Here is a 53829-nt window from a genome sequence, read left to right on the forward strand (position 1 = left end):
ATGGGGAGCCCGTATCCCGCTCGGATTCGGGCTTTTCAGAAAGCTGTGTATCAAGGTATTCCTTTGCTGTTTTAGGCACGTCTCAAGCTCCATTTACGGGAGCTCGACTGTGCCATCCGCCACCTTAAGGCGGTACTTAAATGTGACGAACCACCCTAATTAGGCACAACAAGCAATCCACGCATTACCAGGTAATCGGCAAACTGCGTCCTGCTCGGTGCATACGGTGGAGGTCGAAGCATGGCGCCAGGGCTGCTGCGCAGCAATGCCACGCGCTCCCCGTCTTTCTCGGTGCCGAAGGCAGGCTCAGGAATGCCGAACCCGTTATCCGCTGCGTACAGCTCTACTGCCAGCCTGAGCTGACCCCATTCAATTTCGAACGGGACAAATGTTTCAGACAGGGTTTCCAAGCCAACCCTGCACTGCCGCCGGGGCCAGGCCATCGCCTGCGTGTCTCGCGTCTTGGCGCCCTTCCATTCCATGGCGTTCATGTCGGCAGCAGCGCGCAATAGCAGGGCCTTCTGCTCGTTTTCAGTAGCAGGAAGCGGGAAGCCGTAGTAGTTGCGGTAGAAGACCAGCTTCTCCAACGGCACAAAGCTATTGGCGTCTGGCCGTCCTGTTCCATCCTCGACAATGATTAGCATAAGGGGCTCAGCCTGGTTGAGCGCCGAGTGTAACGCCTGCTCGGGTGAACATGTCAGGCTCGAGCTCTTTGAGTTGGGCCAAGGTCAGCGGCTTGAACGATTTGTCCAGCTGCAGCTTGGCGAACTTCTCCGGCGTCAGGCCGCCATTGCGGAACAGCTTACCCCGGACCGGCCCGAGCGCGTGATCCTGGAAGCTCGCCGGCTGAGTCGCCAGCCATTCGTAATAATTCAGGCTGGCGTCCACCTGGGCCCCGCCGTTGTCGCCCACCGAGGCGCGCGTGGCGTCCTTGGTGAACATCTCCGACAGCCTGGTGGTCGGCACCGTGGTGGAGCGGCAGTTGATGTGCGCCGGTGGCAGCGGGCCTTTGCCTAGGTCGAAGCGCATCCCGTCCAGGCCCTTGCATTGCTGCGAGGTCTTGCGGTCTAGCGTCGACACCCAGCGATAACCCAGCACCACGTCGCTGTTGGCCTTCAGCGTCTCCATTCGTGCCGTCGTGGCCACATGCTGGATTGCCGTCTGCACCACAGCAGCCGCGTTGCGGTTGCTCACCGCCAGGACGCCATCCGTGAAGTTCTGCGCTGCGGTACCGCGAATCGCCTGGATAATCTGGGCGTTTGTCTGCCCCTGGCCGAAGCCGAGCCTGATGGTGTTGGTGACGCGCATAGTTTCGGTTCGGGTCCAGCCGCTCAGGAAGCTTTTCAGCAGCTTGCCACCGTCGATCCCCTTCACCTGCAGCGGATAGGAGAACACCGCCGCGCGGATCACCGTGTTTGTCGGCACCACCGCGTCGATGGAGAGCGCATTGCTCAGGCTTCTGGCTTCAAAACTCGACTCGTACAACGCGATGTCAACCAAATCGGCTTGCACCAGGTCGCCGTAGGCCTTGTAGATGTCCAGCAGCTTGCCGTCCACGCGGGCGAGGAACTGCTCAAGGCGGTCCCGGCTGTAGGTGGTCAGTTCCTTGCGGGTCAACTGCTCCCGCACCAGCTTGTCGATCTGGCGCAGGTACTTCTCGAACTTTTTGACCTCGCCGGCCTTAAGCCGCTCGATCATCACCGAGTGGCGGGTCGTCTGTTCTATTAGCTGGCTGTCCGCCTGCGCCAGGTTTGTCGTCGGCATCGTCTTTGTCCAAGTTGATGCCGGCTGACTCACGCTCTTCGCTGATCAGATCGGCTTCTTCGTCGTATGGGCGCTCCGGCAGCTTGCCGGTGGTGAGGTACTGCCAGTAGGTGTCGGCGCTGATCGTGCCCGCCATCACCCCCTTGTGCAGTTCGGCGAGCACCTGGGCATCTACTTCAGGCATCACAAACTCTGGCGTGACCTTGAACGCGACCTGCTCCGGGTCGTAACCCTTCCACTCGGCGGCGTACCGCAATGCCTGCTCCACCGCTTCTGCCACCGTGATGACAATGCTGTGCAGCGTGGCGTGCTGGTCGTTCTGGCGAGTTTTACGAGCCTCCCCTGACTCAGTGCCGCCCACGTCCATGACCTTCGCGCCAGCTTCAAGAGCGGCATTCTTCTGGTCGTCCATGGCCGTGCGAACCGCTTCAATGCCAGCCCCCTGGAACTCCAAATAGCCGCACTTGCCATTTAGGCCTAGATCCCATGCTGCCGATGGGCCGGTTACGCTCAGCTCTACCGAATCATCAAGCCCGGAAACCCATGGTTGTGGGTGACTGGTCTGGTGCAGCGCGGTGAAGTAGTCAGCGCTGAGTTGGTAGGACTTCAAGGCGGCCCGCGCCATGGTCAGTAGCGGCACCTCGTCCACTTCAGGCGAGTTGTCTGTCGAGCCGCAATAGATCACCGGCAAGTAATACAGCCCCTTGATCAGGCGGGCATCAGCACCAGTGGTGCCAAGCGGCCTCAGGTCTTCGATAGTCGCGCCATCTTCCCCCAGTACTTCGCTGTGGCAGACGTTATCTATCATCTTGAAGACGCGATAAACCATCTTGCTGTCGTGGTCGTACTCATCCTCGTTGTTGTCGCGGAACTCGCGAAACACGGAGAGGATCAGGTCCTGCCGGCCGCCCTGGCTGCCTACCTTCCAGTTGATGGCGTTGCGAGTGGCATAAGTCGAGAAGTACGGCTCGCCACCCTCATCGATATTGACTACCAGCGGCACCCGGCCATGGGAAATAGCCTGGCGAACCATTCGAAAGAACAGTTGCTTGAGGCCGAAGCCGTCAGAGGTGGCGTTTTCCTCCAGCCCCTGCATGCCAGATGGAAGCATGATCTCGGGAATCAACCTCGAAACCAATCCCATCATCGAACGCAACGCATCGCGGACCCAGTGTTCGTACTGAGCCCTGGCCGTGTAGTTCTCATACAGGTATTTGTTGCCGTCGCCGTCCTGCTTTTCAGCCTCTACCATGCCGCTGGGCTTGGGTAGATTGCGCTGGTTGCGCTTGACGGCGCATTCGCCCTCGAGCGCATCGTCCATCATTTTCCACTCGGCGATGTGCGCGTCGTAGTCGGGGTTTGTCGATTGCACTGGCATCAGGCCAAGCCTCCAATTCGGCGTGTTCCGCCTGTGCGTGTTTTGATCGGGTAGCGTTTGGCAATGAAGTAGCCGGGCGCATCCACCAGGTGGTCATATCCGGCCTTCTTGTCGGGCTCGCCCTTATCCGTGTAGATCTGACGTTCCAGGCACTGCGTGTATTTCGGGCACTGGTCTACGTTCACCAGGTAGCGATGCTCTCCATAGGTATTGGCAAACATCGCGCACATGGCGTTGACCCGGTCCTTCACCGCCGGATTGGTCGAATCCACAATTACGGTGAAGCCAGCCTTCTTGAGCAAAGACAAGTCCGACTCGCTTGCACTCTTGCTGCTTGTGTTCTGGCCGCTGGCGTCCGGATAGATCGCAATGCTGTGGTCAGGGAAGCGAAGCTTGATCTTGTCGATCATCTCTGGCGTATCCCGCACCTCGGAAAACTCACTAAGGGCCAGCGGTAGGTCGTCACGTATGACATGCACCACAGCCGCCATCTTCATGACGTTGAAGTCCATGCCGATGTGCAGCGCCTCGCCGCGCTTAATCGTCTCGCTGGTGCGGTTCGCCTCACGGTTGAACGTGTAGTAGACGACGCCCTGGTAGTTCTCAAAGCTGGCCTCATACTCTTGCCGGAACGTCCGGGGATCCATCTTGCGACGGGCAGCCTCGATTTCTTCCGGCGGAACGTTGCCACCATCGAGTGACGTGTAAAGCCAGCTACGGTGGTCAGGCTCATGTCCTGGCTTACCGTCTTGAAACGTGTCGTAGCAGTGGTTGAATCCTTTTGGTGTGCCAATGCGCAGTGCATGACCGCCCTTTCGAACCTCGCCGTTCGGGAGCGTGTAGGTGCAGGTCGAGAGCATCGGCCGGATGACTTCTTCCCAAGCCGCGTATTTGCAGTCGGCCCATTCGTCCACAAGGATGAAGAACAGACCTGAACCACGCAGATCGTCGTAGTTCTCCAGACCGACACACCGGAGTAAGTGACCGCTCTTCAGCGTGATCAACATGTCCGTTTCGTTCGGCTTGGTCGCCAGCCAAGATTTCGGGATGGCCTGCTTCAGCCTGCGCCAGAAAACCCGACGGGCCTGCTTCTGCGTCGGCGCGGCGTACCAGATTTCATCCTCGACGCTGACGTTCCAGGCAGCAGCGAGCTTTGCGGCCCGGCGCATCTCAGCCTTGCCGAGGAAAGTCTTACCGAACCGGCGACCGCACACCGCATCGCGAAAGCGCGCCTCAGGCTGGAAGCCCCAGCAGTAAATGTTCGCCTGTTTCGGCGTCAGCGCGACCAGCCCATCAGAGATACGGGCTGGTAGGGACATCTTCGTCAGGCCTCAACACATATTCAGCGGCAGGTTCGGCACCCGCCTCTGATCCAGGGGGTTTGATTGGTTCAAGGCGGCGATTCACGAAGACGTCACCCACCTCCTTGGCGGCCTGCTCCAGCAGCTGGGCAGTCAGCGCCATGTTCTTCATGTTCTCGGCCTTTTCGGCCATGCGCCCAAGCGTGCGGAGGCGAAACGCACGGTTGGCAATCGGTATGTCCGCGGTCTCTTCGCGGAAACGCTTTCGGGCAGCATGGAATAGCTCTACCCACTTCGCGCCAAGCCCCTGCCCTGCATACTTAGTCGGGTCGTGCGATTCACACTGCTGACGACTGATCTCTATGCCGAATTCCGTCTTTGACCGCTGCCACCACCTGAGATGGCGTATCAAAAGCAGGCAAGTGCCTGAACAATGAAGGCTTTGACCTCGCTTCGTAGTACTGCCATATGGGGTTCATCCGTCAAAACCTGTCACAGAATCAGGCCAACTTGAGCAGACAGGTTCCGCAGGCCCTCGATATGTTCAATTTCCCCACCTCAGCAGGACTGTTTGCAGCATCCACCAACGCCTGAACGTCATGGCTTGCACCGTAGCGGCGGACCACTCCGACGAACTCTTCAACGTCGTGCCCGCGCATCTCAAGCTTGGGTAGGCCTTCCTGGGTGAACTTGGGCTGGCCGTACCCGTCACGCGCTTGGGCGATGTGGTACAGCTCATGCTCAACCAGGGCACAGAAGTCGGCGTCGCTGCACTGGGCGCAGTAGTCAGCGGCAAGGGTGATGATGAAAGCCGGCACCTCGCCGAACCAGTCACGCATCTGCTGTTCCATCCGGGCTTTCTGCCAACCACCTGCGCGGAATGCTACCTGTTCAGCCTGGCCCAGGACCGTGCGGCCTTGCTTGTTGAAGCTCGACGATGCCCACATGACCCGGATGTCCGCATCCAGTAGGTGGGCATGGTCTACGTTGTGAATGCTCCCGGTGTCGGCAAGGATCTCGGTCTGGAGCCAATCCCACACTTCCGGCGCTGGTGTAAGGCGTATACCGAAGTCGGATAGCTCCGACAGCTCAAGCAGTGACGATGGAGGGAGTGGCCTATCCATGGTTCACCTTGAGCTTGAAATAGTGGCTGGTTGCCGGTATTGGTGCAGTTCAACTCAACGGAAGGAAAACAACATGTCCGAAATCGCTAAGAACGTCCTTGAAGCATCACCAGACTAGACCTCTGAGGAAATCCTTCGGAAGTATGCTGTCGCTGCAGCGCTGGAAGTTATCGCGGCGCGCGCACCAGCAATGACGTCAACAGGTCAGCTTGAACACGAAATGAGTAGGCTTTCCAAGTACGCCGACCAGATCCAAGAAGCACTGAAAGCGAAGTGATCCACCCGTGCCGCACTCACCTGCGGCACACCTACCCTTCCCCGTTATCCAGCAGCACATCAATCAGCTTCTGCTCGCCCAGGCGCATGGCGCCCAGGCATTGCAGGTCGTCGCACTTGGGGCCGAGGCCGAACACGGTCACTTCGCCCTTCGCACCGATCAGGGTCAGGGCTCCTACAGTGCATTCCGGGTGGACACCAGCATCAAGGTCTTCGGCGATCTTTCGCAGGGTCTTGGCGGCGTCTCTCCATCCCTCGCGCTTGAAATCGATCAGCTTGGCGGTCATTTGCTCACCATGATGTGGGTCTGCGCGTGGGCGTGCCCTTGCAGCTCTGCGACGATCAGGCCCTGGGGCAGCCCGGCGGCCTTGGCTGCATCTACCGCCTTGGCGATCGCCAAATCCAGATCGGTCAGCGCCTTGTTGATGTCCTGGCCCATAGGGAGAGCGTGGCGCAGGCGGGTTACGTTGGTCATACACCCTCCAGCGGAACCACGTTGATCTCACCCCACACAGGGCGGTAGTCGATGTGCTTGCCGTCAGTGCAACGCAGCGGCATTTCCGCAACCACAGCGATGCCGACCTTCGTGTCGCAGTAGGTCACGCAATCAATGCGCTCACCGTCGAGGAAGACCTCACGCTGCCCACGACCATCGTCGGCCCAATGAACGTGCTCGCCTGATTGATCGGCCATAACTCTCTCCAGTGTCGCGACACAATTTGCTGATGCGCGAAACGTGTCGCGCTCTACCGCTTCTTCTCGCAGCCCATGCAGCGCTCACAGTTCAGGTGCCGACACAGCCAGGCTTTCACCCGCTGCCAGTACGTGACCATGAACAGATGGCGGATACCGGCCAGGGCCAGGGCGATGTGCAGCGTCAGCCCCGCTACAGTCGGACCGAACAGGAAGCTGTTGTGCCCGGTGGTGACCACATAGGCGCTGATGGCGATGGCCGAGTAGATCAGCTTCCCAAGGATGCCGTCCCTCACCTTCCCGCTCACCACGCACCAGAACGCCCACAAGGCGATCAGGCCGCAGGCGATGGAGTTGATCAGTTCAAGCTTCATGGTGGATTGCCTCCCCCGAACCGCTGGCGGATGAACGCCCAGAGGTCAGCGGCTTTGATGGCCCGGGTAATGGCGGCAATGAGCGATCCGCCGAAGGTGCCCAGTAGGAAACCAACACCGGCAACACTGCGCGGCTCGACCACTCCGAAATAGGAACTGATCAGGCCCGTCAGGTAATGGGCGCAGACCGCACCCGAGAAAATGAAGATGGCCCAGGCCTTTCGGTCTACCAGGTCATCGCGGTGCCAGAAGCTGGCAGCGATCGCGCCAATCAGTCCGGCAAATGCCCAGTCGAGCTTATCGAACAGGCGCTGTAGAAACTCCATGCCTTCGACTCCGACTGTGCATGATTGAAGAAAATAGGCCTGCGACGGCCTGGGCATTGCCCGAAAACGAAAAAGCCCCGATCAATGTCGAGGCCCTAAATAGGGTCGCTGTCTTTCCAGCAGTCAGCCAAAGACCATCACAGCGTCAACGCCCCATTGCATCGATCTCGCTGATCCTGTCTCGCGCCACTCTGGAAGTCAGGTGTGAACAGAGCGCGCGGGCTGCCGGTGTTCTTTCGTGACGCGTGACTTCCGGCGATACCGCGTCCAGGGAGTCCCGAGGGCTGTCCTGGCTACAGGTGAAATCGGAGCAATAAAAAACCCGGCGCTTGGCCGGGTTCAGGGTTTCGTGTGCATTCGCTGGGCCTACTTCGCGCCGCCGTTCCCGCGATCCGTCTGAGCGTCCTGACCAGACCCAGGATTGCCGGGCGGCGGATCCCAATCTACAGGCCTTTCGCCAGTGCCTTGCTTGGGCTCAGACTCAGCCTGATCAAGCCCGGAACCATGACCTTCGCCTGTATCAGGCGCTTCGTCGTCTGGCCCAGGGTATGGCGCTTCCGGACCGTTGTTGTCATCCACCATGGCGTGTCTCCTCAATGGAGCGCAGGATCTGCGCATAATTTTGAGAGGATCTGATCAGGCGGAAAGTGCAACGGCGGCGACGAGCGGAAAACAAAAAACCCGGCACAGTGGCCGGGCTTCTATGTGTCAATCCCTAACGCGCAAGATCGACAGGATGGGTGAATCCTCTCTCACTTTCTCACTCATTGCAATGGCTTTTTGCTACGCCGCGCAAGTTTCGATCAAGCCCTCTGTATCCAACAACTCTTGGGCGGCGGTCAGCGCTTCGTTGACCTGGTCATCCAACGCCTTACGGATGTTCGATCGCCACCGGTACCGGGTCGATTCTGGCTTGCCGTCGTTGTCCCAGTTGGTGATGTCGTACCAGGCTGCTGGCAGGACGGTCGCAGACCGTTTGCCCTCGGCACCGCCCACCTGGGGAATCGCCCAAGTCAGAATCGCGCATTCTCGGAACCGCTGCGGCGCCGGCGACTTCACTGAGTTTAGCAGCTCAAGGATTGCACCATGCTTGCGCTCGTCGTGGGTCGAGTACTTCGCAACCAATGCCCGCCAGTGCGCCGCCGACAGCGACTTATGCAGCCGGCCGAACACCCAGCAGTCGGTCAGGAAGGCAGCCTCCTTACCGACGATCTCCCCCTTCTGCTTGGCGCACTGCACCTTGGGCTCGAAGTCGCAGCCGCCGGCGGAGTTGATGGTCTCGGCGGCCAAGGCCCGAACCACTGCTGAAACAATGTTGCGATAGGTCATGCTGCAGCCCTCGGCCAGATGTTCAAACCTTCTTTTTCGCCACCGTCGTAGCAACTGCGCGCCCGGTTGTGTCGGTCGTTCCAGCGCTCAATCGCGATCCGCATCACGTCAGCCACCTCGAGGTCGTAGATATGCTCGAATGTGCCGAGGGAGCACGTGTTGATGTTTGGGCCCTGGGCGCCACAGTCATGACACCAGACATGCGCCTCGTACGACTCGTCGAAGTCTTCGTTCTGCTTGTGCTCCTCGAACACCTCCTCCCTGGTGATCCAGTTGTGCGCAATGATGCATGGCGGCCCTTCGCAGAATGGACATGGGTTCATCTTGATTGGCTCGATCATGCTGCGTACCCCTTCTTCAGTTCGCGAGTCTTGGCCCGGTATTCGGCGGTGATGACTTTCAATTCTTCGACGGTGTACTTGCGCGGCTCGTGGTCGGACTCCAGGGCCTCGACCGCCTCCAGGCCGATCCGGGCAATGAGGCCGGTGCGGAATCCTTGGGAAACGGTGTACCCCTTCCGGGCGTGCATGTAGGAGCCCGAGTTACAGGCTTTGCATTGGAGCCAGATGTTGGTAGGAGTCAGCCTCAACTCTGGCCGGGCGCCCTTGCCCATGAAGTGGCCGGCATCGAACGCGCCGCCAACCTTCCAGCCCTGCGCTGCGCGGATCTCTTCCTGGCTCAGACCGCAGCTGATACAGCCACTCCCGATGCTCAGTTCGTAGTTGCGGCGGTAGTCGCGCAAGGCCTTCTCCGCATCCTTGAGGTGATCCGCCCTGCTCTTCAGCTTCTCCTTGCGAACCTTGATCTCCCGGCGTTCGACTTGGGCCAGCTCCTTGCGCTTCTTCTCCTGCTTTGTCCGGGCGATCACTACCCCGCAGTCCGGTGAACACCAAGACTGGAAGCTTGCCTTGGGGACGAATGAGGCCCTGCACGTTGTGACGGCGCATTTTTTCGGGCGGGGCTGCTTTGCTGTGAGGCTCATGCAGCCACCTCGCCTAGCAGATCGGTGAACACCACTCCATGGCCGGTGAAGTACGCGGCCATGCGATCGGTGTACTGGATGCCTTGGGCGCGATTGAACAGGCTGGTCACCGGGAAGCCATCGGGGCCGAAGAGCTTGTGCTCGCCCATCAAGGCCAGCTTCTCCTCGTAGGGCAGATGGCGCATGACCCGGTACCAAGCAGCCTGGAATCCCGAATCCTCGTTCAGCAGGATCTGCACACCAAAGTGGAGTTTGCAGTAACGCCTGGCGTCGGCCGGGTCGCCGATCTGGGTCATCTCGGATATACGCTTGTACATCGCGAACCACAGTGCGTTCTGGTCGAGCGTGCGGTCCTTGCCTGGCCGCAGAGAGACCACCACGAACTTCTTCGCCTTGTACATGGCAGTTAGGCTGGTGATGGCCTCGGATAGCTTGGCCTGGCAGTTGACGGAGATTTTGTCGGTCATGACTGAGCCCTCCGAGTGCCAGAGGCTTTTATCCAGCGACGGACATGCAGCTCGCAGCCACTCGTCAAGCAAACACCGTTCGCCATGCCAAGATGCGTTTTCGGAGTTCCGCAGCCACAACCGCACTTCGACTTTCGCCCTGGGCGCTTTGGTCGCAGCTCCATGTACCGGATATGCTCAGGCAAGCCGCCGACTTGCCCCCAGCCAGCAGTGCCGCCGCGCATCGCAGCAGAGCGGGCAGCCGGAGAAAGCTGATTCAAGTCAGTCATAGGCACCCCGCAAAATCTTCGAGCAGGCCCTGCTTGTCCTCGGCCAGCTTGTCGCGCTCTTTGCGAAGCGCCTCATTCTCGACCAGCAGTTCCAGCGCTACTTCCTCCATTGTCTGCTTGCCCAAGAACTCTTCCAGGGCCTGCGTGACGGCCGGCCAGTCAGGAGCTGACACGCTCCAAGCGGCAACCTCGGCCCAAAGCAGATCCTTGAGTTTTTGTTTGTCGATGGTCATGTCCGTTGCTCCAATTCCTGGGCCTGCCGGATAAGCAGCGCCCGGCGATCTGCCAACTCGTTGGCCGCTTCGATCCGCATTTCTGTTTTCCTTTCGGCGCTGGCCATCCGCATTTCCAGCATCAAGTTCTTCACGTTCTCAAGTTTTTCGCGAAGCGCTGGAGCTGGACGGGTTACCGTTCCCGTGAGCAGGCCGGCAATGGCACGGCCGTCTTCACTGATCGGTTCTACGCTCAGGTCCGCCAAGTACTTCTGGCCGTGTTCGCGAGGGATGCGCTTCAATTCCATCGCCTTGGTGACAGCCTGGATGCGGCTGTTGGTGTCGAAACCCACCGAGACATGCCAGTTGACCGGTTTGGTTTCTTCCCGGGCCTGGGAAACGAACCGCTCGTAAGCGCTGATGAACGCCATCCGGGCACCAACCCTGTCGCCGGCGTCGAGGACAGGTTTCGCAGCGGCCAGGGCCAGCTGGATCTCGTCAGTCAGCACCACGGTTTCGAATTCATCGTTCGTAGTCATGGCGATTGCCCAGGCCTCGTCCTTGCCTGGGCGGCCGTCGGATGACTGGACGCGCTGCAGGATGTCGGCCATAGCCAGCTTGCCCTTCACTTCGAAGCGGCACGCCTTCAACGCGGCTTTGACGACAGGAACCGAGTAGGCGCAGAGGTCTTCGGCCATCATCGCCGCGGTGCCTGGGTTCATTTCCTGACCCATTGCCTCGGCGGTGGCGCAGATGGCCGCAGCTAGGCCAGCGACCTGCTGGTCGTTCATTTCAAAGGTATTCATTGCGCTCCCCCGCTTGGCGCTTGGCCAAGACCATTTGCGCAGCCTGCTCGGCAGCGGAGACGTTCGCCTCGGTGCGCTCCATCTGGCGGGCGGTTGTACCGTTGACGCGCTGCCCGGTCACCCACTGGGTGTGGTAGCTCTCGGCGTTGGCCAGCAGTTCGTTGAGGCTGTGGCATTTGCGAAGGACTGCTGCATCGCTGGTTTTCAGGAAATGGGCGGCGACGTGATGGGCAACGTCGGCGCCGAGGCGGTCAACCAGCAGCGCCATCTGCTTCCCAGTCTTGGCGTTCCACACCGGCCAGGCGTTGTAGCGCTTGCGGTAGGCCATGGCGTAGTTGGCCCAGACTTTGAAGGTCTTGCAGGCCTGATCCTTCGGCCCCGGCATGTCGGCGGGAATCTCGACTCGTGGTTGCTGTTGAACGAATGGCACGACCTGTCCCGTCACGACCTTGGCGGTAGCCTGGGGCGTAATTGGTTCAATGACCGGTTCCATGACTGGTTCAAGAGAGTTACTGATTCTGGGTGCAACTGCTGCACTCCCCCCTAGTGCAGGAGATTCACCAGGGGATGAACCTGCTGCACTACCCTGGTGAATCTGCTGCACTACCCCTGGTGCAGGAGGTGCACCACCATCGAGGGTGAGGAAGTAAACGTTTGACGAATTCCCTTTGGGGCCACCCTTCCGGATTTCCTTACGCAGCAGTCCCGCCTCACACAGGGCGGTGATGTGGTTCATGACAGAGCGCTTGCTGATCTCGCACTGGTCAGCAATATGCTGATAGGACGGCCAGCATTCACCGACATCGCTGGCGTTGTCTGCGAGCTTGATCAGTACCAGCTTGCGGAGAGGATTGCCGACGCGAAGTTTCATCGCGGCGACCATAAGGCCCATGCTCATATCAAGCCTTCCCGACCTTTGCGGCCAATTCAAGGAAACGATCGACGTACCAGTGAGGCTGCGTCTCGCGTGGGGATTGGGGGCTGGTGAGGTTCTTGCCGTACTGCAGTCCCTTTTCAGTCACGGACCAGAAGTCACGCATCTCACCTTTGGAGTCTTTGCGCTGGAGTTGCTTGAGAAATCCGAGAGAAGCCAGGGCGCGGTTGAAAGCCGCCGGCGCGTAACGGATGCCATTGTCCTTCAGCAACGCCGTGGCCGACTTGGTGGGCATCGAGGAGCCGCCGGCAGCATCTGGCGCGGCGTCGATTGCGTAGCCAGGCAGGAAGCTCGACTCCAGGCCATTGTTCTTGGCAATTTGGGCAAGCATCAGCACCTGGCTAGAAGGCGCGGGCTTCAGTAGACGCGTGAAACATTCCAAGATTGCCAGCTCACCCACCACCTTTGTGCCGTTGGCGATCACGGACTGGCGGGCACCGTCTTGCTTTTCCAGTTCGCGCCAGCGGCGAATCACCTTCATCCGCATTGGCGCGCTGTATCCGGTGAGCAAGCAGTCGGTGTGTTCGCGGTCGAGCAGGTACTGGACCTGCTCACGGTTGCGGCCGTCCAGATAGATGCCCTCAAATTTGAGGGGATCGACTTTCAGCTCTTTCAGCATCGCAACGATGTCGCGCTTCACGTTGTCGTGGCGCTTACCGGTGACGTTGGCGATTTCACGGGAGGACATTGTGGTGCGCGACACGTTTTCAGAATCACGGAAACGTGTCGCGACATTGGTTGGGGTATTGATATGTGGCTGGGCTTGCATATAATCGGCCTCACAAAGTGTTATCGAATTAGCCACCCTCGACCGGTGGCTTTTTTGTGCCTCGGTTTCAGGTCCGCTTAACTGATAGTGCGAACCCACTGGGCACCGATCCGCGCATGCGCGGAAAAAATTAAGCGATAGATTTCAAATTTGGCCGGGGCGACGCGAGCAACTGCTCAGCCTTGCGCCCCAATTCCCCCGCCTTCGCTTCAACCTGACGGCACTGCTTGGCGAATGCCGGTAAGTGCTGAAGGTCCTGCTCGCACATCACCTGGTCGTCAAACACTTCGCTGCCGGTATCAATTACGTCGCCCAGCGCGCGGATCAGCGCACCGAAGCTCTTGTTCGCGCACTGGTCGCTGTTCATCTGGCGGGCGCCGGTCAAGCCGTGGCGGCCGGCCAACTCATTCACGCAGTGGTCGCGGAATTCAGGCTCAAGAGCGTTGACCCATGACTCTTCCAGCCAGGACGGCATTTCCTGATCCCCGGACAACCAGCGCTGAACACGCTTGAGCCAGCGGCCGGTCGCCTTCACGAACTCAGCTACGTCGTTCTGGGTAGTCAGCGCCGCGAAGTCCGGAACCTCTTTAGCGATTGCCTTTTCGGGGCACGACAGGTGCAGTTCACGGCTCAGCGACTGGGCGAAGTCGTCCTGGCTCAGACTGGTGCGCGCGATCTGGTTTGCAGCATGGGCGACCAGCACCTGATCACGGGTTTGTACGTTGTGTCTGGAACTGGACGTTTGCATGGGGACTGCCCTCTTCTAATCTGGCTTCAATGGAGCGGCGGACAGGGATGTCAGGCGGCGCCGCGTAGGACTTTGTGTGCAAGGTCGAGAAGATCCGGGCGCAGACCCGCTATGGTGATCTCGCCACCTGATGCGTCCTGAAGGCGGCCTGCCAGGTCAGCCGAAGCTTTTCGGTGCCCGCCTGCCAGCTGCCACAGGTGCCCAACCGTCGTCTTGGCAGCGGCAGCCACTGACTGGCGCCGTTCGTTTGAAGCGCTGGCGAGCCAGTCACGCAGATGGTCAATCATGGGATCTCTCCTTAAACATGGAGGAAATTTAGCTTATGGCTAATATCGTAGCAAGGAATATTTAGCTTTGAGCACATTTAGCATTGAGCTAAACGCTGGCATTCTTGCCCGCATGGATATTTATGCGATTCGTAAACAGCAACTGATCAGCCTCATAGGCAGCCAGCGAAAAGGCGCGTGCGCCGAGCGCTGGGGAATGGCGCCTGCGCATCTGAGTCAGATTTTGTCGGACAAGACTGCGAAAAATTTGGGAGACGACGTAGCTCGGAGAATCGAGGCGATCGAGGGACTGCCTAGAGGTTGGTTTGACTCCATATCGCCAGGTGAGTCGATGAATCCAGGCGACGAGCTTGCTTCGGGCGAACACTTAGGTGAGGCATCCGTACAGACCGCGGCGGACCAGATAAAGCAGATGCTTTCGAAGGTCAAAGGGTTAACAAGCACCGCTCGTGACAGGATCATTGCGGCTGCTGACGAGACGAGCAACGTCATAACCGTCGACTTCTCTCGCCCCGGCCAGGTTGGTGATGAGGTATGGATCGCGCATTACGACGTTCGCGCTGCGATGGGCGGCGGGCAGATCCCGCACGAGTACCCGGAAATGCTTCAGGACATTAGGGTCAGTCCCAAACATCTGCGCGAGATGGGCGTCACGTTCAAAGAACACTTCCACCTCAAGATGATCACCGGGTGGGGCCAGTCGATGGCCCCGACGATCAAGGATCGCGACCCGCTGCTCGTCGACATCACGATCCGGGAGTTCACAGGCGACGGCATCTACCTCTTCTCCCACGACGACATGCTGTACGTGAAGCGCCTGCAGAAGAAAGGCAAGGAGCGCTTCAAGATGATCTCGGACAACAAGCACCACGACCCAGAGGACATCCGGGTGGACGACACCCACATCCTGGCCCGGGTGCTTTATGTATGGAACGGACAACCGGTGTGACGCTATGTCCCTGACCAAGCCAAACCAAGATCTCAAGCGCGACCTGCAAGGCATTGCCTCCGACCTCAAGTGGTCAGCCGTCGAGCTGATGCGGATTGCGGAGCGGCTGAGCCTGGCAGGGAATGAGGCGGACGCACAGGCCGTGCTAAAGATGTGCACGGTGTTTCATGCGGATGAGGATCGCCTGACAAGACATGCGGAAGATGTGAAAGCGGGAAAGATTTTGCGTGATGCGTAATGGGATCTACATCCAGACGCTGGTACTTCCGATGTAGAATGCACATTATATTTAAATGCTGAAATACCTGCGCTAAACGGGCGCTAATACTGAGGATGATCAATTGACCATGGATTTTGTCGCCCGAGACTTTTCTGGATCTAACACCATCACGCACAGTGGTATCACTAAACATTTCAAGAATGTTGAGCCTTGGCAAGCACTCGCCGAACTTGTTTGGAACGGTCTAGACGCCGGAGCAACAACCGTCCAGATCGACATTGAAAGTACGGAAATAGGTGGTACTTTTTCCGTTACTATTTTGGATAATGGCACTGGCATTAATATTGATAAGCCAGACGAAAATTTTCGCAGATTCAACGACTCATTAAAAAAAGATTCTTTCGACTCTCATGGGTCTCAGGGACGGGGTCGACTCGCCTTCCACAAAATATGTCATAGTGCGACATGGTATACTCGTTTTGAGGGAAACGATGCTCGAATTGTAGTGCTGAGTAGTAATCTCAGCGCAGTTGATGGCAGAACCATTCAGCAAGATGAGCAGCATTATCTGCTCTCGAATTTTAAGTCTGGCACATGCGTCACTCTGACAAGCTTTGAAAAAAATCTCCCAACCGACAGTTTTCTAATAAAAGAGTTTAGCAAAGAATTTGGACCGCATCTTGTGCTGATGCCGGAAAAAACAATCACTATAAATGGCATTAAAATTCTACCGCAATCGCACATAAAAACATCAATTTCCATAAAAACAAACTCTGCAATATTTGAAGTAGACTTGGTCCAGTGGAATGAGAGGCCGGGCACGGAAAAATCTTATCTGTACTTCATATCCAGCAAGCTGAAAACGATTTACAAGCAATACAGCAGCCTAAACAAGAAAAGAGACTATTACACTTCCGTCTTTATCAAATCTTCTTTTCTTGAGCGCTATGTCAAAGAAGATGACAGCTTATGCGAGCCGTTTAGCTCTTTCTTGACGTCCGAAGACTTCCGGATACTCATTAGAGACTTGAATGCATTCTTGAGGCACTGTTATGCAGAATTCCTCGTAGGTAAAGCACAAGAGCAAATTGACGCTTTTGAAAAAGCTGGTGACTTTCCAAGTTATGAGGGGCTTGACCATAGCGAGTCTACATGGCGCTTATCTCATGTTAAAGAGATCGTTAAAGCCGTACTAATTAGAGAGCCAAAATTATTCGTCGGCGGGAATAAAACCCAGCGCAGACTGATAATAAGATTATTAGACAGACTGTCAGTTTCAAACGAAAATAGTGGCATATTTGATGTACTCGAAAGCGTACTTAATCTGGATGCCGCAGCCATGACCCAGCTTGCAAGTCAGCTAAAGAAGACAAAACTCGACAACATCATCCAAACAATTGAATTACTGCAGCATCGCGAGTCGGCAGTTAGCCAGCTTAAGGAAATCATGAACATTCATTACAAAGATATCCTTGAGACTCCTGACTTACAAAAGGTTATTGAAAATAACACTTGGCTATTTGGCCCCGCATACGAAATACTTGGAGCGGAAGAGGATACATTCACAAACACGGCAAAAAATCTACGATCTAAAATAAAAAATATCAATGAGGTTGCTATCGAGGATTTAGCCAGCGACGTAGAGATCGACGGAGCTAATAGACAAGTAGATTTACTTCTAATTCGAAAAAAATTACAACTCGATGCAAGGGGCCGTAAATTTTTCAGATGCGTGATAGTCGAGATCAAGCGACCAGGGGTATCACTGAACAACAAACATCTGCAGCAACTTGATGAATACGCATCAATTTTAAGTCACTACCCTGAATTTAATAGTGATCTTACGAGATTTGAATTAATTCTAGTAGGACGCAACATATCTAAAGAAGCCTATTCCATCCACAGCAGGCTGAAAACTTCGCAGTTGTACGGCGAGCCCGGCCTTGTAACAAGTGACGACAAAATAAAAACCTATATAAAAACTTGGCCAACCATTTTTGATGAGTTCGAAATCAGCAATGACTACTTACTAGACCAGCTGAAAACTCAGCGGGCCTCACTGTCATCCTCCTCGAAAGAAGAGCTTCTCGAAAGTCTTCAAAAAGAGACAGCACAATAGTAGCCGAGCCCGCCGCCTCGGCGGGCTCGGCTTCGACTGTCAGAACGGCGCAACCTCCTCTTCCAGCTCATACTCTGGCTTGCCATTCTCCGCCATCTCGCCTTCTTGCTGCTCCCACCTCACCGTCACGCTGTCGTCGTCATTAAGCGTCAGCTCAAGCTCATCAGTATCAGCGATCACGCTCAGCACCTCTTCCCACTCCCGATCCCCGTCTGTGTCCAGGCGATGAATCGTCACCCAGCGCTGCGCCTGCGCTACCGGGTGATTGATCATCGATGAGACGCGCAACTCCAGCCGCTCCATGCCGCTCATCTCTTGCCGTACTGCTTGATTCGCCGTCTTCGCCACGATTTACTCTCCCCAAAATACTGTACATACATACAGATCAAGAAAAATCATAGCTCACTGGTAAGCGCCGCGTAAAGCGCCCAGGGGCTACTCGGCGGGCACATCGTCATTCAAAAGCTCAAGGTTAATTTCGCCCACAGCTAAATATTTAGCTTGGAGCTATTGACGATATTTTAGCTTGGGGCTAAATTACATCCATCGCAGCGACACACTGATTGCGAAGGGCCTCAGCAGACCCGCAGCTCTTTAACAGCTCAGGATCCTCGCCATCGACTACCCCGGGTTTCATCCGGTAAGTGCGAGCAACAAATAGTCGATGCCATGCCAGCTCTGGAACTGGCCGTGCTCACCAGATGTGAGTACGCGAAACCACGCAAGCCGATCTGCGAAGAACACCGAACACGAAATGTGTGACGCAGGTTAGCGAGAGGACTCCGGCGATGCGCGTGGTGGAGACAACAGATTTTCTCGATGCGCTTGGAAGCAGGCGCATCCGGAAAATCAACCGCCCAGTAGGGCACAACAGCAGGTGACAGGAATGGACATCAAGACCCTTGAGGCGCTGGGCGTGAGCGCAACTGACCTTACCGATCGTATCGTGGATCAAGCAGTACATGCCCTCCTCTACTCCACTAGTTACGGGGATGACGATGAGGAAAGCACGCAGGCATCCCGGTTCAAGCAGCAGATTGAAAAGCGCGTGAAGGATGCGGTCGACCAGAAGATCGACGCGATGTTTGCTGAGCACGTTCTGCCGCGCGTTGGCGAAATCATCGAGTCGGCCGACATGCGCAAGACCAGTAACTACGGCGAGCCTAAGGGTGAGCCGATGACCTTCAAGGAGTACATCGCCAGCCGCGCAGAGGTGTACATGAGTGAGAAGGTCGATTTCAACGGCAAATCGAAAGGCGAGTCGGGCGACTACAACTGGCGCGAATCAGGCCCTCGCCTCACTGTTCTGATGAAGCTCTACATCAAGGACACGCTCGAAAAGAGCGCAAAGTCGGCGATCAACGACGTGAACAAGGTCATCGCTAAAAACATCGAGCAGGCCGCCAAGGACGCGATCACGTCCTGCGCAGCATCACTCAAGGTCGCCGCGACCATCTGACAACCAGCGCCGAAGCCAGCCTGGCTATAACTGCCCGATCCTCTCGATGAGAGCGCATCGGGGTATGCCTTGCCCAGCCCATTGCCCCGATGAAAGCCTGGGGACGCAAGTGGCGACAGGGCATACCCCGATGCGACCCAACATCCCCGACAAGGAATACCCCCATGCAAGCAACCCAACTGACCACCTACACCCGTGGCGACCTGATGATTAGCAGCCCTGACGAAGCTGTTGTGCTGAAGCTGGCAACCCTGGCTCTCAGCGTCAATACAGCACCAACAGACATCGCAACCCCGAACATCGGCGAATACTGGCCCGGCCAGGGCGGCGTGTATGTGGGAATCCGGCACTACCCGGACGGCCCTCACCACCTGATCGTCGGCACTGAAGATCTCGGAAGGTTCGCCTGGGGCGAATACGGAACCGAGACAGGCGCCACGAGCCGCACCCACGGCATCCTGAACACCACCACCCTCCTTGAGGCTGATGGCTCGTTTCCTGCTGCCGAGGCAGCGGCCAACTACACCGCCGACGGTCACCACGACTATGGGCTTCCTTCCATCGGTGAGCTCAACCAGGTGTGGCAGTGCGCGCCAGACCTGATCACTGAAGGCGCCTACTGGTCGAGTTCGCAGCGCTCCGCCAACTACGCGTTCTTCATGGACTTCGATGATGGCGATCAGAGCATCAGCGGCAAGAGCCTCGAGCTCCGCGTCCGCCCCGTCCGCAGATTGCCTATTCATTGATCCATTTATTGCTTTTTATCGCAGGTGAATCGCGGTGCTGCTCAGGTACGAGTGGCAAGGCCTGATACATGCCGGGCAGTGCCGGCCACCTGCAACCCTCCCCCGACCAATCCCGCATGCACATGACACCGCGCCCAACGGCAACCAGCGGAAGGATCGTGTGCAGCCGGAATTTGTTGGATCAACCACAGAGGAAACCAGCATGTGCAATTGCGCAACCGAAGTTGAAGCGGCAGCAAAAGAAAAGATTCGCGCCAAGCTGCCAGAAGGCTCCCGCGATTTCTCCGTCGAGCTGCAAGGGTTCGCCTGGCTTATGGGCGGCACCGTGAGCATGAAGAACAAGCTGAACCTGCACATTGAGTACGAGGTGCCCAAGAAGAAAGTCGATGGGTTCCAGCGCAAGAAGCAGGACATGTCGATGCTCGGCAGCTACTGCATGTTCTGCGGCGAGAAGTACGACAAAGACGAGCCGGAAGTGGAAGCCGCCTAACCCCAAACACTGGAGGCGACCATGGCAACCAGCTATGCAGACAGCGCCCAGGCCAGGGCATGGGACCGACACTTCGACGAAATGGGCCGTCCGCGCCCAACCCACAAAGACCTCTACCACGACTACGACGCCTTGCAGGCCCGGGCCAAGCTGACAGCCGAGCAGCGCGCTTTTGAAGTCGCTCACAGAAAGGAAATGGCGATTCGCATAAACGCGGCGGTCGATCAGATCGCTGAATTTTGGGGCCTGGAGGTAAAGAAATCGTGAGTGCTCACTCCATTGCAATTCACCGCATTGAGACGGAACCGTTTGCAATCCCAACCTCTTTACTGCCCGTGCTAACCGCAGACAGGGCGCGTATGGCGGCAATTCTCGCGGAAGAGCTTTCCGCGATTACCACCAGCGAGCGCGACTCCTATCTCAAGCAAATTGGCGCTGCTGAGCTAACCAGGTATGTCGAGCTTTTGCCAAGGGCTGCAGCATGAGCCCTCACATCCTGATCGACGAGGCGCTGGAAAGCCTGGAGCACCCCGACAGCCCTCCAGGTGCCGGAAAGGTTGTGCTGCACATGATCACCAAAATGATGGAAGGCAGCGCCATCACAGTTGAAGAGTTCAACCACTACTGCAAGCGCCTCCTGAAAATCACCAGGCAGCGCAAGGAGGCGTCATGAGTACTGCACCGGTTAAAACGCTGCTGGATGAGCAGCTCGAAGAGATTGAGCGCAGCCTTGCGATAGTAGGCGCTGGCATTCCGCGTGAGCTGCCTGTTGTCGTGCTCCCGCCCAAGCTGGTAGCGGCGATCAAGTCGGGGCGTATCGCAGTGAGGGCCAAACAATGAAGTGCCTCTACTGGATCCTCGGCGCCTCCATCCTCATGACCATGCTCGCCTACACCGTGGTCAGCGAAAGGTCGGCATCCTGCAGCGTACCGCAACTGTCCCAGGTGCTGAGGTGACTGCCCGTCAGCGGGCCCGGCGCTTGCTGATCTGGCGCGGGTCGTTCTCGGCCATCACCTTCTGCACTCTCATGATGCTGCTCAGCGCCCTCGCCGATCGCATCACCCAATAAACAACACCACCAAAAGCTGCGCTCGGCGCGGCAAGGAATCGTCATGTCCGCAAATGCCAAACAAGCCGCCGTATCGACCGAACTGGAAGCGAGTGAAACCGGCGACACAAAGAATGCTGTTGCTCCTGCAGTTGCCGTCACCGATATCGCCGAGTATCGACCACATGAAGAACAGATTGTCCGTCTGGAAACGACCTACGCGAACCTGGTTGTCGACTGCTCTACCAGTGAAGGCCTGGCGAATGCTAAGGAGGTTCGCGTTGATATTCGCGATGTCCGCTATGCCCTGGCCAATACCACGAAAACGGCGCTGATTCCCTATCAGCAGGCGGTTAAGGACGCCCAGGCTCGCGTCAACCAAGTGAAGGAATTCGGTGAAGCGCTGAAGGATCGCGTGCTGGCGATCGAGGCGCCTGTTGACGAAGCGATTAAGGCCGAAGAAAAGCGCGCCGCTGACGCCAAGGCCGAACGCGAGCGTGTCGAGGCTGAGCGTGTCGAAGCCATCCGGGCAAAGATTACCCGATTCGGTTCAGTCGCTGCTGCATATGCAAGCCGAAGCGCTGCCGACGTCGAAAACGTCCTGAAAAACGTCAAGGAGTCGGTGATCCTGCCCCAGGAGTATGCCGAGTTCGAGGCTGAGGCGACCATCGCTCGCGACAACGCTATTGAGCAGCTTGAGACCCTCCACAAGGCTGCAATTGATCGAGAAGATGCCGCCGCCAAGCTCGCCGCCCAGCAAAAAGAACTGGACGAACTGCGCGAGAAGCAACGTATTGCTGACGCCGAAGCCGAGGAATTGCGCAAGCAACGCGCCGAAGAAGACCGCCTGCGCTTGAAAAAACAGCAGGATGAACTCGACCAGCAGCGCCGCGATATGGAAGCGCAGCAGCGCCAGCAGCGCGAACGCGACGCACAGTATCAGCGTGACCAAGAGGAACTGGCCCGCCTGCGCGCACTGGCTGCTGCACCCGCTCCGGTGGCGAACGTCATCACGGCTCCGGTGGTTGCCGACGCAGCGCCAGCGGTAATGGCGGAAGTTGATACAGCACCACTGGCGGGCGCACTCGCTGACTCGAACATGCCGAGCGCCAGCGAAGTGGTCGAGGTCGTGGCCATGGCCTTCTGTGTCACCAATGACGAGGCTTCGGCCTGGCTGCGCACCCTATCGTTCTAAAGAACCCTGAAATCACCCCGGAGGCCGACCACAGTCGTCGGCTATGGAGTAAGTAATGAACGCTCAAACCCAGGTTGCTACCGTACCAATGGACACCAGCCCAACAGGGCTGATCCTCAACCGCGACAGCATGCAGTCGATGACCGAACTCGCGGGCATCATGGCGGGCGGCAAAACCACTTTGCCGAAACACTTTCACGGAAACACGGCTGACTGCATGGCGGTGATCATGCAGTCCATGCAGTGGGGCATGAACCCATTCCAGGTGGCGCAAAAGACATTCATCGTCAACGGTGGCCAGCTCAGCTATGAGGCCCAGTTGGTCAATGCGGTTATCACCACACGAGCGCCGACCCTTGATCGAATCCATTACGACTGGTTTGGCGACTGGGACAAGATCATTGGCAACTTCCGTGAAATTGAAAGCAAAAAGCAAATGGATGACCACGGCCAGCCGAAGAAGTACCGCGTCCCAAACTGGAACATAAACGACGAGAAAGGGCTTGGCGTCCGCGTGTGGGCTACGTTCATAGGCGAGGACACCCCGCGCGAACTGATCACCTTGATGACTCAGGCGCGCACCCGGAACTCGACGCTATGGGCGGACGATCCAAAGCAGCAGATCGCGTACCTGGCCGTCAAAAAATGGGCTCGCCTGTATTGCCCTGACGTGATCTTGGGCGTGTACACACGCGACGAGCTGGACGACGGCTACGCGCTACCTGAAACAGATGTTACCCCGAGATCTACCAACGAAAAGCCAGCAGACGTGGGCGCCGCGTCAGTTCCTCAGGGCGATACAGCCGACGCAACCACTGACCTATTCGAGCAGTTGAAAAAGATCGCTCAGGAACAGGGTATTGAGGGCTACGAAAAGGCCTGGAAGGCGCTGAAGCCTCAGCAGCGCGGCGCCATTGGCGTAACTCGTCACGGCGAACTGAAGACGATTGCACAGACCATTGATGCGGAGTTCACGACCGTCAACGAGAACGCAGACGTTGATTCTGAAAGCGATCAGCAAGGAGGCAATCAATGAGCGCCGCCGTAGATCTTCAGCGCACGGAGCAGTGGCATCAGGACCGCAGCGGTCGCCTAACAGCAAGCAGGTTCAAGGATGTGATTGCGTGGGGGGATCGCGACAAGCATGGCAAGCGCAAACCACTTGCTGCCCGCACCACCTATATGCGCGAGCTGGCATTTGAACGGCTGGCTAACAGGTCGAAACATTCGGTCAGTAGCAAGTCGATGGCCTGGGGCACCGAGGTTGAGCAGTCGAGTCATGACTTTTACGAAATCCTGACCGGAAATAACGTCATCAAGTCGGGCTTTGTGGTTCACCCAAAGTACGACTGGCTAGGCTGTTCACCGGACGGCTTGATTGGTGAAGACGGGGGCATTGAGTCGAAGTGTCCATTCAATGAGGCCGTCCACGTTCGCACCTGGCTCGAAGGCATGCCCGAGGAACATAAGCCGCAGGTTCAGGGCTGCATGTTCGTCACGGGCCGGGAATGGTGGGATTTCCTGTCGTTCGATCCGCGCCAAGATGAAGACTGCCGCCTGTACATCGAAACCATTAAGCGAGATGACGAGTACATCGCGATGCTCCATCAAGAGCTGGTCCAGTTCAATCTGGAGCTTGGCCGGATGGTTGATGAGGTCGCCGACAAAGCGCGGGCGCAGGCCCATAGATTAGGAGCTTGATCATGATCAGCCCAGAACTCAGCACCATCCGCCAAAAGGATCTAGATCGCGACTGGATCGCCCGCGCCACGGCGGAATTTGAAAGCCGTGGCACCTTAGAAACACTACCTGTGCAGGCCCGCGACGCTGACTTCGGCGTGATGTTCAACGGCAAAGCCCGTGACGGCACACGGGCCGAACCCAACCCCTCCCTGGAATCCAAGGTTGCGGCAGCAGCACCAACCCTGACTGTCACTGAGGCCATGAAGACGTTTCACCTCAGCGAGAGCGACTTGAAGCGCATGGCAACTCGCATGGGCTTCAAGTTCAAGCGCGGATACACCACCAACCAGGGCCACAAGGCTACCGACGGCCCGATGGTTGAGCGGATCACTGCCTTGCGCGACGTAGGCCTGAGCCGGTCCAAGGTCATGAAGCAGATCGGCATGAGCTACGAGAAATTCCACCGCCTGCTCAAGGACTACAGCATCGTTTTCCCGGCGCTGCCGTTCCACTTGCGCAACGGGAAGTTGAAGTCTTGAAGCGATCCGCATCTCGCACCCAACAACGCAAACGACAGACCTGGCTGGCACTGCCGGCCAGCGGAATCGAAGGAGCAGGCCATGGCCGAAACACAACAGCCAACTGCGGAAGCGCTCAAGCAGCGCCGAAAGCGCGAAAAGGCAGCGGCGAAGGTTGCCGCCCTGGGCATAGAGAAGCTCACGGTTTAGGTGGCCGGGGTGTTCAAGTCGGACCTCAAGCGGGTCATGGCAGCGCATGGCATCAACAATCAGCAGGACATTCACCAGCGGCTGCTGAAGAACCTGATCAGCGCCGACTTCGAAACGCAGGAGTGGATGCTGCGTAATGTCACGACACCTTATGAGCCAAGCGAAAAGGTGTCGCGAGCATTTTACGAGAAGAGCATGGCCGAGCTATCGGCGGATCCGGGGGGCGAGATAATCGCGCCGGATCGTCAATAGTTCGCGAGCTCAGTCGGCTTCAACCGCGACCAACAAATCGCCTTCATCGTCAGTCAGGTCGAACTTATCTTCCGCAGCGATTTTTGCCTCCGACTCACTGTCGGCGACAACCGTACCCAGATTCTTTCCTTCGAGATAAATGCGCCACTCTTTCATTGATGCTCCTCTACCCGGCCCCGTGCCGGTCACCCGTAATACCCCAACCCAAACCAAATTTCCACCACCGAGCACCACAGAAGCTCCGCGCCCAGCGCGACAAGATAGCGCCTCGGATGCGGGAGCTGGCAGAAGCCGGAAAAACAATAAGCCAGATAGCCGTCGCTCTAAAGATGGACATCAAGCGCGTACATCTGATTGGCTGGGAAAACGAATTCACTTTCGCCAAGTCGCCATGAAGAGAATTAACAAGCAGGTGCACCAGCGGCGCCGGCAAACGTGGCTGGATCTGCCAGCTCAAACAATCCCGAGGGAAACCCATGAAGCCCGAAATGATTACCCTGAAGCACGGCGACGCCACGATCAAGATGCCGGCGTCTTCTCTAGCGAAGATCGCCATGGCCAGCACGTTTGCCGTGGTGTTCCCGCAGGCGGCGAATGTTGCGCCAGCGGCGCCCACCACCATCCCTGCCCTGGGTGAATACTGGCCCGGCCAGGGTGGTGTGAACGCCGGCTTCGTGTCGGCATGCGGCGATGTACCGGCCCACTACCTGATTATTGGCGACAAGGATCTGGGTGAATTCAAGTGGGGTCGGTACCGCGAGGAGTCAGAGGCAACCAGCAGGTGGGACGGCAAGCTCAACACCGACGCGCTGATCGCGGCTGGAGACCATCCAGCAGCCAAAGAGGCTCGGGCGTACACCGCTGACGGACACGTGGACTTCGACCTGCCAGCAGCCGCTCAGCTGTACCAAGTCTGGGTGCATGGCCTGATCGCCGAGGGTGCCTACTGGTCGAGTTCGCAGCGCTCCGCCAACTACGCATTCTACATGTACTTCGTTGATGGCAATCAGTACAGCACCGTCAAGAGCTACGAGCTCCGCGTCCGCCCCGTCCGCAGATTCTTTATTTAATCCTTCATTCATCCGTTCTTGATCCGGCACCGGGGCGCAGCAGCGCCTTTTTGCTGCCTTCAAAAAGAGGAAAGACCATGTCCGCAGTAGCTAAAGCAGCACCAGCAATAACCATCCCGGAAATCGGCCAACCCTTCGGCGGCGGGTTCTTCTCGGGCATCACCCGCGACCCGGCCACTGGCAGGCGCTATCTGAACATCACCGCCGGTGCCGAGCATGAGCTGGTCGGCGCCTGGGGCAAGTACGGCGAAAAGATCGAGGGTGCCAACAGCTTCACCGACAGCCTGGCGAACACTGAGGTCATGGCCGCCGCTGGCAGCGAACTGGCGCAAAAGGTCCTGACTCTGGATATCGGCGGCTTCACCGACTGGGCGATCCCGGCCCGCGACATGCAAGAGCTGCAGTATCGCCACTTCAAGCCGACCACCGAAGAGAACTGGCAGTACGGGCGCAGCGGTGACAACCCGAACAGCGAGCCGGTTGGCCTGCTGTACACCGATGAGTCGCCAACCCAGACCGGCATCGAAGCTTTCCAGGAAGGTGGCCCTGAGGCGTTCCAGGATCGCGCCTACTGGTCGAGTTCGCAGCGCTCCGCCTACTTCGCATTCTACATGCTCTTCGGTGATGGCAGTCAGTACTACTACGGCAAGGACTTCGAGCTCCGCGTCCGCCCCGTCCGCAGTCAATTGATTGATTAATTTGCTTATTTAATCCGGCCGCTTGCGGCCGGCTGCCCAAGGAGGGCGCGCCGATGGCGATGCATACGGAGTTGCAGATCTACAAGGTTTCGATGGGCCTACTCCAGATGGCCACGAACCTGACACGGAACATCCCCCGCGACCTGAAGCAGTCGCTTGGCAAGCGGGTGATTGATGAGTGCATCGACGTGCTGATGTTGATTGCTCGGGCCAACTCGACCCGGGACAAGCATCCACACCTGACCTCGCTGGTCGAGAAGGTCCAGGTGATCGAGTTCCTGATGCGGCTTTTCAAGGAAAGCCGATTCATCAGCATCCCGCAGCACGCCAAGGCCATCGAGGTCACCACCTCAATTGGCAAACAGGCCAACGCCTGGAAACGCTCCACCCCAACCGCGCCCGCCATCTGAGAGCCAAGGCTTTCAGGTCTGTGCGAATTGAATCTGGTCGTGCCGCTGACCTTCGGGTCACCGCCATGCGCACAAGAGATACCGCCGGTCTAAAGCGTCCGTGTAGGTCTCGCGCAGTTGTCTTGCTGATCGGCTTTGCCTTCGGCATGGCGACGTAGATAGCACGATAGGTCGCAGCGCTCCGCCAACAACGCATTCAACATGAACTTCGATGATGGCAATCAGAACAACAACGACAAGAACAACGAGCTCCGCGTCCGCCCCGTCCGCAGATTCGAACGTTGGTCCCTACCCGTTCAGCGATCTGGTCCAGGCCTATTACGACTGCCGACGCTCCAAGCGCAACAGCGACAGTGCGCTGGCCTTCGAAATGGACCTGGAGCGAAACCTGATCGAGCTGCACAACGACCTGACCGCCGGCACTTACCGGCCAGGCCGCTCCATTTGCTTCGTGGTCACCCGACCAAAAGCCCGGGAAGTCTGGGCCGCAGCTTTTCGGGACCGCGTCGTCCACCACCTGTTGTACAACCATGTGGCCCCGCGCTTCTACGCCAGCTTCATAGCGGACAGTTGCGCATGCATCCCCGGGCGCGGAACGTTGTACGCCGCCCAGCGCATTGAATCGAAGATCCGCGGCGCCAGCAAGAACTGGTCGAGGCCGATCTTCTACCTCAAGTGCGACCTGGCGAACTTCTTCGTCGCCATCGACAAAGAGGTACTGCGCCAGCAGTTGGCCGCCAAGATCACCGAGCCCTGGTGGTTGTCCCTGGCCGAACAGATCCTGATGCACGACCCTCGCGAGGATTACGAGGTGCGCAGCCCTGCCCATCTGTTCAACCGCGTGCCGCAGCATAAGCGCCTGACCGCTCAGCCCGCGCGCCTCGGCCTGCCCATCGGCAACCTGTCCTCGCAGTTCTTCGCGAACGTGTACCTGAACGCCCTGGACCAGTTCGCCAAGCACCGGCTCGGCGCCAAGCACTACATCCGCTACGTCGATGACTTCGTGTTCCTGCATGAGTCGCCGCAGCAGCTCAGCGCCTGGCTGGCAGAGGTGGAGTCCTTCCTGCCCAGCCTGGGCGCGAAGCTGAACCCGAAGAAGACGATTCTTCAGCCCGTGGATCGAGGCGTCGACTTCGTCGGGCACGTCATCAAGCCCTGGCGGCGTACCACCCGCAAGCGGGCGCTGGGCCAGGCACTGAAGCGAACAGCCGCGGCGCCTGCCGAGGATCTACGCGAAACCGCCAACAGCTACTTCGGCCTGCTCAGCCAGGCAAGCCACAGTGAAAAAGACCGGGCCGCCCTGGCTCGCGTCGTGTTGAAGCGCGGCCATGTCGTCAACGGTGCGCTGACAAAGACCTATCCAAGGAAATGAGGGTATCCGTGATGAAAAAACTATTCTGGCGCCTAGTCGCGAGGCTACTTGCTCGCCCGGCGATTTCTGGCTGGCTCACCCGCCGCGCCTACCAAACCCCGTATCAACACATCATGTCAGCCGATGGCCAGGAGATGTATATGGGTCGATGGTGGCTGTTCAATCCCTACTCCAGGACGACGCACAAACCAGCGCTTTGGTGGTGCCCTTGGTCGCTCAGGATCCACCACATCATGCGTCCGGACGCTGATCGTGACCTGCACGACCACCCCTGGAATGCCCGGACGATCATCTTGTGCGGCTGGTATACGGAGCAGCGATTGCTTTCTAGCGATGATCCAGCACTGGCCGGCCTCAACGTCCCATCAAACGCCCAAGCCACGGAGTACATCGACCGCCGCCCAGGCGACACCGCTCAACTTCGGCACGGCGAGTACCACCGCATCGACCAGGTATCCCCCGGCGGCGTCATCACCCTCTTCATCACCAGCAAGTGGCGCGGTGACTGGGGATTCCTCGTAAACGGCGTGAAGGTGCCATGGCGCACCTACACCAATTCGGATAGCTGACGGGAGCGTGCAGGATGAACAGTCAATGGAAACTAGTGCCGGTCGAGCCGACCGAAACGATGGTGATAAACGGTTTTGAATCGGAGCCAAACGAGTGCTTCACCGATGAGGCAGTCTGGGAGCAGTACCAGGAGATGAGCGGCTGTCAGCAAGCGGCGTTCCGCGCGAAGCTGTGCTGGGGTGCCATGCTTGGTTCTGCCCCTTCGGCGCCTACCGATGGACAGGTCGAAGTAGTCGCTGTGGTCAGTGAGCAAGGCAAGTACTTCAAGGAAACATTTGTTGAGCATCGTCCAGGGATTGACCGGCTGCTCGTCGGCACTGAGCTGGTAGACCGCGCCCACGTCATCCGGCTCACCGCCGAGCGTGACGCCCTGCAGCTGCTCCTGAACGCAGCGGATCAGCTGAACGACGAGCTGGCGCGCGATAAGGACCGGCTGGATGCACTGGAGTCAAATTGCTGGGACGTGCGCTTCGATAGCAGCCCCAACGGCGATGCCGGCGACAGCAACATCAGCATTGAGATCGTCGGTCACTGGATGGACAAGCCAAACGAGCGCGTCATCGGTGAGAACTATAGCGAGAACCTGCGCGCTGCGATTGACCAGGCGATGACAGCTCCGGCGTATCCGCCTGCTCGTCCGGAATATCCAGAGACAGAAGCGGCCAAGGATGAAGACTGGCGCATGCACCCGTGCAAGCAAGGTCACCGCGACGTCGGGGCGGCCGGCGGCGTTGCGCACTGCTACACCTGCGACGAGAAGATCGAAGCGGCCACCACGCAAGAAGCCTTCGACGGCTGGAACGCAACACACCCTCAGCAGTAACCCCTCCCCCTTCAAAGTCAGCCGCTATAGCGGCAAGGACGAAGTCATGCCTGAAGAAAGGAAAACAGCCGGTCCAGACCACTACCGGTACGTCGACACCATCGGGCCGGACGGCCTGACCGTGACGATGCAAACCTGGGTGGCATACGCCGAAACGCCGATGTGTTGGTATCTGCTGAGTGAGCCAGAACACGAACGCTTGATGCGTGGCTGGCTGAGCGAGATAGGTGCAAAAAAAGCGCGGAAACGCGTACTCAAGCACCAGTATTACAGCTCTCGGTGCTTCGCCTACCAGGAAAAAGAGCGGGCTCTTAACTCGTACAAGTGCAGAAAGGAATGGCAGATCCGGCACGCCACGCTCTCGCTGGAGCGCGCCAAAGCCGCCATCGGTTATTTCGGCGACTCGACTGTGACGGTGACGGATCCACCCAGCGAGGCCGTTATTCCGAGCGACTACATCCAAAACTCATTTGCTTGGGAGTGACGCCATGACCGACTACACCGAACTGAAACGGCTGGCCGAGGCGGCTACCCCGCAAGAGTTCGATACAGCCGAAGACAAAACAGAAAACGGCTATATCGAATGTCCGCACTGCGGAGGCAGTGGCGAAGTCGAACTTGAGGGGGACTATTGCAACTATGACGGCGCAGCAATTGGCGTTCAGTTCTATGGCGTCGGTCATGAGTTTGGGGCTGCCGAGGCCTACTACCGAGCCGCCAACCCTGCCGCCGTCCTGGCATTGATCGCTGAGAACGAAGCGCTGCGCCAAGCCCTCCAGGATATTGCCGCCCAGCTTGAAGGAAACATCCGCCCCACCGTCCGTGACTGCGTAAACGGGCAGAAAAACGTCCAGGACATCTATGGCTACTGCGATCAGATCGAATCGATTGCAGCGGCAGCGATGAAGGAGCCACAGCCATGATCCCCCCCCCTGCTCTACATGGCCTGGCTTGTGTATCGAGGGCCCAGGCCATGAGCGATCAGCAATTGCTGGAACTTGCCGCCAAGGCCGCGGGCATGGATCCGCCATTCGACAAGAACGGCGTGAGCTCCGCCTGGGTCGGCACCATGGAAAACGGTCACTGGTGGAACCCGCTGGATGACGACGGTGATGCGCTGCGCTTGGCCGTGCAACTGGACCTGTTGATCTACTCGTACTCCGCTGAACAGAAATGCGTCGCCAAGTGGTTCGCTGAAGGCTTCGTTGTCGAGTATTGGCACTGGAATCAGAGCCAGGGCCAGGGCGCCGCAATGCGCCGCGCCATCGTCCGAGCGGCCGCTGAAATCGGTAAAGCCACCTCCTAACCCCAATCCACCTACAGCCTGCCGGTGAACGGCGGGCGAGGAGTTCCTATGCCTGAGAAAAAATCCATCCAAGATTTGCATGGCGCTGACTTGGCCCTGTGGGCTGCCCGAGCCCAAGGAATCGAAGAGAGGAAGCAGATCAAGCTGTACGCCTCTGGGCCTTGCCTCTACCGGGACACTGGACCGGGCGGTGAGCCCTTCCCGTTTCGCCCCGACTCGCACCTGGGGGACGCAGCCATCCTCATTCATGAGATGACAGCGGCCGGCATCCTCACCCTGTTTGCGCACGGCGCGCAGTTCGAGGCCGAAGGCTTTGGACACGTGGGGTTTTCTGGAGGCGCCTCGACAGCGCTGACCCGCTGCTACATCGCCTGGAAACTCGGGCAAGACTTCACGGCGACGCCGACCAACTAATTAACCACCTTCTGCCGCCACGCTCGGCATGGAGCAGCTCATGAGCATCCAATTTCTATCCCACGAGGAGGTTTGCGAGCTGACCGGCGCGCGAACCAAGGCAGGGCAGATCCAAAACCTGAAAAAAAACGGCGTTCGGCACACGATCAAAGTCAACGGGTGGCCGAGCGTTACGGCCATGGCCGTGACCGCAGTCGGAATTTTTGAATCAGAAAAACCCGTGTGGACACCACGTAAGGCTGGCTGAAATGGGACGACGACCAAGCAAACCCGGCTCTATAGCCCGGCTTCGTGAGCGCAAGAAGCGCAGCGGCCGGGTGTATTACTACTACGACACTGGCGGAAAAGACCGTAAAGAAATTCCATTAGGAAGTGATTACGGGCTGGCAATCATGGAGTACGCCAAGCTTGAGCGTGATCGCACCGCAACTGACTTGGTTTCCAAGGTGATCACCTTCCGCTACGTCGCCGAGAAATACATGGTCGACGTCGTTCCGACGAAAGGCAAGCTGACGCAGCTCGACAATAAACGGGAGCTGAAAAACCTGATCGCGTTTTTCGATGATCCGCCAGCGCCCCTGGAAACTATCGAACCCCTTCACGTCAGACAGTACCTAACCTGGCGCAAGGCCGCACCGGTAAGGGCAAACCGTGAGAAGGCTTTGCTCAGCGCGATATGGAACTTCGCCAGGGATAAAGGCTACACAGCCCTCGCCAACCCGTGCGCAGGCATCAAGGGAAACAAGGAAACCGGCCGGAACACTTACGTCGAGGATGAGCTGTTCAAGCGCGTCTACGATAAAGCCGACGTCGGCTTGCAGGATGCGATGGACCTTGCCTACCTAACGAGCCAACGGGTGACCGACACAAGGTTGATGGACGAGCGAGACCTTCGCGGCGGACAGCTGTGGGTACTGCAGGGCAAGACGAAAGCGAAGCTCCGGATTGAGGTAACGGGCGAACTGAAGGTTTTGATTGATCGAATCATGTCCCGGAAGTCAGAACACAAGGTCCGCTCGACGCGGCTGATCGTTACAGAGGATGGCACACCGATGACGGTGGCAATGTTGCGCAGGAGGTTTGACTTGGCCAGGGAAGCGGCCGGGGTGCCAAAAGCTGAGTTTCAGATGCGCGACTTGCGCGCCAAGGCAGGTACAGATAAAGCAGAGTCCAGCGGTGATATCTTGCAAGCCAGAGATCAACTTGGGCATACGACCGTGGTGATGACCGAGCAATACATCAGGAATCGCAAGGGCAAAAAAGTAATGCCTACCAAGTGAATTGCGGACCAGCATCAAAATTGCGGACCGGAAACAAACAAGGGTTTGCTTCAGCTTTCGCTCGCAAACCCTTGATTTTAGATGGTGCCCGAAGCCGGAATCGAACCGGCACGCCCTTACGAGCGGGGGATTTTAAGTCCCATGCGTCTACCAGTTTCGCCATTCGGGCGGTAGCGCGGTCAACCTTATGGACATCAGCGTGGAGCAGATGTGCCAGCTGAGGCTGGTGCAGCAAGAGGGGGAATATATACATCCCTTCCCGTCGAAGCAAGGTCGCTTCTGTCCTTTTCAAGACAAAACCTGTCGCTGCTCCGAAAATAAAAAAGCTCCGTAAATCATGGATCTACGGAGCTGTTTTAAAGTGGAGGCCGAAGTCGGAATCGAACCGGCGTAGGTGGATTTGCAATCCACTGCATAACCATTTTGCTATTCGGCCTCAAGACGCTTGATGCAAGAACGCTACATCAACCGCGTACAAACCTGATCAGGAAACCAGACGCTTACTAAGCTCTATCTCCTTGAAAACATTGAGATTTTTTACGCCCCAGTGCGTTCGATGGGCGCAATTATGTACTCATTTGCCTAGGCTGACAACCCCTTGATTTCAAAAAAAATTCGTCCAACGGCCAGCTTCCGCCCGACAACTACATAGGTGTGCGAAGGCCTCTGGGGCTACGTCGCAACCCAGCGGAGCAAGCTCCCTCGTCACGGAGAACTTCATGGACCCGTGGAGGCAGTCGCAGCCCTGCCCCATTTATGGGTAACATACCGGCCTTCCCCGCAGCCACCTGCGCCCTGCCAAATAAGCCCATTTCATGCCTTTCGAACTCAGCGTTGACCTTACCACCCTCGCTATCCTGATCGTCGTCGCCTTCATTGCCGGTTTCATCGATGCCATTGCCGGCGGAGGTGGCCTGTTGACCACCCCAGCCCTGCTGACTGCCGGCTTGCCCCCCCATCTGGTTCTGGGCACCAACAAGCTCAGCTCGACCTTCGGCTCGGCCACGGCCAGTTTCACGTTCTACAAGCGCAAGCTGTTCCATCCAAGGCAGTGGACCCATGCCCTCGTCGGCACGCTGGTCGGTGCCTTGGCCGGCGCCATCGTCGCCCATTACCTGCCCGCCGAGTGGCTGAACAAGATGCTGCCAGTGATCGTCTTCGCCTGTGGCCTGTACCTGTTGTTCGGTGGTACGCCCAAGGCGCCGCTGGACAGCGACGCACCAATCAGCAAGACCTGGCAAGCTCCTCAGGGCTTCAGCCTGGGCTTCTACGACGGCGTGGCCGGTCCTGGCACGGGTGCGTTCTGGACTGTCAGCAGCCTGCTGCTCTATCCCATCGATCTGGTGAAGGCCAGTGGTGTGGCCCGCAGCATGAATTTCGTCAGCAACATCGCGGCGCTGTCAGTGTTCATTTTTTCGGGGCAAGTGGATTGGATCATCGGCCTGAGCATGGGGCTGTCGGTGATGGTGGGGGCATTCTTTGGCGCGCGCACCGCCATCAGCGGCGGCGCGAAATTCATCCGACCGGTGTTCATCACCGTGGTGCTGGGCTTGACCGTACGCCTAGCCTGGCAGCACTGGTTCAGCGTGGCCTAAGCGCCGCGCCACATAGAGGTCGATCAGGTAGCGGGCGATGGAACGCGAGGCCGGCAGCGGCGGCAGGTTGTGTACGCTGAACCACTGGGCATCTTCGATTTCATCTTCCTGCCTGACGATATCGCCACCGGCATATTCGGCGTGGAAGCCAAGCATCATCGAATGGGGAAACGGCCAGCACTGACTGCCGACATACTGAATGTTTTTCACCTCGATGCTGACTTCTTCGCGCACCTCGCGAACCAGGCAATCCTCGGCGGACTCACCTGGTTCGGCGAACCCGGCCAGCGTGCTGTAGACACCGGTGACGAAGCGAGGCGAACGGGCCAGCAGGACTTCATCGCCACGGGTAATCAGCACGATCATGCTCGGCGAAATCCGCGGGTAATGCCGCAAGTCACAGGCATCGCAATACATCGCCCGTTCCCGCGCAATCTGGCTCATGCGCTTGCCACAGCTGCCACAGAAACGGCACTCCCGAGCCCAGGTGCCGATCTGCGCGGCATAGCCCAGGACCTTGTACAGCGTGTGGTCATCCTCGAGCATGAAGGCCCGCAGGCCTTTCCAGTTGCAGCCGGGGATGTCCTGTGAGCTGTGCAGTTCCAACAGATAGACCGGCTCGCCATCCAGATGGCCGATGCCATGCTCGGCGAGGATCGACAGGTCCTGGCGCTTGAGCCAGTCGCGGGGAAACAGCGCGCCGTTGTCATCGAACAGAAAGCCTTCCGGGCTGCGGGCCACGGCCCAGCCCCCGGGTAGATCGGTATCGAGTACTGCGGTGGTCCAGCGTGAAATCATGATCAGTCAATCCAGAAATTCAGGTTTCTGTTTGCTCATATGGGCGGCCATGGCCACACGCAGGTCGGTCGATTGCAGCATGGCGGCGTTCCAGGTGGCGACGTATTCCAGCCCGTCGTCGATGCGGTGGTCGCGCATGTAGCTGATCATTTCCTTGGTACCGGTCACGGCGATCGGCGACTTGGCGGCGATTTCCCGAGCGATGCCCATGACGCCGTCAAGCAGGCTGGCGGTATCACTGTAGACACGATTGACCAGGCCGATGCTGCGCGCTTCGTCGGCACCAAAGGTGCGCCCCGTATAAGCGAGTTCACGCAGCATGCCGTCCCCGATGATCCGGGGCAAGCGTTGCAATGTGCCAACATCGGCCGCCATGCCGATATCGATTTCCTTGATGGAGAACTGCGCGTCCTCGGCGGCATAACGCATGTCGCAGGCTGAAATCAGGTCGATGGCACCGCCCAGGCAATAACCCTGGATCGCCGCAAGCACCGGTTTGCGGCAGTTGTCCACGGCGTTGAATGAGGCTTGCAGTTGCAGGATCTTGCGTCGCAACAGGCGTGCGTTACGGCCCACGTCCTTGCCCAGATCATTGGCCACGGCGGCCAGCATCATCAGGTCGATGCCCGAGGAGAAGTGTTTGCCGGCCCCGCTCAGCACCACCACCCGCGCTTCGTCGGTGTCGTCGATCCATTGGAAGATATCGACGATCTCGCTCCAGAAAGCGGCGTTCATTGCATTGATCTTGTCCGGTCGATTGATCTGCACATGGGCGATATTGTCTGCAAGTTCGACGGTGAACGCTTGGTATTGCGACATGGCAGTGATCCTTTACCGGCTGAAAAAAGAAGCCTGAACTATAACAAGTCAACGCACCGGGTCGTAGACAGTGCATCGGCCAAAAGCGGGACCTGGCGACCGGTCAGGTAAAGATGTCTCTGTGGCGAGGGGATTTATCCCCGTTGGGGCGCGAAGCGGCCCCTGCATCCCGACAGAGGTATTTGGGGTCTGCTGCGCAGCCCAGCGGGGATAAATCCCCTCGCCACAGGGATCACCTTCAATCACGGATTATTCACTCGCCTGCATCTGCCCATCCCAACCGCCGCCCAACGCGGCGATCAGTTGTACGCTGGCGATCAACCGGCTCTGTTGCAAGGTCAGCACACTGCGCTCATTACTTAACGCGGTGGCCTGGACAGTGACGACATCCAGGTAGGCAATCAGCCCTGCCCTGTACTGGTTCTGGGTCAGGCGCAAGGATTCGCGGGCGGCATCCAGGGCCTCCTGGCGCACGCGGGCTTCGTCTTCCAGGACTTTGAGCTGGATCATGTAGTTTTCCACTTCGCGAAAGCCGTCGAGCACCGTCTGGCGATAGGTGGCGACGGTCTGGTCGTAGGCCGCGACGGTGCGGTCGACTTCCGCCGAACGCTGGCCGCCATCGAACAGCGTCATCGCCAGTTGCGGTCCCACCGACCAGAAACGATTCGGCACACTCACCCAGTTATCGTAGGTACTGCTGCTGTAACCACCGCTCAAGCTCAGGGTCAAGTCCGGATAATAGGCGGCCTTGGCCACGCCGATGTTGGCGTTGGCGGCCATCACCGAGCGCTCCGCCGAGGCGATGTCCGGCCGTCGCTCAAGCAACTGCGAGGGTAGCGCCACAGGGATTTGCGGAAGGTTCGGGATGTCCTGGGTTTCTGCCAGGCTGAACTCGGCCGGCGGCAAGCCGATCAGCACCGCGATGGCGTTTTCGAATTGGGCCCGTTGCCAGATCAGGTCGATCAACTCGGCCTGGGTGGTCTTGAGCTGAGTCTGGGCCTGAGCCACCGCATCCCTGCCGGATACGCCCGCGCGGTATTGGTTTTCGGTCATCTTCAGCGAACGCTGATAGTTGTCCACGGTGGTCTGCAACAGGCGCTTCTGCTCATCGATCACCCGCAATTGCAGGTAGTTTTGCACCAGCTCCGATTGCTGGCTCAGGCGCATGGCGGCCAGATCGGCGAAGCTGGCTTGGGCGCTGGCTTCATTGGCTTGCAGGGTGCGACGCAACTTGCCCCAGACGTCCGCCTCCCAACTGACACCGGCCTGGGCGCTGTAAGTGTCGCGGATGCCACTGGCCGAACTGCTCAGGCTCGAACTGCTGCTGCCGGTGCCCTGGCTGGAGCGGTTCTTGCCGACGGTAAGGTCCACAGTGGGAAAAAACGCGCCCCGGGCACTGCGAACCAAGGCCTGGGCCTGACGGTACTGAGCTTCGGCCTGGGCCACGGTCTGGTTGGACGTGTTGAGTTGCTCTACCAGGCCATTGAGCCGGGCATCGCCGTACAACTCCCACCAGGCACCCCGGGCCAAGGCGTCGCTGGGATTGGCCTGGCGCCAACCCTCAGCCTCCTTGTACTGCACGGGCGCCGCAGCCGCTGGACGCTGGTAATCCGGGCCGATGGCACAGGCGCTGAGCATCGCCACGCACAGCGTCAGGCTCAGCAGCCGCGAGCCACGGGCGGTCGCCAGCGGTGCGACAAGATTGAAAAGCGAACGGTCGGTCATAACGGAGTTTCCAGGGCAGCATCAGTGCGCACGCCGCGCCAGCGGTTGAAACGATGGCGCAGTTTGTCGAGATAAAGGTAAACCACCGGAGTGGTGTAGAGGGTCAGGATCTGGCTGAACACCAGCCCACCGATGATGGTCAGGCCCAGCGGCTGGCGCATTTCCGAGCCTTCGGCGCTACCGAGCAACAGTGGCAAGGCACCGAGGATCGCCGCCAGCGTAGTCATCAGAATCGGCCGCAAGCGCAGCAGACAGGCGTTGCGGATCGAGTCCTGCGGCGACTGCCCACCGCGCTCCAGTTGCAACGCCAGGTCAATCATCAGGATCGCGTTTTTCTTCACGACGCCAATCAGCAGGAACAGCCCCAACAACGAGATCAGGCTGAACTCGCCGCCCAACAGGTAAATCGACAGCAGTGCGCCGACACCGGCTGAGGGCAAGGTGGACAGGATGGTCAGCGGGTGAATGTAGCTCTCGTACAACACACCCAGCACCAGGTACCGCCAGCAATGCACCCAGGATCATGAACGGTTGGCTTTTCTGGGTGGCCGCGAACGCATCGGCGGTGCCGGCCATTTTTGCGATGATGTCTTCGGGCATCCCGAGCCTGGCGATCGCCCGCTCGATGGCGGCCGTGCCCTGCTCCACCGTCACGCCCTCGGCCATGTCGAACGATATATCCTCGGAGGCGAACTGACCTTCGTGGCTGACTCGATCATCCTCCAGGCTGCTCTCATAATGCGCGATGGTCGACAGGGGCACCCGCGCGCCGTCAGCGGTAATGACCTGGACCTGCTCGAGGGTACTGGGGTCCTGGGCGTACTTGGGGTTGACCTCCATCACCACCTGATACTGGTTCAGGCTGTCGTAGATGGTGGATATCTGCCGCTGACTGTAGGCATTGTTCAACACCGAAGTGACCATGTCCATGTCGATGCCCAGGCGCTTGGCCTGGTCGCGGTCCACCACCAGCGTGATCTGCTGGGCGCCGCCGCCGTCGCGCGCGTCGATGGCGGTCAGTTCCGGCAAGGCCCTGAAGGCCGCCGCGACTTTGGGGTACCACTGGCGTAGCGACGCCAGGTCACCGCTCTGCAGGATGTAGGAATACTGCGAGGTGGTCTGCTCGCGACCGCCACCAAACTGCAAGTCCTGGTCGGCCATCAGCATCAAGCGGCCACCCGGCACCAGAGGCATCTCCTTGCGCAAGCGCTCAATGACTTTCTGCGCGGAGATCCCACGCTCCGTGATCGGTTTGAGGCGCACCAGCATGAAGGCATTGTTGGTGCCGTTGTTGCCGCCGATGAACCCCGCCACGCTTTCTACTGCCTCGTCCTTGAGCACGGCGCGACGAAAGATCTCCATCTTCGGCTGCATGACATTGAACGACAGGCCATCGTCGCCGCGCACGAAACCGATCAACTGGCCGGTGTCCTGCTGAGGCATGAAGGTTTTCGGCACCACCACGTAGAGTGCGATGTTCACCCCTATGGTCACCAGCAGGCTCAGCAAGGTCAGGCGCCGATGGCGCAGCACCCAGTCCAGGCTGCGTGCGTAACCACGGACCATCCCTTCGTTGAGGCGCCGGCTCCAGCGCTGCAGGCGGTTCTCCTGCCCCGGCACGTGGGGCTTGAGCCAGCGAGCGCAGAGCATCGGCGTGAGCGTCAGCGACACCACCAGCGAGACCACGATGGCCGCCGCCAGGGTGATGGAAAACTCGCGAAACAGGCTCTCGATAATCCCGCCCATGAACAGGATCGAGAGAAACACCGCCACCAGCGAGACGTTCATCGACAGCAGCGTAAAGCCCACCTCTTCGGCGCCCAGGTAGGCCGCCTTCATCGGCGGTACGCCTTCGTCGATGTGCCGGGAAATGTTCTCCAGCACCACGATGGCGTCGTCCACCACCAGGCCGGTGGCGAGGATCAACGCCATCAACGACAGGTTGTTCAGGGAGAATCCATAGAGATACATCACCGCAAACGTGCCCACCAGGGACACCGGCACCGCCAGGGTCGGGATCAGTGAGGCGCGGAAGTTACCCAGGAACAGGAACACCACCAGCACCACCAGGGCCACCGCGATCAGCAGGGTCATTTCCGCCTCGTGCAGCGTGGCCTTGATCACCGGTGAGCGGTCCATGGCCAGGTTCAGCTTGACGCTGGCCGGCAGCACGGCCTGCAACGCTGGCAGCTGGTTCTTGATCTCATTGACCGTCTCGATGATGTTGGCGCCAGCCTGGCGGTTGATCACCAGCAGCACCGCAGCGTCATCATTGAAGAAACCGCTGTTGTAGCGGTCTTCGACGCCGTCGGTGACTTTTGCCACGTCCTTGAGCCGCAGCACCGAGCCGTCCTGGTAACGGATGATCAGCGTTTCGTAATCCTTGGCCTTCTCCAACTGATCGTTGGCCTGGATTTGCCACATGCGCTGTGCGTCCTCGACCGAACCCTTGGGCCGGCGCACGTTGCTGTCGGCAATGGCGCTGCGCACGTCATCCAGGGCCACGCCGTACTGATTGAGCAGTTGCGGTTCCAGTTCGATGCGCACCGCCGGCAAGGAGCTGCCGCCAATCTGCACCTCGCCCACGCCCGACACTTGGGACAGACTCTGGGACAGGATGGTTGAAGCCAGGTCGTAGAGCTGGCCCTTCTCCAGCACATCCGAGGTCAGCGACAGCACCATGATCGGCGCCTGGGACGGGTTGACCTTCTTGTACGTCGGCATGCTGCGCATGCCGCTGGGCAACAGGTTGCGCGAGGCATTGATGGCCGCCTGCACTTCCCGCGCCGCGCCGTTGATGTCGCGGTCCAGGTCAAATTGCAGGATCACCCGGGTAGAGCCCTGGCTGGACCGGCTGCTCATGGTGTTGACCCCGGCGATGGCGCCGAAGGAACGCTCAAGCGGCGTTGCCACCGTCGACGCCATGACCTCAGGGCTGGCCCCCGGCAAGTTGGCCTGGACCACGATCACCGGAAAATCCATCTGCGGCAGCGGCGCGACCGGCAGCAGGCCAAAGCTCACGCCACCGAGCAGCATGATTGCAAAGCTCAGCAGCATCGTCGCTACGGGGCGGCGGATGAAAGGGCCGGAGAGGTTCATTGGCAGCCACTCCAGACTTCAATGAGCAGGCTATTGTGGCGAGGGGATTTATCCCCGCCATGTGGGAGCAAGGCTTGCCCGCGATGAGGGCAATGCGCTCCTGCAGAATCGAGGCGCCTGTTTCGCGAGCAAGCTTTGCTGCCACATAGCGGGAGCAAGCTCCCTCGCCACGAAAAGCGCTGTCCCAGGATGCCGGACGCCGCCGTCATACCCGCACCTCTTTCCCATCAGGCTTGGCAAAGCGGCGTCCCAGGCGGTCGAAATACAGGTAAATCACCGGCGTGGTGAACAAGGTCAGCACCTGGCTCACCAACAATCCACCCACCATCACCAGCCCCAAAGGCTGGCGCAGTTCGGCGCCGGAACCAGTGGCGAGCATCAGTGGCACCGCACCGAACAGGGCCGCCAGTGTGGTCATCAGGATCGGTCTGAAACGCAGCAGCGCGGCCTGGTAGATGGCTGTTTGCGGGTCCATGCCCTGATTGCGTTCGGCGTCAAGGGCGAAGTCGATCATCATGATCGCGTTTTTCTTGACGATGCCGATCAGCAGAATGATGCCGATGATCGCGATCATGCCCAGGTCATTGCCGCTGATGATCAGCGCCAGCAAGGCACCGATGGCCGCCGAGGGCAATGTGGAGAGAATCGTGATCGGGTGGATGTAGCTCTCGTACAAAACACCGAGGACGATGTACATGGTCACCACCGCCGCCAGGATCAGCAGCAAGGTGCTCGACAGCGAGGCCTGGAACGCCTGGGCCGCGCCCTGGAATTCGGTCTGCACCCCGACCGGCATGCCAATGTCCTGCTGGACCTTCTCGATCACGTCCACCGCATGCCCGAGGGCTACGTCCGGCGCCAGGTTGAACGACATCATTACCGCCGGAAATTGACCGAGGTGGGCAATCGCCAGTTGGGCCTGACGCTCCTCGACCCGGGCCAGGCTCGACAGCCGCACCTGGCCGCCATCGGTGGTCTTGACGTGAATCTGATCCAGCGCCTGCGGCCCGATGCGCTCCCCGGCCTGGGCCTGCAACACCACCCGGTACTGGCTGGCCTGGGTGTAGATGGTGGAAATCTGCCGCTGGCCGAAGGCGTCATACAGTGCATCGGTGATATCCGACACCGATACGCCCAAGCGGGACGCGGCGTCGCGATCGATCACCAGGTAGACCTGCAGTCCTTTGTCCTGCAAGTCGCTGGCGACGTCGGTCAACTCCGGTTGCTGGGCCAACGCTTCGACGAGACGATCGCTCCAGAGGCTGAGCAACTCGGCATCCGGCGATGACAGGCTGAACTGGTACTGGGTGCGGCTGACCCGGTCTTCGATGGTCAGGTCCTGCACCGGTTGCATGAACAAGCGGATGCCCACCAGCCGATCCAGTTGCGGCTGCAAGCGGGCGATGATTTCGGTGGCGCTGTCATCCCGTTCGCTGTGGGGCTTGAGATTGATCAGCAAGCGACCACTGTTGAGCGTGGCGTTGTCACCGTCCACGCCGATGTAGGAAGACAGGCTCTGCACCGCCGGATCGGCCAGGATTACCTTGGCCAGTTGCTGTTGGCGCTCGCTCATGGCGGCGAAGGAAATCGACTGTGGCGCTTGGGAAATGCCCTGGATCACCCCGGTGTCCTGCACCGGGAAAAACCCCTTGGGCACGGCCAGGTACAACACCACCGTCAGTACCAGGCTACCTACGGCGACCAGCAGGGTCAGCGGCTGATGCTTAAGCACCCACTGCAACTTGCGACCGTAGGCGGCGATCATCCAGTCGATCCAGGCGCCGCTGGCGCGGTAGAAACGCCCCTGCTCTTGCTCCTTGGGCTCACGCTTGAGCAACCGGGCACACATCATCGGCGTCAGGGTCAGGGATACCACCAGGGAGATCAGGATCGCCACCGCCAGGGTGATGGCGAACTCGCGGAACAAGCGTCCGACCACGTCGGCCATGAACAGCAACGGGATCAGCACCGCGATCAGCGACAACGTCAGGGAAACCAGTGTGAAGCCAATCTGTTTCGCGCCCTTTAGCGCAGCCTGCATAGGGCTGTCGCCCTTCTCGATATAGCGGGCGATGTTCTCCAGCATGACGATGGCATCGTCCACCACGAAACCAGTGGCAATGGTCAGGGCCATCAACGTCAGGTTGTTGATGGAAAAACCGGCCAGGTACATCACGCCGAACGTCCCGATCAGCGACAACGGCACGGCCACCGACGGAATGATCGTGGCGCTGACACGACGCAGGAACAGGAACGTCACCATGACCACCAGGACGATGGCAATCAGCAGCTCATGCTGGACGTCGGTGACCGAGGCGCGGATGGTCTGGGTGCGGTCCGTCAGCACCGTAACGTCCAGACCGGCCGGCAGGTTGTCGGTAATGCTCGGCAGCAAGGCCTTGATCCGGTCTACCACCTCAATGACGTTGGCCCCCGGCTGGCGCTGGATGTTCAACAACACGGCCTGGTTTTCGTTGGCCCAGGCGGCAAGGCGTTCATTCTCGGCGCCATCGACGATCTGCGCGACATCCTTGAGTCGCAATGGCGCGCCGTTGGCGTAGGCGAGGATCAGCTCGGCGTAGTCCTTGGGCGAGGTCAACTGATCGTTGGCATCGAGCATCGAGACCCGCGTCGGTCCGTCGAAGTTGCCCTTGGGCTGGTTGACGTTGGAAGCGCCGATCAGGGTGCGCACATCCGCCAGGTTCAGGCCCGCGGCCGCCAGGGCCTCGGGGTTGACCTTGATCCGCACGGCCTGGCGCTGACCACCGGCGATCGAAACCATGCCGACGCCGCTGATCTGGGCAATTTTCTGCGCCATGCGGGTGTCCACCAGATCATTGAGCTTGGGCAGCAGCATGGTCTTGGAGGTGATCGCCAGGGTCAGCACCGGGGTATCGGCCGGGTTGACCTTGTTGTACACCGGCGGGGCCGGCAGATCGTTGGGCAGCAAGTTGGTGGCCGCATTGATCGCCGCCTGCACCTGTTGCTCGGCGACATCCATGTTGATGTCGAGGCTGAAGCGCAGGGTGATCACCGACGCGCCGCCGGAACTGGTGGACGCCATCTGCGTCAGGCCCGGCATCTGCCCGAATTGCCGCTCCAGGGGCGCGGTCACGGCACTGGTCATCACGTCGGGACTGGCGCCCGGGTAGAGGGTCATCACGCGGATGGTCGGGTAATCAACCTGGGGCAACGCCGACACCGGCAGCAGCCGATAGGCGATCAGGCCGGCCAGCACGATGGCCAGCATGCTCAGGGTGGTGGCTACCGGACGAAGGATGAACAGCCGCGAGAGGTTCATGCGCCGCCCTTTTTCGCCTTGTCGGCCACGGCCGGTTCAGCCGGGGCCGCCGCAGTTTTGCCCTGCAGGTGTTCGGTCGGTGTGGTGGGTACGTCCTGGCTGTCGTTGACCACGTCCACCTCACTGCCTTCCTTCAGGCGATCAGTGCCTTCGAGCACCACCCGATCACCCGCGGCCAAGCCTTCGGTGACTACGGTGTTTTCGCCGTCGCTGGCGCCGATCTTCAGCTTTCTGATGGTGACTTTTTTATCGCCATCCAGGGCGTAGACGAACGTGCCATTGGTGCCGAACTGAATGGCAGGCGTCGGCGCCAGGACTACATTTTTGAGGGTGTCGGCCAACAGGTGCACATTGACGAACTGGTTGGGGAACAGCGACTGGTCGCGGTTATCGTAGCGAGCCTTGAACTTAAGGGTGCCGGTGGTGATGTCGATCTGGTTGTCCAGACTATGCAGCACACCGCTGGCCTGCAGCTTCAGGTCACTACGGTCCCAGGCTTCCACCGGCAGCTTCGCCCCACTGCGGTAGCGGGCGAGCACGGTATCAAGGTTGTTTTCCGGCAGCGTAAACATGACGCTGATGGGTTGTGTCTGGGTGATGACCGCCAGCGCGGTAGTGTCGTTGGCGGCCACCAGATTGCCAACGTCCAGTTGCCGCAAACCGACCCGGCCCGAGATCGGCGCCCGGATCCTGGTGAATTCCAGATTGAGCTTGGCGTCGTTGACCGCCGCCTGATTGGTCTTGACCGTGCCCTGGTACTGGCCTACCAAGGCGGCGGCGGTATCGAGGGTCTGCTTGGCGATGCTGTCCTCGGCATACAGGCCGCGATAACGCTCAAGGTCCACCTGGGCATTTTTCAGTTGGGCCTGGTTCTGCAGCAACGTGCCTTCGGCCTGGAGCAAGGCGTTCTGGTATGGACGCGGATCGATTTCGGCCAGCAGGTCTCCAGCCTTGACCATCTGCCCCTCTTCAAAGGCAATCTTGACCAGTTCACCGCCCACTCGGCTACGCACGTTGATGGTATTGAGGGCCGTGACGGTGCCCAGCGCCTTGTAATAAAGCGGAAAATCACCGGTGACTGCCGGCGCAACCCGAACCGGCACAGGTCCCGTCGCGCCGCCAAACCCTGGCCGCATGCCACCCGAGCGCCCCGTCTGTCCAGCAGGAGCTTCTTGCCCTGCTCCGGGCTTTTGGTCCGTGCCAGCGGGCCAGAACTTCCAGGCCAGCGCCGCGACGATCAATACGATGACCAGGCCAAATAGCCAGCGACGGGATTTGCGGGAATCAGAGGATTGCATGGAGTGATCAACCATTGGGCGCGTGGGCTTCTTCTACGGGAGGCTGAAAGATAAGCACTGGCGGGTATTTAGCAAAGCGCCTTTACCGGCAATTTACTTTGGGCTTACGTATCCCGGGACGGGCTAAGGCATTGAAGCAAAAACGAAAACGGCCTGGACAGGGCCAGGCCGCTAACAATTGTAAGCAATACTTTATTTCAGGACGGCAAGCGCAGCGTCGTAGTTCGGCTCTTCAGCGATTTCCTTGACCAACTCGCTGTGCAGCACCTTGTCGTCTTCATCGAGCACCACCACGGCACGGGCGGTCAAGCCTTTGAGCGGGCCATCAGCAATCGCCACGCCATAATTCTCGATGAACTCACTGCCGCGCAGGGTGGACAGGTTCTGGACATTTTCCAGACCTTCGGCACCGCAGAAACGTGCCTGGGCGAACGGAAGATCAGCCGAGATGCACAGCACCACGGTGTTGCTCAGTTCGTTGGCCTGGGCGTTGAACTTGCGCACGGAGGTGGCGCAGGTCGGGGTGTCGACGCTTGGGAAAATGTTCAGCACTTTGCGCTTGCCGGCGAAATCCTTCAGGGACACGTCGGACAGATTGCCGGCCACCAGGGAAAAGGCTGGCGCCTTGGAACCGGCTTGTGGCAACTGGCCGTTGACTTGAACCGGGTTGCCTTTGAGGGTGACTTGAGCCATGAACGGATTCCTTCTGACAGGTTTGAAAATGGTGAGGCCGGAGTTAACCATGAAATGGTTCTACGACCTATGGTTGGACATAAAAAGTCATGGCTTGACCGCGTAGGCGCTGTCGAGTGCAACGAGGCCGCGATCTATCCCCTGCTATTGGGCTAGAGCGAAGGATCGTAGGCTTCGCCAGCGCCTACAGCGACGCCTGTACGCTATTTAGCCTTGAGCTTGAGAAACGACTGATGCAAATCCGACGCCCAGCCATCGACGACCCCCTTGACGTCATCGGGCTTCATGACCTGAGACTCGTTGGACAACGGCTTACCTGTGCCCTTGCGCACCACCTGGGCGATTACTGCATTGTTGCCGCCGTCGAGGAATACCGCTTCGGTGCCCAACGTGGTTTCCTGATCCCGAATGCCGCTGGCGGTACTCACCGCAGCGGCCACTAGCGCGATTGGAATCACTTCATAAGGCTTCAGGCCCTCGGTCTTGCTGCTGACTGCGGTAATGGCCGCACGCATCACCAGTACGCCCGGTCCGGGACCGGTGGCCAGGGGCAGGGATTTTCCAGCTTCCCGCTTGAGCGCCTGATCGTAGTAAGCCGTGATACCGGACAACGTGGCCTGGGGGATCTTCACCGTCGGCTGCGGCTTGGGATAAAGCTGCGTCGGCTCGATATAGAGGCTGGTGTACTTGCCTGGATCAATCTTGGGATCGACCCAACGCATCACCTCTGCCCCCGACGGTGACTTCTCCTCCTTGAGCCGGCTGTAGTCGCCCAGGAACCCGGAATACTCATCCGGTTGGGTGACTTTGCTGGAGCAACCCGCCAGAGCGAGCGACGCGATGCAGACGGTGCCAATCAAAGACGCGAAGTTCATGCTGTCACTCCTGTCAGCCACACGAGACGGGGCCGGAGTTACAGGTATAGCCAATAGGATGGGGTTTGCCACAACGAAGCCATCCTCAAAACATGGACAGCGAGACGATCGGGGCGTGCTACGACCCCAACCCTGGAGGCTGGTTGTAACCCTGTCACCGCGCGTCTCTAGTTTCTCTCGCGCGGGATCAGGCTCTGCAACTGCTGTGCGAGAAAACCTGCGTCGAAGGCGAACGTGTCCGGGTCCTTCAGCCCATTGGTCCGACGCCATTGCCACAGCAGTGATGGCGGCTGGCAAACCAGCGAGATGCTGCCATAACGTGCGGCGGTCAGGCCCATGATCGACAAGGAAATCCCCCCACCCGCCCCCATCACATCCGGAACGAACTCCACCGGTTTACCGGTAATGAACAATGTCAGCTTTTCAGTCTTGAAATCCGACGTCTCTGCCGGAACGCTCGGCCCGTGAGCCACGTACGCCTCACGGCTCAGTTCCAGGAGGTTCGGCGCCATGACCGGCGCCAGCCATTGCTCGATTTGCCCGTACAACGCCTCGATCTGTGCGGCCCACACCGCCGATTGCGCCTCGTGCTGTTGCTTCTTGTGCGCCTCGCTGTCTGCGTAATGACGAAGCATCTCGCCTAGCTGCTGTACATCGTCCATGCGCTGTTCCTCTGTATAAGGGATGCTGCAAAGCACGATGATGACAGGTTCAAGACGCCGGCGTACGCAAATGCCAATATGCCTGAGCAGACTGATCCTTCAACGCAACCGCGCCATGGCCAGGGTGTCCACCCAACCCCCGTCACGTACGGCATAGTCGCGCATCAAGCCTTCGGTTTCGAAGCCAAACTTACGGTACAACCCGATGGCCGCCTCATTGTCGGCGTACACCGTCAGCTCGACCCGTCGCAGGTTCATCCAGTTGTCGGCTACCTCCAGCGCGGCAGACAGCAGCATTGAACCTACCCCTTTGCTCTGCCAGGCAACTGCCACACACATGCCGAGGCTACCGCAATGGGCGCGACGGATGCGCGAGTACTGCTCCAGCCCCAGATGCCCAATGACTTGATCTTGATGCAGCGCCACCAGTTTTACCTGACGCTCGTCATCCACCCCCAGACGCTTGCGCCAGACTTCAGTGGACTGGAAAGGCATCTGCAACACCTGGCGGGTGACCGCCGGGTCGTTGTAGAGCGCGGTGACACCGGCGATATGAGCTTCACTGAAGCGAGTGAGGCTGATCGAAGACTCGGACATGCGGCTCCTCCCTGGAGACGTGAAAAGGCCGTTCACTATAAGCCGGCGAACATTCAGGTATCCAGAGCCAAACCTGTGGGAGCAAAGCTTGCTCGCGATTGCGGTGACCCGCTTGTATCAATACTGACTGTGCCGCCGTCTTCGCGAGCAAGCTTTGCTCCCACATGGGCCTGGGCTTCAGTACTTCCCTCGCCTACTGATGCTGCACCTGAACCATTGAGTTCACCTGTACCCGCGCGTGCATCTGCTCGGCCCCGCCACCGCGGCGCATGCCGCGTACCGGACAGGCGTCGAGGTAGTCCAGGCCGACCGCCAGTTTCAAATGCCGATCCGGACAGGTCAGGCGATTGGTCACGTCGAAGCTGTACCAGCCGTCCTCCAGCCAGGCTTCAGCCCAGGCGTGGCTCGCCAGATGACTTTCATCTTCGGTGCACAGGTAACCGGAGACATAGCGCGCCGGAACCCCCAGGCTGCGCGCGCAGGCCAGAAATGCGTGGGTATGATCCTGACAAACACCCACGCCCCCGGCGAAGGCTTCGGCGGCGGTACTGCTGACCTCGGTCGTGCCCGGGCTGTAGGGCATGCGGGCAGCCAGGCCGTTCATCAAATCAGTCAGCGCCGAGCGATCACGACGGGCTGCGCATTGCTCCACAGCGAAGGCGGCGAGAGCGTCATCGGCCTGGGTGAGGCGACTGGTGCGCAGGAACGGCAGTGGTGACTGATCGTCCGGCTCCATCTGAACCGCCTGATTGATCTCTACCTCGCCATAAGCCGTCAGCACCAGAGCGCCGTGAGGCTCGTCCATGGTCATCACGTGCAGGATATTGCCGTAGGGGTCAAGCTGGCTGCGCACCAGCCGTGGCAGTTCCAGATGCCATTGCAGGATGCGCTGACGCTGAGTGTCCTTGGGGGTCAGGCGCAGAAACTGGATGCTGGTGCACACTTCATCGGCATAGCTATAGGTCGTGTCGTGGCGTATGGAAAGTTTCATACCACCTCCAGATAAGACTCGTGAACGGTCTGGCCCAGGTGGCGAATCTGGCCAATGAGCTCGGTCAGCCATTGGTGCAGGCCCGATGCCAGGATCTCGTCGATGCCGGAGTAACGCAGTCGCGCGTTCAGTTCAGCGGCCAGGCGTTGGGCCGGGCGGCCATTGTTGCCCGGCAGGCTGGAGAGGATCTGGTCCAGTTCCTCGATACAGGCATGCAACGAGCGCGGGACGTCGGCGCGCAGCAGCAACATTTCCGAGACCTGCTCGGCGTTGGGCGCATTGCGGTAGATCTCGTTGAACGCTTCGAACGAAGACAACGCTCGCAACAAGGCGCTCCACTGGTAATAACCACGTGCCGAGTTGTCGCTGACCTCTTCCGACTCCTCACCAAACATTTCATAACGGGCGTCCAGCAGGCGCAGGGTGTTGTCCGCCCGCTCGATAAAGGTTCCCAGACGAATGAAGCTATAGGCATCGTTGCGCATGATGGTGCCCGACGTCGCGCCACGGAACAGGTGCGAGCGCTCCTTGACCCATTCGCAGAAGTGGCTGATGCCGTAGCGGCCCAGACCGTTGCTGGCAATGTTGCGCATCTCCAGCCAGGTGGCGTTGATGTTCTCCCACATGTCGGCGGTGATGCGTCCACGCACCGCATGGGCATTGGTCCGCGCTGCCCGCAGGCAGCTGTAGATGCTCCCGGGGTTGGTTTCGTCCAGTGCGAAAAAATGCAACATGCGTTCAGTGTTGAGCGCGTCATAACGGGCGTTGTAATCATCCAGCGTGCCGGCCGCCAGCAACGACATCGCCAGCTCGGCATGCCCGTCGCTGCGCCCTGCCTGGGGCATCAACGACAGCGAGTAACTGACTTCGAGCATACGCGCCAGGTTCTCCGCGCGCTCCAGGTAGCGGGACATCCAATAGAGGTCAGAAGCGGTTCTTGAAAGCATGTCTTAGTCCTCCACTACCCAAGTATCTTTGGTGCCGCCGCCTTGGGACGAATTCACCACCAGCGAGCCTTCGCGCAGTGCTACGCGGGTCAGCCCGCCGGGCACCAGGCGGGTCTCCTTGCCCGACAACACGAACGGGCGCAGATCGATGTGGCGCGGGGCAATACCGCTCTCGACGAAGGTCGGGCAGGTGGAAAGGCTTAGCGTTGGCTGGGCGATATAGGCTTCGGGGCGGGCCTTGAGGCGTGCGCGGAAGTCTTCGATTTCTGCTGCGGTGGCAGCCGGCCCCACCAGCATGCCGTATCCGCCGGAACCCTGGGTTTCCTTGACCACCAGCTCAGGCAGGTTGGCCAGCACGTGGGACAGATCCTGGGGCTTGCGGCACTGCCAGGTCGGCACGTTCTTCAGGATCGGTTCTTCGGTGAGGTAAAAGCGGATCATCTCGTCGACGTAAGGGTAGATCGACTTGTCATCGGCCACGCCTGTGCCAACCGCATTCGCCAGCACCACATTGCCCGAACGGTAAACGGAGATCAGCCCGGGAACGCCCAACATGGAGTCGGGGTTGAACGACAGCGGATCGAGGTAATCATCATCAAGGCGGCGATAGATCACATCCACCTGCTTGGGGCCTGCGGTGGTGCGCATGTAGACATGATCGTCGCGCACGAACAGGTCGGCGCCCTCCACCAGCTCCACCCCCATTTCACGGGCCAGGAACGCATGTTCGAAATAGGCACTGTTGAAGCGACCGGGGGTCAGCACCACGGCGGTCGGGTTATCCAGCGGACTTGAGCTTTTGAGGGTATCAAGCAACAGATTCGGGTAGTGATCGATGGGCGCCACGCGCTGGGCGGCGAAGAGTTCGGGGAACAGGCGCATCATCATCTTGCGGTCTTCGAGCATGTAGCTCACGCCGCTGGGCGTACGCAGGTTGTCCTCCAGCACGTAATAACTGCCATCACCGTCGCGAACCAGGTCGACACCGGCGATATGGGCATAAATGCCTCGGTGCAAGTCCAGGCCTTGCATCGCGATTTGATAACCCTCGTTGGCGAGCACCTGCTCGGCCGGAATGACTTTTTCCTTGAGGATCCGCTGTCCGTGATAGATGTCGGCCAGGAACATGTTCAGGGCCTGGACCCGCTGAATGCAGCCGCGCTCGACCGTCTTCCATTCGCTGGCCTTGATGCTGCGAGGAATGATGTCGAACGGAATCAATCGTTCGGTGCCCTGCTCGTCACCGTAAAGGGTGAAGGTGATACCGGCTCGATGAAACAGCAGATCGGCTTCGCGACGACGCTGGTCCAGCAACTCCAGCGGCGTGTCCGCCAGCCAGCGTGAGAAGGCTTGATAGTGCGGGCGGCAGTCACCCTTTGCATCATACATTTCATTAAAAAAAGCTTGGGGCATAGCCAACTCCCAGCCGCGTTCTACACGGCATTTTTTATCACTTCGTCATTCCAATGGTCCGGCCTTGCTTTGTTTTAATGAACCCTGTTTCTCTCAGCACCTCGATAGGCATTGGTCTGTGATCTGGCCTTTGCGTCTGGATGACGTGCGCCCCTGATTAAATCCGCGTAATGACTACTCCCCTGATAACGCCGCCGGTTGGTGGCCTGTCTTTGAGCCGTAGCAAAGGCTGTGCCTAAGCGCGGTGCACCAGGGCATTGCTGGAAAAACCGTCGTAAATGTACGCTTTGGCGAAATTTATTGTCATTTTTGCGACACAAATTCATTCAAAGGCTGAAACGTTTATTTCAGAGTTCTCGCGCAAGCCTCGCAACGGGTCGAATCGGTGCAATAAGAGGAGCAATGGGCAGGTAATGCCCTGAAAGGGGGAAATTTTTACCCACTTCTCTCGCAGCGCCCAACAGGCAATCACTCGCAATTAGTTCTCCAATGCGTCACGGCAAGAGCTTAGCCCAATCAACCTGATGCATCGGGCGATGCGAACTTGGGCTGCTGCTCCCCCAACGGGCCTATGCCGTTCACATGCCAAGTGAACACCCGCGGCCAATGTGGGGCGAGCCTGTTCGCGATGACGGTATGACTAAGACAACGATGTCATATCTGCCAATGTCCCCCACTTCGCCGCCGTCGCCCCGCAAACGCCTGTTCACTGCCGATAAACCCCAATAACTTACCGCCTCAACGGATCAAGTCTGATTAAGGATGATGGGCGTGGGGAGTTATCGGTTGTTGCTGGCCATGCTCGTGGCGATTTCGCACATGGGCGTGATGTTCGTGGGGTTCAACCCCGGCGTTGTCGCCGTGGTGTCGTTTCTGATTATCAGCGGTTTTGTAATGACGCCCTTGATCGACAGGAGTTACAACGTCCCAGGGAAAATCGGCCTGTTCTATCTTGACCGACTGTTGAGACTTTACCCGCAGTTCCTTCTGTATTTCGTCCTCTCCTGCGCGGTGATTCATTTCCTGCTGCCGGGCACGCCACAGGCCGCGGCGCTGACAATCGAAAACATCGCCACCAGCCTGCCCATCGTGCCGCTGGGTTTCTATATGTTTGGCGTCACTGTGCCGCAGATCCTGCCACCGGGCTGGTCTCTGGGGCTGGAGATGTGCTTTTACCTGCTGATCCCGTTCCTGATCCTCTATAAGGCCCGAGGCATTGCGTTCACAGTATCCGTAACGGTTTTCCTGGTCGCCTCGCTGGGCTACGTCAACGCCGACATCTACGGCTACCGGCTACTGCCGGGCGTGTTGTTCATCTTCCTGTGCGGCAGCTACCTGTACCACGCCCAGGCCAAAGGACTATGGGTCGCATCCATCACCACGGTCGTGGCAGCGCTAATGTTCCTGGCCATTGTTGTCGGGTTCATTCCCCGCCGCCCCTTCAACGCAGAGGTGACCCTGGGCATTGCATTGGGTTTGCCGACGGTGCATTTGCTCAGCAGGCTCAAGCATCACTGGATGGATGAGCTTCTGGGGAATATCAGCTATGGCGTGTTCCTCAACCATTTTGTGGTGATGTACGTGCTGCGGGCGTTCTGGCCTGTTGAGTACAGCGCCCTGATGATTACGCTGGTGCTGGTGTTGTCGCTCGCATTGAGTGGCTTGTCGTATTACTGCGTTGAGCGACCGGCACTGAAGCTGCGCCATGCGTTGAGGACGGGTGCTAAACGTGACATCGCGCGGGTACCCGTTGGCCGCACGGTGGCCTAACCGCTGGCGCAGATGAAAAATGCCCGGAACTCATTTTCCGGGCATTTTTTTGTTTTCAGAACAGCGCACTCAGAACGTCACGCTGGCACTCAGGCGGGCGGTACGTGGTTCTCCGACACTGACTTGCACTTGGCTGCCGGTGGACGACGGGTAGTACTGTTTGTCGAACAGATTGTCCACGTTCAACTGCAGCGACGTCTTGTGCCCGAACACTGGCGACTCCCAGCGCAGGAAGGCGTCGGCCACGGTGTAGCTGCTGAGCCAGAAATCGTTGGCGTTGTTGGCGGCGCGTTCGCCGACGTAGCGCGCACCGGCGCCGGCACGCCAGGCGCCGAATTCGGCAGGCACGTTCAGGCGGTGGGTCAGGTACAGGCT

The 53829-nt window shown here is 59.0% G+C and carries 63 protein-coding genes, 2 tRNA genes and 3 pseudogenes (2 of these 68 running past the window's edge); 28 read left to right on the top strand and 40 right to left on the bottom strand.

The window, feature by feature from the left end; translation table 11 throughout:
• The 22 genes and pseudogenes from PSH57_RS15520 to PSH57_RS15625 form a co-directional block, all read right to left on the bottom strand.
• A protein-coding gene (locus tag PSH57_RS15520; protein ID WP_305383938.1) for a hypothetical protein crosses the window boundary here: on the bottom strand, positions 1–79 show its beginning. The gene continues 188 nt to the left of window position 1, outside the view; 79 of the gene's 267 nt are visible here — the first part of the coding sequence; the start codon lies at positions 77–79; its stop codon lies off the left edge, out of view.
• A 76-nt stretch (positions 80–155) separates the two neighbouring features.
• Entirely contained in the window at positions 156–644 is a 489-nt protein-coding gene (locus PSH57_RS15525; protein ID WP_305383941.1) for a DnaT-like ssDNA-binding protein, read from the bottom strand.
• A 7-nt stretch (positions 645–651) separates the two neighbouring features.
• Entirely contained in the window at positions 652–1764 is a 1113-nt protein-coding gene (locus PSH57_RS15530) for a minor capsid protein (RefSeq protein ID WP_305383944.1), read from the bottom strand.
• Positions 1682–3142 (bottom strand): DUF4055 domain-containing protein, encoded by a 1461-nt coding sequence (locus tag PSH57_RS15535; protein WP_305383946.1) that lies wholly within the window; start codon positions 3140–3142, stop codon positions 1682–1684. The genes PSH57_RS15530 and PSH57_RS15535 overlap by 83 nt, the downstream gene beginning before the upstream one ends.
• Positions 3142–4461: a phage terminase large subunit family protein gene (locus tag PSH57_RS15540; RefSeq protein ID WP_305383949.1), complete on the bottom strand. Its 1320-nt coding sequence runs from the start codon at positions 4459–4461 to the stop codon at positions 3142–3144. The genes PSH57_RS15535 and PSH57_RS15540 overlap by 1 nt, the downstream gene beginning before the upstream one ends.
• Positions 4436–4911, bottom strand: a pseudogene (locus PSH57_RS15545) (DUF2280 domain-containing protein). Before PSH57_RS15545 ends, PSH57_RS15540 begins: the two are co-directional and overlap by 26 nt.
• 32 nt (positions 4912–4943) lie before the next feature.
• Entirely contained in the window at positions 4944–5567 is a 624-nt protein-coding gene (locus tag PSH57_RS15550) for a putative metallopeptidase (RefSeq protein WP_305383957.1), read from the bottom strand.
• 308 nt (positions 5568–5875) lie between these two features.
• On the bottom strand, positions 5876–6130 hold the full coding sequence (locus PSH57_RS15555) for a hypothetical protein (protein ID WP_305383959.1): 255 nt from the start codon (positions 6128–6130) through the stop codon (positions 5876–5878).
• The gene (locus PSH57_RS15560) at positions 6127–6318 is read right to left on the bottom strand and encodes a hypothetical protein (protein ID WP_305383962.1); all 192 of its coding nucleotides are present in this window, start codon (positions 6316–6318) and stop codon (positions 6127–6129) included. The genes PSH57_RS15555 and PSH57_RS15560 overlap by 4 nt, the downstream gene beginning before the upstream one ends.
• A complete protein-coding gene (locus PSH57_RS15565) occupies positions 6315–6536 on the bottom strand; it encodes a hypothetical protein (RefSeq protein ID WP_305383965.1) in 222 nt (73 codons plus the stop codon). Before PSH57_RS15565 ends, PSH57_RS15560 begins: the two co-directional genes overlap by 4 nt.
• A gap of 53 nt (positions 6537–6589) precedes the next feature.
• The gene (locus PSH57_RS15570; protein ID WP_305383968.1) at positions 6590–6910 is read right to left on the bottom strand and encodes a hypothetical protein; all 321 of its coding nucleotides are present in this window, start codon (positions 6908–6910) and stop codon (positions 6590–6592) included.
• Entirely contained in the window at positions 6907–7236 is a 330-nt protein-coding gene (locus tag PSH57_RS15575) for an MFS transporter (protein WP_305383970.1), read from the bottom strand. The genes PSH57_RS15570 and PSH57_RS15575 overlap by 4 nt, the downstream gene beginning before the upstream one ends.
• 783 nt (positions 7237–8019) lie before the next feature.
• Positions 8020–8565, bottom strand: a complete 546-nt coding sequence (locus PSH57_RS15580) for a hypothetical protein (protein WP_305383972.1) — start codon at positions 8563–8565, stop codon at positions 8020–8022.
• Positions 8562–8906 (bottom strand): Lar family restriction alleviation protein, encoded by a 345-nt coding sequence (locus tag PSH57_RS15585; RefSeq protein WP_305383974.1) that lies wholly within the window; start codon positions 8904–8906, stop codon positions 8562–8564. The genes PSH57_RS15580 and PSH57_RS15585 overlap by 4 nt, the downstream gene beginning before the upstream one ends.
• Positions 8903–9547 (bottom strand): recombination protein NinG, encoded by a 645-nt coding sequence (locus tag PSH57_RS15590; RefSeq protein WP_305383977.1) that lies wholly within the window; start codon positions 9545–9547, stop codon positions 8903–8905. The genes PSH57_RS15585 and PSH57_RS15590 overlap by 4 nt, the downstream gene beginning before the upstream one ends.
• Positions 9544–10014 (bottom strand): hypothetical protein, encoded by a 471-nt coding sequence (locus tag PSH57_RS15595; RefSeq protein WP_305383979.1) that lies wholly within the window; start codon positions 10012–10014, stop codon positions 9544–9546. The genes PSH57_RS15590 and PSH57_RS15595 overlap by 4 nt, the downstream gene beginning before the upstream one ends.
• Positions 10015–10279: 265 nt before the next feature.
• Positions 10280–10516, bottom strand: a complete 237-nt coding sequence (locus PSH57_RS15600; protein WP_305383980.1) for a hypothetical protein — start codon at positions 10514–10516, stop codon at positions 10280–10282.
• Complete coding sequence (locus PSH57_RS15605; RefSeq protein ID WP_305383982.1) at positions 10513–11301, bottom strand: hypothetical protein; 789 nt, start codon at positions 11299–11301, stop codon at positions 10513–10515. Before PSH57_RS15605 ends, PSH57_RS15600 begins: the two co-directional genes overlap by 4 nt.
• Entirely contained in the window at positions 11288–12199 is a 912-nt protein-coding gene (locus PSH57_RS15610; protein ID WP_305383984.1) for a helix-turn-helix domain-containing protein, read from the bottom strand. The genes PSH57_RS15605 and PSH57_RS15610 overlap by 14 nt, the downstream gene beginning before the upstream one ends.
• A gap of 1 nt (position 12200) precedes the next feature.
• Positions 12201–12923 (bottom strand): Rha family transcriptional regulator, encoded by a 723-nt coding sequence (locus PSH57_RS15615; protein WP_340368604.1) that lies wholly within the window; start codon positions 12921–12923, stop codon positions 12201–12203.
• A gap of 211 nt (positions 12924–13134) precedes the next feature.
• Positions 13135–13752 (bottom strand): hypothetical protein, encoded by a 618-nt coding sequence (locus tag PSH57_RS15620; protein ID WP_305383989.1) that lies wholly within the window; start codon positions 13750–13752, stop codon positions 13135–13137.
• 50 nt (positions 13753–13802) lie between these two features.
• Positions 13803–14039, bottom strand: a complete 237-nt coding sequence (locus PSH57_RS15625) for a helix-turn-helix domain-containing protein (protein ID WP_305383991.1) — start codon at positions 14037–14039, stop codon at positions 13803–13805.
• A gap of 112 nt (positions 14040–14151) precedes the next feature.
• On the opposite strand from PSH57_RS15625, the gene PSH57_RS15630 reads away from it, so the two are divergent.
• From PSH57_RS15630 to PSH57_RS15640, 3 genes are all read left to right on the top strand, one after another.
• Positions 14152–14988 (top strand): S24 family peptidase, encoded by an 837-nt coding sequence (locus PSH57_RS15630; protein WP_305390399.1) that lies wholly within the window; start codon positions 14152–14154, stop codon positions 14986–14988.
• 4 nt (positions 14989–14992) lie between these two features.
• Entirely contained in the window at positions 14993–15226 is a 234-nt protein-coding gene (locus tag PSH57_RS15635; RefSeq protein WP_305383993.1) for a hypothetical protein, read from the top strand.
• Between the two features lie 109 nt (positions 15227–15335).
• Positions 15336–17327 carry an ATP-binding protein gene (locus tag PSH57_RS15640; protein WP_305383996.1) on the top strand — a complete coding sequence of 664 codons (1992 nt, stop codon included), beginning with the start codon at positions 15336–15338 and terminating at the stop codon, positions 17325–17327.
• A gap of 39 nt (positions 17328–17366) precedes the next feature.
• Here the strand turns inward: PSH57_RS15640 and PSH57_RS15645 are convergent, their stop codons facing one another.
• Complete coding sequence (locus tag PSH57_RS15645; RefSeq protein WP_305390401.1) at positions 17367–17639, bottom strand: DUF1654 domain-containing protein; 273 nt, start codon at positions 17637–17639, stop codon at positions 17367–17369.
• Positions 17640–18213: 574 nt separating this feature from the next.
• On the opposite strand from PSH57_RS15645, the gene PSH57_RS15650 reads away from it, so the two are divergent.
• From PSH57_RS15650 to PSH57_RS15700, 11 genes and pseudogenes are all read left to right on the top strand, one after another.
• Entirely contained in the window at positions 18214–18786 is a 573-nt protein-coding gene (locus PSH57_RS15650) for a hypothetical protein (RefSeq protein WP_305383997.1), read from the top strand.
• Positions 18787–18950: 164 nt separating this feature from the next.
• Positions 18951–19532 carry an Lcl C-terminal domain-containing protein gene (locus PSH57_RS15655; protein WP_305383998.1) on the top strand — a complete coding sequence of 194 codons (582 nt, stop codon included), beginning with the start codon at positions 18951–18953 and terminating at the stop codon, positions 19530–19532.
• 202 nt (positions 19533–19734) lie between these two features.
• The gene (locus PSH57_RS15660) at positions 19735–20022 is read left to right on the top strand and encodes a hypothetical protein (RefSeq protein WP_305384000.1); all 288 of its coding nucleotides are present in this window, start codon (positions 19735–19737) and stop codon (positions 20020–20022) included.
• 21 nt (positions 20023–20043) lie between these two features.
• Positions 20044–20289, top strand: a complete 246-nt coding sequence (locus PSH57_RS15665; RefSeq protein ID WP_305384001.1) for a hypothetical protein — start codon at positions 20044–20046, stop codon at positions 20287–20289.
• A 214-nt stretch (positions 20290–20503) separates the two neighbouring features.
• Positions 20504–20695, top strand: coding sequence for a hypothetical protein (locus tag PSH57_RS15670; protein ID WP_305384002.1), 192 nt, complete (start codon positions 20504–20506; stop codon positions 20693–20695).
• Positions 20692–20862: a hypothetical protein gene (locus tag PSH57_RS15675; protein ID WP_177513918.1), complete on the top strand. Its 171-nt coding sequence runs from the start codon at positions 20692–20694 to the stop codon at positions 20860–20862. Before PSH57_RS15670 ends, PSH57_RS15675 begins: the two co-directional genes overlap by 4 nt.
• A 272-nt stretch (positions 20863–21134) precedes the next feature.
• Complete coding sequence (locus PSH57_RS15680) at positions 21135–22265, top strand: coiled-coil domain-containing protein (RefSeq protein ID WP_305384006.1); 1131 nt, start codon at positions 21135–21137, stop codon at positions 22263–22265.
• 55 nt (positions 22266–22320) lie between these two features.
• The gene (locus PSH57_RS15685) at positions 22321–23301 is read left to right on the top strand and encodes a RecT family recombinase (protein WP_305384008.1); all 981 of its coding nucleotides are present in this window, start codon (positions 22321–22323) and stop codon (positions 23299–23301) included.
• On the top strand, positions 23298–23966 hold the full coding sequence (locus tag PSH57_RS15690) for a lambda exonuclease family protein (protein ID WP_305384009.1): 669 nt from the start codon (positions 23298–23300) through the stop codon (positions 23964–23966). The genes PSH57_RS15685 and PSH57_RS15690 overlap by 4 nt, the downstream gene beginning before the upstream one ends.
• 2 nt (positions 23967–23968) lie before the next feature.
• Positions 23969–24487 carry a hypothetical protein gene (locus PSH57_RS15695; protein WP_305384010.1) on the top strand — a complete coding sequence of 173 codons (519 nt, stop codon included), beginning with the start codon at positions 23969–23971 and terminating at the stop codon, positions 24485–24487.
• An 81-nt stretch (positions 24488–24568) separates the two neighbouring features.
• A pseudogene (locus PSH57_RS15700) lies at positions 24569–24928 on the top strand (hypothetical protein).
• Positions 24929–24937: 9 nt separating this feature from the next.
• Here the strand turns inward: PSH57_RS15700 and PSH57_RS15705 are convergent.
• Positions 24938–25084: a hypothetical protein gene (locus PSH57_RS15705; RefSeq protein WP_305384012.1), complete on the bottom strand. Its 147-nt coding sequence runs from the start codon at positions 25082–25084 to the stop codon at positions 24938–24940.
• A gap of 320 nt (positions 25085–25404) precedes the next feature.
• Here PSH57_RS15705 and PSH57_RS15710 point away from each other — a divergent pair, with 320 nt between their 5' ends.
• The 12 genes from PSH57_RS15710 (at position 25405) to PSH57_RS15765 (ending at position 32871) form a co-directional block, all read left to right on the top strand.
• On the top strand, positions 25405–25998 hold the full coding sequence (locus PSH57_RS15710; protein ID WP_305384013.1) for an Lcl C-terminal domain-containing protein: 594 nt from the start codon (positions 25405–25407) through the stop codon (positions 25996–25998).
• 77 nt (positions 25999–26075) lie between these two features.
• A complete protein-coding gene (locus PSH57_RS15715; protein WP_305384015.1) occupies positions 26076–26696 on the top strand; it encodes an Lcl C-terminal domain-containing protein in 621 nt (206 codons plus the stop codon).
• Positions 26697–26749: 53 nt separating this feature from the next.
• Positions 26750–27106, top strand: coding sequence for a four helix bundle protein (locus PSH57_RS15720; protein ID WP_305384016.1), 357 nt, complete (start codon positions 26750–26752; stop codon positions 27104–27106).
• Between the two features lie 211 nt (positions 27107–27317).
• On the top strand, positions 27318–28478 hold the full coding sequence (locus tag PSH57_RS15725; protein WP_305384017.1) for an RNA-directed DNA polymerase: 1161 nt from the start codon (positions 27318–27320) through the stop codon (positions 28476–28478).
• Positions 28479–28489: 11 nt separating this feature from the next.
• The gene (locus tag PSH57_RS15730) at positions 28490–29047 is read left to right on the top strand and encodes a hypothetical protein (protein ID WP_305384018.1); all 558 of its coding nucleotides are present in this window, start codon (positions 28490–28492) and stop codon (positions 29045–29047) included.
• Between the two features lie 14 nt (positions 29048–29061).
• Positions 29062–29871: a hypothetical protein gene (locus PSH57_RS15735; protein WP_305384019.1), complete on the top strand. Its 810-nt coding sequence runs from the start codon at positions 29062–29064 to the stop codon at positions 29869–29871.
• Between the two features lie 46 nt (positions 29872–29917).
• On the top strand, positions 29918–30355 hold the full coding sequence (locus PSH57_RS15740; RefSeq protein WP_305384021.1) for a hypothetical protein: 438 nt from the start codon (positions 29918–29920) through the stop codon (positions 30353–30355).
• A gap of 4 nt (positions 30356–30359) precedes the next feature.
• Positions 30360–30794, top strand: coding sequence for a hypothetical protein (locus PSH57_RS15745; RefSeq protein WP_305384023.1), 435 nt, complete (start codon positions 30360–30362; stop codon positions 30792–30794).
• The gene (locus PSH57_RS15750; RefSeq protein WP_305384025.1) at positions 30791–31177 is read left to right on the top strand and encodes a hypothetical protein; all 387 of its coding nucleotides are present in this window, start codon (positions 30791–30793) and stop codon (positions 31175–31177) included. Before PSH57_RS15745 ends, PSH57_RS15750 begins: the two co-directional genes overlap by 4 nt.
• 48 nt (positions 31178–31225) lie before the next feature.
• Complete coding sequence (locus PSH57_RS15755; RefSeq protein ID WP_305384026.1) at positions 31226–31591, top strand: hypothetical protein; 366 nt, start codon at positions 31226–31228, stop codon at positions 31589–31591.
• 40 nt (positions 31592–31631) lie between these two features.
• Positions 31632–31838: a DUF4224 domain-containing protein gene (locus tag PSH57_RS15760; protein ID WP_305384027.1), complete on the top strand. Its 207-nt coding sequence runs from the start codon at positions 31632–31634 to the stop codon at positions 31836–31838.
• Between the two features lies 1 nt (position 31839).
• A complete protein-coding gene (locus PSH57_RS15765) occupies positions 31840–32871 on the top strand; it encodes a tyrosine-type recombinase/integrase (RefSeq protein WP_305384029.1) in 1032 nt (343 codons plus the stop codon).
• An 82-nt stretch (positions 32872–32953) separates the two neighbouring features.
• Here PSH57_RS15765 and PSH57_RS15770 read toward each other — a convergent pair.
• Positions 32954–33040: transfer RNA gene (locus tag PSH57_RS15770), tRNA-Leu, on the bottom strand.
• Between the two features lie 193 nt (positions 33041–33233).
• Positions 33234–33307, bottom strand: a tRNA-Cys gene (locus PSH57_RS15775).
• Positions 33308–33686: 379 nt separating this feature from the next.
• Here PSH57_RS15775 and PSH57_RS15780 point away from each other — a divergent pair.
• On the top strand, positions 33687–34466 hold the full coding sequence (locus tag PSH57_RS15780; protein WP_256232943.1) for a TSUP family transporter: 780 nt from the start codon (positions 33687–33689) through the stop codon (positions 34464–34466).
• Here the strand turns inward: PSH57_RS15780 and nudC are convergent.
• The 13 genes and pseudogenes from nudC to PSH57_RS15845 form a co-directional block, all read right to left on the bottom strand.
• Complete coding sequence (gene nudC, locus PSH57_RS15785; protein WP_305384031.1) at positions 34434–35264, bottom strand: NAD(+) diphosphatase; 831 nt, start codon at positions 35262–35264, stop codon at positions 34434–34436. The genes PSH57_RS15780 and nudC overlap by 33 nt on opposite strands.
• Before the next feature lie 6 nt (positions 35265–35270).
• Positions 35271–36083, bottom strand: coding sequence for a crotonase/enoyl-CoA hydratase family protein (locus tag PSH57_RS15790; protein WP_305384033.1), 813 nt, complete (start codon positions 36081–36083; stop codon positions 35271–35273).
• A gap of 249 nt (positions 36084–36332) precedes the next feature.
• The gene (locus tag PSH57_RS15795) at positions 36333–37808 is read right to left on the bottom strand and encodes an efflux transporter outer membrane subunit (protein ID WP_305384035.1); all 1476 of its coding nucleotides are present in this window, start codon (positions 37806–37808) and stop codon (positions 36333–36335) included.
• Positions 37805–40907 (bottom strand): annotated as a pseudogene (locus tag PSH57_RS15800) (efflux RND transporter permease subunit). The gene PSH57_RS15795 and the pseudogene PSH57_RS15800 overlap by 4 nt, the downstream one beginning before the upstream one ends.
• 205 nt (positions 40908–41112) lie before the next feature.
• Complete coding sequence (locus PSH57_RS15805; RefSeq protein ID WP_305384038.1) at positions 41113–44208, bottom strand: MdtB/MuxB family multidrug efflux RND transporter permease subunit; 3096 nt, start codon at positions 44206–44208, stop codon at positions 41113–41115.
• Positions 44205–45521, bottom strand: a complete 1317-nt coding sequence (locus tag PSH57_RS15810) for an MdtA/MuxA family multidrug efflux RND transporter periplasmic adaptor subunit (RefSeq protein WP_305384040.1) — start codon at positions 45519–45521, stop codon at positions 44205–44207. The genes PSH57_RS15805 and PSH57_RS15810 overlap by 4 nt, the downstream gene beginning before the upstream one ends.
• A 177-nt stretch (positions 45522–45698) precedes the next feature.
• Positions 45699–46199: a thiol peroxidase gene (tpx, locus tag PSH57_RS15815; RefSeq protein ID WP_305384041.1), complete on the bottom strand. Its 501-nt coding sequence runs from the start codon at positions 46197–46199 to the stop codon at positions 45699–45701.
• 203 nt (positions 46200–46402) lie between these two features.
• Positions 46403–47074, bottom strand: a complete 672-nt coding sequence (locus PSH57_RS15820; protein WP_305384042.1) for a DUF3313 domain-containing protein — start codon at positions 47072–47074, stop codon at positions 46403–46405.
• 167 nt (positions 47075–47241) lie between these two features.
• Positions 47242–47736, bottom strand: coding sequence for a hypothetical protein (locus tag PSH57_RS15825; RefSeq protein ID WP_305384044.1), 495 nt, complete (start codon positions 47734–47736; stop codon positions 47242–47244).
• Between the two features lie 99 nt (positions 47737–47835).
• Positions 47836–48333, bottom strand: coding sequence for a GNAT family N-acetyltransferase (locus tag PSH57_RS15830; protein WP_305384045.1), 498 nt, complete (start codon positions 48331–48333; stop codon positions 47836–47838).
• A 193-nt stretch (positions 48334–48526) separates the two neighbouring features.
• Positions 48527–49324, bottom strand: a complete 798-nt coding sequence (locus PSH57_RS15835) for a transglutaminase family protein (protein WP_305384047.1) — start codon at positions 49322–49324, stop codon at positions 48527–48529.
• On the bottom strand, positions 49321–50271 hold the full coding sequence (locus tag PSH57_RS15840) for an alpha-E domain-containing protein (RefSeq protein WP_256232954.1): 951 nt from the start codon (positions 50269–50271) through the stop codon (positions 49321–49323). The genes PSH57_RS15835 and PSH57_RS15840 overlap by 4 nt, the downstream gene beginning before the upstream one ends.
• 3 nt (positions 50272–50274) lie before the next feature.
• Positions 50275–51684, bottom strand: a complete 1410-nt coding sequence (locus tag PSH57_RS15845) for a circularly permuted type 2 ATP-grasp protein (RefSeq protein ID WP_305415905.1) — start codon at positions 51682–51684, stop codon at positions 50275–50277.
• Between the two features lie 762 nt (positions 51685–52446).
• Here PSH57_RS15845 and PSH57_RS15850 point away from each other — a divergent pair.
• Positions 52447–53454: an acyltransferase family protein gene (locus tag PSH57_RS15850; RefSeq protein ID WP_305415908.1), complete on the top strand. Its 1008-nt coding sequence runs from the start codon at positions 52447–52449 to the stop codon at positions 53452–53454.
• 69 nt (positions 53455–53523) lie between these two features.
• On the opposite strand, the gene PSH57_RS15855 is transcribed toward PSH57_RS15850, so the two are convergent.
• Positions 53524–53829, bottom strand: the end of a protein-coding gene (locus PSH57_RS15855; RefSeq protein WP_305384050.1) for a TonB-dependent siderophore receptor. It continues 1821 nt past the right edge of the window; only the last 306 of its 2127 coding nucleotides appear in the window; the start codon falls outside the window, past its right edge — the gene reads right to left on this strand; it ends in the stop codon at positions 53524–53526.

The organism is Pseudomonas hefeiensis (genome assembly GCF_030687835.1).
In the GTDB taxonomy this organism is placed as follows: domain Bacteria; phylum Pseudomonadota; class Gammaproteobacteria; order Pseudomonadales; family Pseudomonadaceae; genus Aquipseudomonas; species Aquipseudomonas hefeiensis.

What these genes read in the sequence shown, in the direction of transcription:
- PSH57_RS15735 (WP_305384019.1), top strand. Translation starts at nt 29,062, where the DNA reads ATGAACAGTCAATGGAAACTAGTGCCGGTCGAGCCGACCGAAACGATG.
- PSH57_RS15850 (WP_305415908.1), top strand. Translation starts at nt 52,447, where the DNA reads ATGATGGGCGTGGGGAGTTATCGGTTGTTGCTGGCCATGCTCGTGGCG.
- PSH57_RS15805 (WP_305384038.1), bottom strand. Translation starts at nt 44,208, where the DNA reads ATGAACCTCTCGCGGCTGTTCATCCTTCGTCCGGTAGCCACCACCCTG.
- PSH57_RS15650 (WP_305383997.1), top strand. Translation starts at nt 18,214, where the DNA reads ATGGACATCAAGACCCTTGAGGCGCTGGGCGTGAGCGCAACTGACCTT.
- PSH57_RS15730 (WP_305384018.1), top strand. Translation starts at nt 28,490, where the DNA reads ATGAAAAAACTATTCTGGCGCCTAGTCGCGAGGCTACTTGCTCGCCCG.
- PSH57_RS15625 (WP_305383991.1), bottom strand. Translation starts at nt 14,039, where the DNA reads ATGATTGACCATCTGCGTGACTGGCTCGCCAGCGCTTCAAACGAACGG.
- PSH57_RS15615 (WP_340368604.1), bottom strand. Translation starts at nt 12,923, where the DNA reads ATGTCCTCCCGTGAAATCGCCAACGTCACCGGTAAGCGCCACGACAAC.
- PSH57_RS15750 (WP_305384025.1), top strand. Translation starts at nt 30,791, where the DNA reads ATGATCCCCCCCCCTGCTCTACATGGCCTGGCTTGTGTATCGAGGGCC.
- PSH57_RS15540 (WP_305383949.1), bottom strand. Translation starts at nt 4,461, where the DNA reads ATGTCCCTACCAGCCCGTATCTCTGATGGGCTGGTCGCGCTGACGCCG.
- PSH57_RS15525 (WP_305383941.1), bottom strand. Translation starts at nt 644, where the DNA reads ATGCTAATCATTGTCGAGGATGGAACAGGACGGCCAGACGCCAATAGC.
- PSH57_RS15555 (WP_305383959.1), bottom strand. Translation starts at nt 6,130, where the DNA reads ATGACCGCCAAGCTGATCGATTTCAAGCGCGAGGGATGGAGAGACGCC.
- PSH57_RS15680 (WP_305384006.1), top strand. Translation starts at nt 21,135, where the DNA reads ATGTCCGCAAATGCCAAACAAGCCGCCGTATCGACCGAACTGGAAGCG.
- PSH57_RS15705 (WP_305384012.1), bottom strand. Translation starts at nt 25,084, where the DNA reads ATGAAAGAGTGGCGCATTTATCTCGAAGGAAAGAATCTGGGTACGGTT.
- PSH57_RS15790 (WP_305384033.1), bottom strand. Translation starts at nt 36,083, where the DNA reads ATGTCGCAATACCAAGCGTTCACCGTCGAACTTGCAGACAATATCGCC.
- PSH57_RS15565 (WP_305383965.1), bottom strand. Translation starts at nt 6,536, where the DNA reads ATGGCCGATCAATCAGGCGAGCACGTTCATTGGGCCGACGATGGTCGT.
- PSH57_RS15825 (WP_305384044.1), bottom strand. Translation starts at nt 47,736, where the DNA reads ATGGACGATGTACAGCAGCTAGGCGAGATGCTTCGTCATTACGCAGAC.
- PSH57_RS15660 (WP_305384000.1), top strand. Translation starts at nt 19,735, where the DNA reads ATGTGCAATTGCGCAACCGAAGTTGAAGCGGCAGCAAAAGAAAAGATT.
- PSH57_RS15695 (WP_305384010.1), top strand. Translation starts at nt 23,969, where the DNA reads ATGATCAGCCCAGAACTCAGCACCATCCGCCAAAAGGATCTAGATCGC.
- PSH57_RS15670 (WP_305384002.1), top strand. Translation starts at nt 20,504, where the DNA reads ATGAGCCCTCACATCCTGATCGACGAGGCGCTGGAAAGCCTGGAGCAC.
- PSH57_RS15845 (WP_305415905.1), bottom strand. Translation starts at nt 51,684, where the DNA reads ATGCCCCAAGCTTTTTTTAATGAAATGTATGATGCAAAGGGTGACTGC.
- PSH57_RS15630 (WP_305390399.1), top strand. Translation starts at nt 14,152, where the DNA reads ATGGATATTTATGCGATTCGTAAACAGCAACTGATCAGCCTCATAGGC.
- PSH57_RS15720 (WP_305384016.1), top strand. Translation starts at nt 26,750, where the DNA reads ATGGCGATGCATACGGAGTTGCAGATCTACAAGGTTTCGATGGGCCTA.
- PSH57_RS15640 (WP_305383996.1), top strand. Translation starts at nt 15,336, where the DNA reads ATGGATTTTGTCGCCCGAGACTTTTCTGGATCTAACACCATCACGCAC.
- PSH57_RS15665 (WP_305384001.1), top strand. Translation starts at nt 20,044, where the DNA reads ATGGCAACCAGCTATGCAGACAGCGCCCAGGCCAGGGCATGGGACCGA.
- nudC (WP_305384031.1), bottom strand. Translation starts at nt 35,264, where the DNA reads ATGATTTCACGCTGGACCACCGCAGTACTCGATACCGATCTACCCGGG.
- PSH57_RS15595 (WP_305383979.1), bottom strand. Translation starts at nt 10,014, where the DNA reads ATGACCGACAAAATCTCCGTCAACTGCCAGGCCAAGCTATCCGAGGCC.
- PSH57_RS15795 (WP_305384035.1), bottom strand. Translation starts at nt 37,808, where the DNA reads ATGACCGACCGTTCGCTTTTCAATCTTGTCGCACCGCTGGCGACCGCC.
- PSH57_RS15580 (WP_305383972.1), bottom strand. Translation starts at nt 8,565, where the DNA reads ATGACCTATCGCAACATTGTTTCAGCAGTGGTTCGGGCCTTGGCCGCC.
- PSH57_RS15655 (WP_305383998.1), top strand. Translation starts at nt 18,951, where the DNA reads ATGCAAGCAACCCAACTGACCACCTACACCCGTGGCGACCTGATGATT.
- PSH57_RS15560 (WP_305383962.1), bottom strand. Translation starts at nt 6,318, where the DNA reads ATGACCAACGTAACCCGCCTGCGCCACGCTCTCCCTATGGGCCAGGAC.
- PSH57_RS15780 (WP_256232943.1), top strand. Translation starts at nt 33,687, where the DNA reads ATGCCTTTCGAACTCAGCGTTGACCTTACCACCCTCGCTATCCTGATC.
- PSH57_RS15590 (WP_305383977.1), bottom strand. Translation starts at nt 9,547, where the DNA reads ATGAGCCTCACAGCAAAGCAGCCCCGCCCGAAAAAATGCGCCGTCACA.
- PSH57_RS15685 (WP_305384008.1), top strand. Translation starts at nt 22,321, where the DNA reads ATGAACGCTCAAACCCAGGTTGCTACCGTACCAATGGACACCAGCCCA.
- PSH57_RS15765 (WP_305384029.1), top strand. Translation starts at nt 31,840, where the DNA reads ATGGGACGACGACCAAGCAAACCCGGCTCTATAGCCCGGCTTCGTGAG.
- PSH57_RS15610 (WP_305383984.1), bottom strand. Translation starts at nt 12,199, where the DNA reads ATGAGCATGGGCCTTATGGTCGCCGCGATGAAACTTCGCGTCGGCAAT.
- PSH57_RS15550 (WP_305383957.1), bottom strand. Translation starts at nt 5,567, where the DNA reads ATGGATAGGCCACTCCCTCCATCGTCACTGCTTGAGCTGTCGGAGCTA.
- PSH57_RS15760 (WP_305384027.1), top strand. Translation starts at nt 31,632, where the DNA reads ATGAGCATCCAATTTCTATCCCACGAGGAGGTTTGCGAGCTGACCGGC.
- PSH57_RS15600 (WP_305383980.1), bottom strand. Translation starts at nt 10,516, where the DNA reads ATGACCATCGACAAACAAAAACTCAAGGATCTGCTTTGGGCCGAGGTT.
- PSH57_RS15835 (WP_305384047.1), bottom strand. Translation starts at nt 49,324, where the DNA reads ATGAAACTTTCCATACGCCACGACACGACCTATAGCTATGCCGATGAA.
- PSH57_RS15740 (WP_305384021.1), top strand. Translation starts at nt 29,918, where the DNA reads ATGCCTGAAGAAAGGAAAACAGCCGGTCCAGACCACTACCGGTACGTC.
- PSH57_RS15535 (WP_305383946.1), bottom strand. Translation starts at nt 3,142, where the DNA reads ATGCCAGTGCAATCGACAAACCCCGACTACGACGCGCACATCGCCGAG.
- PSH57_RS15675 (WP_177513918.1), top strand. Translation starts at nt 20,692, where the DNA reads ATGAGTACTGCACCGGTTAAAACGCTGCTGGATGAGCAGCTCGAAGAG.
- PSH57_RS15645 (WP_305390401.1), bottom strand. Translation starts at nt 17,639, where the DNA reads ATGAGCGGCATGGAGCGGCTGGAGTTGCGCGTCTCATCGATGATCAAT.
- PSH57_RS15690 (WP_305384009.1), top strand. Translation starts at nt 23,298, where the DNA reads ATGAGCGCCGCCGTAGATCTTCAGCGCACGGAGCAGTGGCATCAGGAC.
- PSH57_RS15830 (WP_305384045.1), bottom strand. Translation starts at nt 48,333, where the DNA reads ATGTCCGAGTCTTCGATCAGCCTCACTCGCTTCAGTGAAGCTCATATC.
- PSH57_RS15710 (WP_305384013.1), top strand. Translation starts at nt 25,405, where the DNA reads ATGAAGCCCGAAATGATTACCCTGAAGCACGGCGACGCCACGATCAAG.
- PSH57_RS15620 (WP_305383989.1), bottom strand. Translation starts at nt 13,752, where the DNA reads ATGCAAACGTCCAGTTCCAGACACAACGTACAAACCCGTGATCAGGTG.
- PSH57_RS15530 (WP_305383944.1), bottom strand. Translation starts at nt 1,764, where the DNA reads ATGCCGACGACAAACCTGGCGCAGGCGGACAGCCAGCTAATAGAACAG.
- PSH57_RS15725 (WP_305384017.1), top strand. Translation starts at nt 27,318, where the DNA reads ATGATGGCAATCAGAACAACAACGACAAGAACAACGAGCTCCGCGTCC.
- PSH57_RS15840 (WP_256232954.1), bottom strand. Translation starts at nt 50,271, where the DNA reads ATGCTTTCAAGAACCGCTTCTGACCTCTATTGGATGTCCCGCTACCTG.
- tpx (WP_305384041.1), bottom strand. Translation starts at nt 46,199, where the DNA reads ATGGCTCAAGTCACCCTCAAAGGCAACCCGGTTCAAGTCAACGGCCAG.
- PSH57_RS15570 (WP_305383968.1), bottom strand. Translation starts at nt 6,910, where the DNA reads ATGAAGCTTGAACTGATCAACTCCATCGCCTGCGGCCTGATCGCCTTG.
- PSH57_RS15755 (WP_305384026.1), top strand. Translation starts at nt 31,226, where the DNA reads ATGCCTGAGAAAAAATCCATCCAAGATTTGCATGGCGCTGACTTGGCC.
- PSH57_RS15715 (WP_305384015.1), top strand. Translation starts at nt 26,076, where the DNA reads ATGTCCGCAGTAGCTAAAGCAGCACCAGCAATAACCATCCCGGAAATC.
- PSH57_RS15820 (WP_305384042.1), bottom strand. Translation starts at nt 47,074, where the DNA reads ATGAACTTCGCGTCTTTGATTGGCACCGTCTGCATCGCGTCGCTCGCT.
- PSH57_RS15605 (WP_305383982.1), bottom strand. Translation starts at nt 11,301, where the DNA reads ATGAATACCTTTGAAATGAACGACCAGCAGGTCGCTGGCCTAGCTGCG.
- PSH57_RS15745 (WP_305384023.1), top strand. Translation starts at nt 30,360, where the DNA reads ATGACCGACTACACCGAACTGAAACGGCTGGCCGAGGCGGCTACCCCG.
- PSH57_RS15635 (WP_305383993.1), top strand. Translation starts at nt 14,993, where the DNA reads ATGTCCCTGACCAAGCCAAACCAAGATCTCAAGCGCGACCTGCAAGGC.
- PSH57_RS15810 (WP_305384040.1), bottom strand. Translation starts at nt 45,521, where the DNA reads ATGGTTGATCACTCCATGCAATCCTCTGATTCCCGCAAATCCCGTCGC.
- PSH57_RS15585 (WP_305383974.1), bottom strand. Translation starts at nt 8,906, where the DNA reads ATGATCGAGCCAATCAAGATGAACCCATGTCCATTCTGCGAAGGGCCG.
- PSH57_RS15575 (WP_305383970.1), bottom strand. Translation starts at nt 7,236, where the DNA reads ATGGAGTTTCTACAGCGCCTGTTCGATAAGCTCGACTGGGCATTTGCC.